The following is a 57671-nucleotide window of genomic DNA, read 5'->3' as shown; positions in this document are numbered from 1 at the left end:
GGATTTTATCCTCAGACTGATTCATTTCAATATGCTGTTTTAAATTCTCAATAAAATAAGGGACGGAAAAAAGTTCAGACATTTCTTTGGCAGCTCCTTTTTCATAAATGTATACGGTGTGATCTCAATCATGTACAATGAAGAAAGGGGAGTGAGCATGATGGATATGAAACTTCAGCAAGTACAAGTATTAAAGCCTCAACTGACACAGGAGCTCAGGCAGGCCATCACACTGCTTGGCTATCATTCGGCAGAACTCGCCGAGTACATTGATGAGCTCTCACTGGAAAACCCTCTTATTGAACGAAAGGAAACAGACACACCGCCACTATCTTACCATAAAACAAACAAAAACAGGATGAATGCACAGGAAGCGGGCCTTCAATTAAGTAATCCGCAAAAAACATTGCAGGATGCGTTAAAACAGCAGTCACTCGATATGAATCTGACCAACACTGAAAAAAAGATTTTTAATTATCTGATTCATTCGCTTGATTCAAACGGGTACTTGGAAGAAGATGTGGAGGAGGCAGCACGGCGCCTATCTGTATCGGCTAAGGAAACGGAGGCTGTTTTGGCAAAACTCCAGTCATTAGAACCGGCTGGAATCGGTGCGAGATCTTTGCAGGAATGCATCCTTCTTCAATTACAGCGGCTGCCGAACAGAAATGAACAAGCGGAAATGCTGGTTTCAGCTCATTTTGATGCTTTTGCGCAAAAAAAATGGAAAGCGCTTTCAGTAGAGACAGGAATTCCGCTTCATACCATTCAAGATATCTCAGATGATATCGCGGCTCTTCATCCTAGACCTGGCCTTCTGTTTGCCCGGCCAGAGCAAGATGTGTATATTGAGCCTGACATTTTTATCACCGTAAAAAACGGGCACATCGCAGCGGAACTGAATACCCGCTCGTTTCCCGAGATCGATCTGCATCCGCAGTACAGAACGCTTTTATCATCCGGCTCCTGTCAGGATACTGTCTCCTATTTATCTGCGAAATATCAGGAGTGGCGCTGGCTGAGCCGCGCGCTGAGGCAGCGAAAACAGACAATCACGAGAATTATCAATGAACTGATCACACGCCAAAAGGATTTCTTTCTGAAAGGGCGAAGCGCAATGAAGCCGCTGACTCTCAGAGAGGTGGCGGACTGTCTAAGCCTTCATGAATCAACTGTGAGCCGGGCCATTAAAGGGAAAACAATACAAACGCCTTACGGGCTGTTTGAGATGAAACTCTTTTTCTCAGCAAAAGCCGAGGCTTCAGGTGATGGAGATGCGTCGAATTATGCAGTCAAAACGCATCTTGAAGACCTGATCAATCAAGAGGACAAAACAAAACCGCTTTCAGACCAAAAGCTTGTCGATTTGCTGTATGAACAACATGGCATCCAAATCTCGAGACGCACCGTGGCAAAATATCGCGACCAAATGAATATTCCGTCATCGGCAGCGAGAAAGCGATATAAATAAAATCCTCCCTAGACGGGAGGATTTTTTTAAGGAATCATCCAGCTGAATATGTGATGCTGCAAAAAGGTGATGATACAAACGAGCAGCAGCAAAAACAGACTGTGTTTAATGGTAAAGCGGAAAAGATCTGACTCCTTTCCGGCGAGGCCTACCGCGGCGCACGCCACCGCAATCGACTGCGGCGAAATCATTTTTCCTGTGACACCGCCTGAAGAGTTGGCGGCCACAGACAGAACGGGGTCCATGCCGACTGATAATGCGGTGACTTTCTGCAGGTTGCCGAACAGCAGGTTGGCGGAAGTATCCGAGCCGGTAATGAAGACGCCGAGCCAGCCGAGAACGGGCGAAAAGAAGGTAAACATCGAACCTGTCAGCGCGAGTGTCATCCCGAGTGTCGTGCTCATTCCCGAGGAGTTGGTGACATAGGCAAAACCAACGACAGAAGCAATGGTCAAAATCGGAAGCTTCAATTCTTGGACTGTTTCTTTAAAAACGGTTCCCCACTCTTTCCACGAAATCGCCGTGATGAACTTTGACAGCACTGCGGCAATCAATATCGCGGTGCCGGCTGAACCAAGTACCTCAAGCTTGTAAACCGCCTCGATCGGCGTACCGTCAGCATTGACAATCTGATTGTTCAAAAAAGGCACACCGGGAGCAAAAGTCAATTTTTCTCCAACAGCATTCAGCCACTTCAAGAACACCGCAGAGCCTTCATAATGCCCGGTCAGTGCAGATTTGACAGATGGAATGCCCCATACGGAAATCATCGCCGTCAGCAGCAGAAATGGCGACCAAGCCTTAAAAATCTGTCCGCCGCTGTATGCAGGCGCTGCCGGATTTGTGCGCGCCGTTTCAATTGAGGCGGCCGACTCTTGTTCACCGGCAAACCGGAATGTTGTTTTCGGCTTCCACCATTTCAAAAACACAGCAAGCGCAGCCATTGAAACAAGAGCTGACAAAACATCGGGCAGCTCAGGCCCTAAAAAATTGGAACTGAGATATTGAACAACAGCAAAGGAAACACCGGATACGAGAATCGCCGGCCAGATCTCCAAGGCTTTCCTGAACCCGCTCATGATGATGATTAAATAAAGAGGAATAAATACGGATAAAAACGGCAGCTGCCGCCCAACCATTTGCGAAATCTCCATCGCCGGAATCCCTGTCGGCCCTTCTACGGCTGTAATTGGAATCCCAATTGCCCCAAAGGCAACCGGCGCCGTATTGGCGATCAAACAGATCCCCGCAGCATAAAGAGGATTAAAGCCGAGACCGACCAGCAGCGCGGCAGAAATGGCGACCGGCGCTCCGAAGCCTGCTGCCCCTTCTAAAAAAGCCCCGAATGAAAAAGCGATCAAGAGAGCTTGAAGCCGTCGGTCATCAGTAATCGAGAGAACAGAGCTGCGAATGATATCAAACTGTCCCGTTTTCACAGTGATTTTATACAAAAAAACAGACGTCACAATGATCCAGCCGATCGGCAACAATCCGTATACGGCTCCTTGTGTCGCGGACATCAGTGCTTTTTCCGCCGGCATACGATAAACCAATACAGCAATGATAAGGGCGATCCCCAATGTGGCCAAGCCTGCTGTATACCCCTTCATCCGTTTAATCGCGAGTGCCCAAAAAAAGAAAATAATCGGTACAAGTGCGGCAAGCGCTGATAATAGCAAATTTCCCCCTATAGGCGTATATGCCTGTGTCCATTGCATCCCAAACCCCTCCTTGAAACATAAACTGGCGCCATATGTAAGCGGTTTCTATAGATGATATGATCATCTGATGACTGGGTAATAAGACCAGTTACCTAGCATTATATTTTGAAAAAAATCAAAGTACAAGACTTTTTGACAAAATAGTCAAAATCTTTTGGCGGCCCACAAAACAGAGTATAATAGATCGTAAACAGCCAGACCTACAAGTTACGGGGTGAATTGCATTGAAATACAAACAGATTAAAACAAAAAAAATATATGAAGAAGTAGCAGATGCCCTATTAGATATGATCAAAAACGGCGAATTGAAGCCGGGGGATAAACTGGACTCTGTTCAGGCGCTTGCTGAGAGCTTTCAAGTCAGCCGTTCAGCGGTTCGCGAAGCACTTTCTGCGCTAAAAGCGATGGGGCTTGTCGAAATGAAACAGGGAGAAGGCACGTATCTGAAGGAATTTGAGCTCAATCAAATTTCTCAGCCGCTCTCAGCCGCCCTTCTGATGAAAAAAGAGGACGTCAAGCAGCTGCTCGAGGTCAGAAAACTGCTTGAAATCGGAGTGGCTTCACTAGCGGCTGAAAAAAGGACAGAAGCAGATCTCGAAAGAATTCTGGATGCACTAAAGGAAATGGGCAGCATTGAAGCGGACGGGGAGCTGGGAGAGAAAGCAGACTTCGCATTTCATCTTGCGCTTGCGGACGCTTCTCAAAATGAACTTCTTAAACACTTGATGAATCACGTGTCATCATTGCTGCTGGAAACAATGAGGGAAACGAGGAAAATCTGGCTGTTTTCCAAGAAGACCTCCGTTCAGCGGCTGTATGAGGAGCACGAACGGATTTACAATGCTGTGGCTGCCGGGAACGGTGTACAGGCGGAAGCCGCCATGCTGGCGCATTTGACGAATGTGGAAGATGTGCTTTCGGGATATTTCGAGGAAAATGTGCAATAACCAACTCATTTCCCGGGCAATTCCGCCGGTTCCGAATGATACGAACAACTGAGACTGAGCCGCAAATGGTTCAGTCTTTTTACATGGCAGCCAGAGGGCTTTGTGCACTTGACATTTGTGAAAAAGAAAGTAAAATATTTTACTAAAACAATGCTAGCTGAATAATGGAGGCAGATACAATGGCGACAATTAAAGATATCGCGCAGGAAGCGGGATTTTCAATCTCAACCGTTTCCCGCGTTTTAAATAACGATGAAAGCCTTTCTGTTCCTGATGAGACACGGGAGAAAATCTATGAAGCGGCGGAAAAGCTCAATTACCGCAAAAAAACAGTAAGGCCGCTGGTGAAACATATTGCGTTTTTATATTGGCTGACAGATAAAGAAGAATTAGAAGATGTCTATTTTAAAACGATGAGATTAGAAGTAGAGAAACTGGCGAAAGCATTCAATGTCGATATGACCACTTATAAAATAGCGGATGGAATCGAGAGCATTCCTGAACATACGGAAGGGTTTATTGCCGTTGGCACATTTTCAGATGAAGAGCTGGCTTTCCTCAGAAATCTCACTGAAAATGGCGTGTTCATCGATTCAACTCCTGATCCCGATCATTTTGATTCGGTAAGGCCCGATTTGGCACAAATGACAAAGAAGACGGTAAACATCCTGACTGAGAAGGGGCATAAGAGCATCGGTTTTATCGGCGGCACATACAAAAATCCGAATACCAATCAGGACGAAATGGACATCCGTGAACAAACCTTCAGATCCTATATGAGGGAAAAAGCCATGCTGGACGAGCGCTATATTTTCTGTCATCGCGGATTCTCTGTAGAAAACGGCTACCGCCTGATGTCAGCAGCGATCGACATATTAGGCGATCAGCTTCCGACTGCTTTTATGATTGCAGCGGACCCGATTGCAGTGGGCTGTCTGCAAGCCCTGAACGAAAAAGGAATTGCCATACCAAACAGGGTAAGCATTGTGAGTATCAACAACATCAGCTTCGCGAAGTATGTCTCGCCTCCTCTGACGACGTTTCATATTGATATACATGAATTATGTAAAAATGCTGTTCAATTACTGCTTGAACAAGTGCAGGACAAGAGAAGAACGGTAAAAACATTATATGTGGGCGCAGAATTAATCGTCAGGAAGAGTATGAATGAAGGATGACTTAGGACACTAAGTCATTTTTTTATTTAGGTAAAAAAATTTACCCTAGAAGGTAAATAGTTTGTTTACACATTTTCTCAGGCGTGCTATATTATCTTTAAAGCGCTTTCATTCCTACCGAAAGGGTGACAATCAATGAAAATGGCAAAAAAGTGTTCCGTATTCATGCTCTGCGCAGCTGTCAGTTTATCCTTGGCGGCTTGCGGCCCAAAGGAAAGCAGCAGCGCCAAATCGAGTTCAAAAGGGTCAGAGCTTGTTGTATGGGAGGATAAAGAAAAGAGCATCGGCATTAAAGACGCCGTTGCTGCGTTTGAAAAAGAGCATGATGTGAAGGTCAAAGTCGTTGAAAAACCGTATGCCAAGCAGATTGAAGATTTGCGAATGGACGGACCGGCCGGCACAGGCCCTGACGTGTTAACAATGCCAGGGGACCAAATCGGAACCGCTGTCACGGAAGGATTACTCAAGGAATTACATGTCAAAAAAGACGTTCAATCACTTTATACTGACGCTTCCATTCAGTCTCAAATGGTAGATCAAAAGCTTTATGGACTGCCAAAAGCGGTCGAAACGACTGTCCTTTTTTACAACAAAGATCTCATCTCCGAAAAGGAATTGCCCAAAACGCTGGAAGAGTGGTACGACTATTCCAAAAAGACTGCTAATGGCAGCAAATTTGGCTTTTTAGCCCTATTTGATCAAATTTATTATGCAGAAAGTGTGATGAGCGGATATGGCGGATACATTTTTGGAAAGGCCAAAGATGGGAGCTATAACCCGTCAGACATTGGAATCAATAATGAAGGAGCTGTCAAAGGTGCGGCGCTGATTCAGAAGTTTTACAAAGATGGCCTGTTCCCGGCTGGCATTATTGGAGAACAAGGGATTAACGTATTGGAGTCGCTGTTCACAGAAGGAAAAGCCGCCGCAATTATCTCTGGGCCATGGAATGTAGAAGCTTTTTCGAAAGCAGGAATCAATTATGGCATTACGAAACTGCCGAAGCTGGAAAATGGGAAAAACATGAGCTCCTTTATCGGCGTCAAAAGCTACAACGTTAGTGCATTTTCAAAGAATGAAGAGCTGGCGCAAGAATTAGCCGTTTTTCTGGCAAATGAAAAAAATTCTAAAACACGATATGAAGAAACGAAAGAAGTTCCTGCTGTGAAATCCCTAGCCAATGACCCGGCTATTATGAAAAGCGAGGCGGCACGGGCTGTTACTGAACAATCCCGTTTCTCAGAGCCAACACCAAATATTCCGGAAATGAATGAAATATGGACGCCGGCTGATTCAGCATTACAGACGGTTGCAACAGGGAAGGCAGATCCGAAACAAGCATTGGATCAAGCAGCTGAAACGGCCAAAGGACAAATTAAGGCAAAGCACAGCGGAAAATAAAGAGAAAGCTAGATTTGTATTGTAAGAGAGGTGAAAACGGTGCAGCATCGTCAAGTCGCTTTGTTGCTTTCTATCATTCCGGGACTCGGGCAATTTTATAACAAGCAATGGATAAAAGGTATTGTCTTTCTTTTCTTAGGCGCATCGTTTTTTGCGGTCTTTGGAGATCTGCTCAATATGGGGTTTTGGGGAATCTTTACACTGGGAACAGAAGTGCCGCGGGATAATTCCGTTTTTCTGCTGGCGGAAGGGATTATTGCTGTCATCGTGACCTGCTTTGGCCTTGCGGTGTATTATGTAAATCTTCGCGATGCGTTCCAAAGCGGAAAACAGCGTGATGAAAATAAGCCATTAAGTTCCTTAAAGGAACAATACCAGCATATCATTTCTGAGGGCTATCCTTATGTCGTCAGCGGCCCATCTTTGTTTATTTTAATTTTCGCCGTGATCTTTCCTATCTTATTCAGCTTTGCATTAGCGTTTACAAACTATGATTTGTATCATTCTCCTCCTGCAAAATTAATTGATTGGGTCGGTTTTCAAACGTTCGCAAATATTTTCACAGTTGATATTTGGAGGTCGACTTTTTTTGATGTACTGGCTTGGACGGTGGTTTGGACACTTGCTGCATCCACACTGCAAGTCACCTTGGGGATTTTTCTCGCGATCATTGTTAACCAGAAAGACCTTCGGTTTAAACGTTTTTTTCGGACGATTCTGATTTTGCCATGGGCCGTTCCCGGTTTTGTGACGATTTTAATTTTTGCGGGACTGTTTAATGATAGCTTCGGTGCGATGAATCACGACATCTTGGCTTTCTTCGGGATAGATCCGCTTCCGTGGATGACAGATGCCAATTGGTCGAGGCTTGCATTGATTCTCATGCAGGGCTGGCTCGGATTTCCGTACATCTTTCTCGTCTCAACAGGCGTATTGCAATCCATCCCGGACGATCTGTATGAAGCAGCTACGATTGATGGCGCTTCTGTCTTTTCAAAGCTGAGATACATCACGCTTCCGATGGTGTTCATTGCAATGGCTCCGATTATCATTACCCAGTTTACGTTTAATTTTAATAACTTTAATATTATCTATCTATTCAATGGCGGAGGTCCGGCTGTAACCGGATCAACAGCCGGCGGGACAGATATCCTCGTTTCATGGATTTATAAATTGACAATGCAGTCAAGCCAATATTCACTTGCTGCGGCTTTAACCATTTTATTATCTGTATTTGTTATCTCCATCGCATTGTGGCAGTTCAGACAGACAAAGTCTTTTAAAGAGGAGGCATAAGGCATGCTGGCAGATATGAAGGTCAGAAAATATATCCGTCTCCTTTTCTCTTACTTGTTGCTAGCCTTTATGGCGGTCATCATTGTTTATCCTCTCCTTTGGACGGCAGGCGCAAGCTTTAATCCCGGCAACAGCTTAATCAGTACATCCATCATTCCGAAGCATCCGACATTCGACCATTACAAGGAATTATTTGCGGGCAAAGAAAGCCTTCAATATGTGCAGTGGTATGTCAACTCAATGAAGATCAGCCTGTTTACAATGGCAGGGTCTTTGCTCTGTGTGACGTTTACGGCCTATGCGTTTTCGCGCTTTCGCTTCAAAGGCAGGAAATACGCTTTAACGCTCTTTTTATTGCTGCAGATGATTCCTCAGTTTTCAGCTTTAATTGCCTTGTTTGTGCTGGCGCAAATCTTGGGAATGATCAATAGCCACTGGCTGCTAATCTTGCTTTATATCGGCGGCCTGATCCCGATGAATACGTATTTGATGAAAGGGTACATGGATTCCATTCCGATGGATTTAGACGAAAGCGCCAAGATTGACGGAGCCAGCAGCACCAGAATCTTCTTCCAGATCATTCTGCCATTATCAAAACCGATGGCGGCAGTCGTGGCCATGAACGGCTTTACCGGTCCGCTCGGAGATTTTGTGCTGTCCTCAACCATATTGAGAACGCCTGAATCATATACATTGCCCGTCGGTCTATTCAATTTAGTGAATGATGTCATGGGGGCCAGCTATACGACATTTGCGGCCGGAGCCCTGCTTATCAGCATACCGGTTGCCGTCATCTTTATTATGCTGCAAAAGAATTTTGTGTCCGGATTAACCGCAGGCGGAACGAAGGGCTAAGAGAACAAGGAGGAGAATGTGATGTCAAAGCTTGAAAAAACGCACGTAACAGAAGCGAAATTTATGCTCCATGGGGGAGACTACAACCCCGATCAGTGGCTGGATCGGCCCGATATTTTAGCTGACGATATCAAACTGATGAAGCTTTCTCATACGAATACGTTTTCTGTCGGCATTTTTGCATGGAGCGCACTTGAGCCGGAGGAGGGCGTATATCAATTTGAATGGCTGGATGATATTTTTGAGCGGATTCACAGTATAGGCGGCCGGGTCATATTAGCAACGCCGAGCGGAGCCCGTCCGGCCTGGCTGTCGCAAACCTATCCGGAAGTTTTGCGCGTCAATGCCTCCCGCGTCAAACAGCTGCACGGCGGAAGGCACAACCACTGCCTCACATCTAAAGTCTACCGAGAAAAAACACGGCACATCAACCGCTTATTAGCAGAACGATACGGACATCACCCGGCGCTGTTAATGTGGCACATTTCAAACGAATACGGGGGAGATTGCCACTGTGATTTATGCCAGCATGCTTTCCGGGAGTGGCTGAAATCGAAATATGACAACAGCCTCAAGACGTTGAACCATGCGTGGTGGACTCCTTTTTGGAGCCATACGTTCAATGACTGGTCACAAATTGAAAGCCCTTCGCCGATCGGTGAAAATGGCTTGCATGGCCTGAATTTAGATTGGCGCCGGTTCGTCACCGATCAAACGATTTCGTTTTATGAAAATGAAATCATTCCGCTGAAAGAACTGACGCCTGATATCCCTATCACAACGAATTTTATGGCTGACACAGCGGATTTGATTCCGTATCAGGGCCTCGACTACAGCAAATTTGCGAAACATGTCGATGTCATCAGCTGGGACGCTTATCCTGTCTGGCACAATGACTGGGAAAGCACAGCTGATTTGGCGATGAAGGTCGGCTTTATCAATGACCTGTACCGAAGCTTGAAGCAGCAGCCTTTCTTATTAATGGAGTGTACGCCAAGCGCGGTCAATTGGCATAACGTCAACAAGGCAAAGCGCCCGGGCATGAATCTGCTGTCATCCATGCAAATGATTGCCCACGGCTCGGACAGCGTTCTCTATTTCCAATATCGCAAATCACGGGGGTCATCAGAAAAATTACACGGAGCGGTTGTGGATCATGACAATAGCCCGAGGAACCGCGTCTTTCAAGAAGTGGCCAAGGTCGGCGAGACATTGGAACGGCTGTCCGAGGTTGTCGGGACGAAGAGGCCGGCACAAACCGCTATTTTATATGACTGGGAAAATCATTGGGCGCTCGAGGATGCTCAGGGGTTTGCGAAGGCGACAAAACGTTATCCGCAAACGCTTCAGCAGCAGTACCGCACATTCTGGGAACACGATATCCCTGTCGATGTCATCACGAAAGAACAAGACTTTTCACCATATAAACTGCTGATCGTCCCGATGCTGTATTTAATCAGCGAGGACACCATTTCCCGTTTAAAAGCGTTTACGGCTGACGGCGGCACCTTAGTCATGACGTATATCAGCGGGGTTGTGAATGAGCATGACTTAACATACACAGGCGGATGGCATCCGGATCTTCAAGCTATATTTGGAGTTGAGCCTCTTGAAACGGACACCCTGTATCCGAAGGATCGAAACGCTGTCAGCTACCGCAGCCAAATATATGAAATGAAGGATTATGCAACCGTGATTGATGTAAAGACAGCTTCAGTGGAAGCGGTGTATCAAGAAGATTTTTATGCGCGCACGCCAGCGGTCACAAGCCATGAGTATCAGCAGGGCAAGGCGTATTTTATCGGCGCGCGTTTGGAGGATCAATTTCAGCGTGATTTCTATGAGGGTCTGATCACAGACCTGTCTCTTTCTCCAGTTTTTCCGGTTCGGCACGGAAAAGGCGTCTCCGTACAAGCGAGGCAGGATCAGGACAATGATTATATTTTTGTCATGAATTTCACGGAAGAAAAACAGCTGGTCACGTTTGATCAGAGTGTGAAGGACATAATGACAGGAGACATATTGTCAGGCGACCTGACGATGGAAAAGTATGAAGTGAGAATTGTCGTAAACACACATTAGGCTGATGCTCCGCTCGATATGGGCGGATTCTTTTTTCTATAGAGTGAAAACGCTTACTAAGTCTTGGGGGGATGAAATCATGAAAAGCAAAGTGAAAATGTTCTTTGCGGCTGCCATCGTGTGGAGTGCATGTAGTTCAACAGGATATGCCGCTGCCATTGAGAAGGAGAAGCACGTGTCAGAGCTTCGGACAGAGGATCTTTTTGTTAAAAAAGTAGAGGGGATGAACAAGGACTTTATCAAAGGGGCAGATGTATCCAGCGTTATTGCTTTGGAAAACAGCGGTGTCACCTTTTACAATACAAGCGGAAAACGCCAGGATATCTTTACAACTTTAAAACAGGCTGGGGTCAACTATGTTCGCGTCCGCATCTGGAATCACCCGTATGATTCAAATGGCAACGGGTATGGCGGGGGAAACAATGATGTTCAAAAAGCCATCGAAATCGGAAAAAGAGCGACAGCGAACGGAATGAAGGTGCTGGCCGACTTTCACTACTCTGATTTCTGGGCCGATCCAGCGAAACAAAAGGTGCCCAAAGCCTGGGCGAATCTCAGCTTTGAAGCAAAAAAAGCAAAGCTCTATGAGTATACGAAACAAAGCCTGCAAAAGATGATCAAGGAAGGCGTTGACATCGGCATGGTTCAGGTCGGAAATGAAACAACAGGAGGATTTGCCGGTGAGACTGATTGGACGAAGATGTGCCAATTATTTAATGAAGGAAGCCGAGCGGTCAGGGAGACAAATTCAAATATTTTGGTCGCCCTGCATTTTACCAATCCTGAAACGGCTGGAAGGTATTCATTTATTGCGGAAACACTCAGCAAAAACAAAGTGGATTATGATGTGTTTGCGAGCTCCTATTATCCTTTCTGGCATGGCACATTACAAAATTTGACCTCCGTGCTGAAGGCTGTTGCCAATACGTACGGCAAAAAAGTCATGGTGGCGGAGACATCGTACACCTATACCGCTGAGGATGGCGATGGGCATGGAAATACAGCACCAAAAAGCGGGCAGACGTTGCCATATCCAATTTCTGTTCAAGGCCAGGCAACTGCAGTAAGAGATGTAATGGAGGCAGTGGCGAATACGGGCAAAGCAGGACTTGGTGTTTTCTACTGGGAGCCGGCGTGGATTCCAGTCGGGCCGAAGACACAGATAGAGAAAAACAAAGTGTTATGGGAAACATACGGGTCAGGGTGGGCGTCCAGCTATGCTGCTGAATACGACCCTGAAGACGCCGGGAAGTGGTATGGGGGAAGTGCTGTAGATAATCAAGCTTTATTTGATTTTAATGGACACCCGCTGCCTTCCTTGCAGGTGTTTCAATATGCGGAGTCAGGACATATTCCAAAGAAACGCTGAAACAAAAAAATCCATGAGATGTAACAAATCATTGTTATGTCTCATGGATCATTTTATTTACATCAACTAATATAAAACATTCGTCATCACTCTTATGATGAGCTTCCTTTTGATGCTGCAGTGATGTAAGGATTTTCTCCTTCAGGTCAGCGATTGGCGAATCAGGATGATCCTTTAGTAAATCAAATAAATAACATGAAGCCGTAGGATCCATCACGCCATCCGTATACAGAAGCAATCTTCCATCCGCCGTGTATGAAAGGCTGCTTGACTGAAACTCTAAGTCTTCAAACATCCCGATCGGAGGCGAGGTCGCGTGAAGCAGATGTTGAGTTCCGCTATCGTCCTGCCAAAGTGCCGGCGGATGCCCTGCGTTGACATAATCAATTCTTTGCCGTGCTATATCAATCTCGAGATAAATAGCAGTGCAATAATGTCTTGCTTCCTCATCATTTTGAAACAAGCTGTGAAGGTGCCGGTCCAATTCCTTCATAACTTTAACGGGGCTGAGACCTTGCGTGATCTGGCGCTGGAACAAAGGATGAAGAGACATCGTAATCAATGCAGATGAAATTCCGTGCCCCATCACATCAAGGATAATAATGCCGTAACGGTGTTCATCGATTTGATAATATCCGTAAAGATCACCTGACAATTCACTCGATGCGTTGTAATAAGAGTCAATCTGAACCTGATCGTTTACAATCGGTTCAGTCAACGAGTTTTTCTGGATCTTTCTGGCGAGTTCAAGCTCTCTTTTGGTGTTTAATTTAAATTGTTGATTTTGTTTATTGATCTCAAGAAGTTCTTCTTGTTTTGCTTTCAGCGTTTCCAAGGCAATTTCTAACTCCGCATTGGCTTTCTGTTTGGCAAGCAAAGCTTCCTGAGCCTCATTTCTGGCTATCAGCAGCTCATTTTCATATTCATTTCGCTTTCGCATTGGAATCAGAACACAATCAAAGACAGAAGCCCCGCTATCGTGTCTCGCAATAGCATTGATAAGGACGGGAATTTCTTCTCCATCTCTTGCTTTCAGGGAAATGTATATTTCTTCGATGTGATGCTCCAATTTCAAAAGCGGAAAAAAATAAAGCTGGCAGAAAAGCTGCGCGGGAATGGTCAACATCATATTCATGTGCTGGCCGATAACCTGCTCCGGTTCATAATCCAGAATCTTGATAAGGGTGCGGTTGGCAGCTATGATCGACCCCTCTTCTGACAAAGCGAGGAAACCGCATGGTGCATCATTCAATTGTTTGTCCATCTAAGAGGGTCACCTCTATCCCTTTCGTTCCTATATCACACGTGTGCCTTTAAATAATCGCCGATCAGCTGTATCGTCTCATCTGGATGGCTCATATGAGGGCAATGTCCGCGAGCCTCCATTTGTTTCAGACTGCTATAAGGCAGATGCTGATGCATATACTTACCTACTGTTGCAGGTGCGATGATATCATCTGCACATTGGAGAATAAGAGAGGGAACCGTTACCTTCGAAAGATCCTCTCGGTGATCAGAAAAAAACGCCGCTTTCGCGAATTGGCGGGCAATGACAGGATCAGTAGAACAAAAACGGCTTTCAAGCTCTTCCTTAACTTCAGGCCGATCTAGCTGATTCAGAACGGTTGCCGCAAATACAGTTGCCCAGCCGATATAATTTTTCTCCATCATCTCCAGCAAGCCAAGGAGCTGCTCCTCTTCAAATCCTCCGTAATACTCAGGCGGATCATTCAAATAGCAAGGAGAAGGCCCCACCATCACCAGATGGGAAAAAAGCTCCGGGCGGCGGATGGATGCAAGCATCCCAATCAAGGCCCCGACGGAGTGCCCCACAAACACGGTTTCCTTCAGATCTAAAGCTTCACAAACATCAAGAACATCCTGGGCATAGCCGTCAAGTGTCTGGTAACGATTCATGTCATATGCGCGCAAATCTGAATGTCCCGAACCGACGTAATCAAATAAAATCACCCGATGATCTTCTTCAAAGGCAGGTGCCACGGCATTCCACACACTTTGATCGCATCCAAAACCAGGTGCGAACATGATAGATGCTTTGCCGCTGCCTTTCACCTTCACATGATTTCTAGACAAAATCGCTTCGTTCATGATTGGCTCCTTTCAGCCGGAAAGTAATATAAAGTTCAATATGTCTATCATAACACTCGGATGGTTTGAAGAGTGTATCTTTCTATGAATGTCACAGCAGTTTAAAAGAAAGAGGACATGGGAGATAGAAAAGATGGATGAATTGGAAGATGCAGGAGGAGGATTACCTAGACACCGGGGTGAGAAAGAAAATGACATTTGTCACTTCATCATCATGACACCCCATACTAACATCGTCTTCTCTGTCATTTTACAATCAATGTAAACGATCAGGAGGTGCTCATGTGATGAAAGAAGCAATAACAGTAAGCAACGTGTCAAAACATTTCCATCGAAAAACCGCTGTAAACCACATCAGCTTCAGTATTGAAAAAGGAGAAATTGCAGCCATTCTCGGGCCAAATGGGGCAGGGAAGACGACCGTCATCTCTATGATATTAGGATTGCTGAAACCAAGCGAGGGAGAAATCAAACTATTTAACCGGGTTCCCGATGATCAACTGGTTCGTGAAAAAATAGGTGTAATGCTTCAGGAAGTGAGTGTCATGCCGGGCCTTAAGGTGGATGAAATTCTTGAACTCTTCCGGAGCTATTATCCGAATCCATTGTCCATGAAAGAACTCGTTTCGTTAACAGCACTCACCAAAGAAGATTTGAAAACAAGAGCAGAAAAATTATCCGGCGGACAAAAACGCCGTTTGAGCTTTGCTTTGGCTCTTGCCGGGAACCCGGAGCTGCTTATACTTGATGAACCGACAGTCGGCATGGATACTTCATCAAGACATCGATTCTGGCAGACCATTCACGGACTGTCGGACCAAGGAAAAACAATTATTTTTTCAACTCATTATTTACAAGAAGCAGACGATGCCGCACAGCGAATCCTATTTTTTACTGAAGGACGGCTTGTTGCAGACGACTCACCAATGCAAATCCGCTCAAGAATTCAAAAACAGTCTGTTTCCTTTACGCTTCATTCAAGTGAATCATTGGAAAGGTTGTCTTGTCACCCGGAAGTCGAGAGAGTGATCCATGAGCATGAGAGAACCATCATCCAGACATCAAATACAGATAAAGTGTTGGCGCTGATCTTTCAAGAAAACATCCCAGCACGAAATATTCGAATTGAGCAAGCGACGCTCGATGAGGCATTTCGCCAGCTGGCTGACGGCAACAGGGAGGCGATGTGAGTGAACATGCTGCAAAAGCAAAGCATCGCTGAAATGAAAAGGGTGCTTAGGAACAAGTACTTTGTGCTTTGGTCTCTGATCATGCCGATTGCCTTTTATTATTTCTTTACAAATGTAGTGAATACCAACGTCCCTGATCAACGTGCATGGGAAGCCCATTACCTGATGTCGATGACAGTCTTCAGCGTGATGGGTTCCTCTATCATGACGCTTGGCATCCGAATGGTACAAGAACGGTCACAAGGCTGGACCGCCTTTATCCGCCTTACGCCTCTTCCGGATCATATCTATTTATCAGCTCAGATGATCGGCCAAAGTGTCATTCACGTTTTATCGATTACCGTCATATTTCTGTTCGGCGCAATCATCAATGATATTGCCTTGTCACCGTTTGAATGGATGATGAGCGGACTGTGGATTTTGTTTGGCGCATTGCCTTTTTTAGCATTAGGCACACTAATCGGCCTCATGAGAAAAGTAGAAACAGCGGCCGGAATCAGTAATGTGCTTTATATGCTGCTGGCTTTAGGCGGAGGGATGTGGATGCCGTTTGAGGTCATGCCTGACATGATGCAGAGCATTGGCCAGTGGCTTCCGTCTTATCATTTCGGGAGCGGAGCGTGGGAACTTGTCCGGGGTGGGAGTCCGACTTGGAAAAATATTCTGATATTAATCGCTTATATGATGCTCTTCATGCTACTATCTAAATATATAAGAAGAAAACAAGAAGCGGTGTAATACATGAAAAAGGCAATATCTATTTTCCCGAAGGAATTCGGGTTTTTCCCTTATATCTTTCTGGTGTATACGATTATGCCGTTCCTCTCTTTATTAAAAGAATCAGGTGTCAAACAGGGGATCGGATATGGCATGCTGCTCCTTTTTGTAGCGGCATATCGCCAGTTATTCTGCAGCGTGGGCAAGGCTTCGTTTACATATTGGCTTATCGTGCAAATGGCGGTTATTTTGATATATAGTGTGTTTTACAATACCACCTATATATACTTAGGTTTTTTCCCGGCAAACTTTGTTGGTTATTACAAAGAGAAAACGAATTTTAACCGTGCGTTCTGCGCTTTAATCTTTATACTGCTTTTTCCATGCCTATACCAATTTAGCGCGAATTCGGTCTCGCTTCGGGAGCTTTTTTCTGTTCTCCCGTTTCTCGTCATTATGCTCATTTCTCCATTCGGCATTCGTTCTATGTTTCGGAGGATTGAGCTTGAAAATAAGCTTGCACAAGCCAACGAACAGATAAAAGAACTCTCTAAAAGAGAGGAGCGTGTTCGAATCGCCCGTGATCTTCACGATACCCTTGGCCACACCCTGTCGCTGCTTACATTAAAAAGCCAGCTCATTCAGCGGCTGGCTGCATCTGATATAGAACGGACCAAGCTTGAGGCAAAAGAAATGGAAACCAGTTCACGCTCCGCACTCAAACAAGTTCGAGAGCTGGTTTCTGATATGAGAACGGTCACGATAACAGAGGAGCTCGTAAACATTCAGCACATATTAAGAGCGGGGAACATTACCTTTCAATACGAAGGAGCCGACGACTTTTCAGCGATATCTCCCGTCACTCAAAATATTATCAGTATGTGTATGCGGGAAGCCGTGACTAACATTATCAAGCACAGCAAAGCAACCCACTGTGCCATCACCATTTCTCAGTTTGCTGACAAAATGAGAATCGTGATACGGGATGACGGAAAGGGAGCGCCGAAGGAGAAAATGTTTGGGAATGGCCTGCGGGGAATGGAAGAACGGCTCATACTCATTGAAGGGGGATTAACGGTTTCAGATCATAACGGAACGGTTGTGGCACTGACGATTCCGCTTATTAAAAAAGCAGAATGATTGGAGGACGAAAAGAATGATTCGTCTGTTTATTGCTGAGGACCAGCGAATGCTTTTAGGCGCTTTGGGATCTTTGCTTGATTTAGAAGAGGATATGACAGTCATCGGACAAGCATTAAACGGGGAAGAGGCGCTACATGCTATTTTGAAGCTGGAGCCGGATGTATGCATTATGGACATTGAAATGCCGGTTCGAAGCGGGCTGGATGTGGCAGAGGAATTAATGAAAAAAGGCTGCGTCAGCAAGGTCATTATTTTAACCACCTTTGCCCGCCCCGGATATTTTGAACGCGCCGTAAAGGCCGGTGCACATGGCTATCTGCTGAAAGACGGCGAAATTGACGATCTGGCCGATGCCATTCGAAAATGTGTAAAGGGAAAACGTGTCTTCAGCCCCGAGCTGACGTTTAATATGATGCGAGACGAAAATCCGCTAACCGTTAGAGAGCAAGAAATTCTGAGGCTTGCGGCTTTAGGCAAGACAACAAAAGACATTACGCTTGAGCTCTATTTATCTCAAGGCACAGTTCGAAACTATATCTCAGAAATCATCCAAAAGCTTAATGCGAGAAATCGGACAGAAGCCGCCAGCATTGCTGAGGAAAAGGGCTGGATCTAACCATATACTGCACTCCTGGGAGATCGGGAGTGTTTTTGATATGCCACAAATGAAAATATCCCTAGAAAACCCTTTCCTTCCATTGTCAGAATAGTGTACGATATTCATATAGTTATTTTAACTCAGGTCATCAGATGACCTGATCATATATTGGGGATGAGAGAGGGGTTCATCATGAAAGTCTCACTTTTTGTCACTTGTCTTGTTGATATGTTTCAAACAAATGTCGGAAAAGCAACGGTTGAGCTGCTGGAGCGGCTTGGGTGCGAGGTTGATTTTCCGGAAGGGCAGATTTGCTGCGGGCAGCCGGCTTACAACAGCGGCTATGTACATGACGCCAAAAAAGCAATGAAACGGATGATCGAAACGTTTCAGGATTCCGAATATGTTGTCAGTCCTTCCGGTTCCTGCACAACGATGTTCCGGGAGTATCCGCACCTGTTTCAGGATGATCCGAAATGGGCCGATAAAGCGCAAAAGCTGGCGGATAAAACGTATGAACTGACAGATTTTATTGTGAACGTCCTTGGGGTAGAGGATGTCGGCGCGACCCTTCATACAAAAGCGACCTTACATACGTCGTGCCATATGACTAGGCTGTTGGGTGTTCGGGAGGAGCCGATGAAGCTGTTGAGCCATGTGAAGGGCCTGCAGTTTACAGAGCTTCCGGGCAAACATAACTGCTGCGGATTCGGAGGAACGTTCTCCGTCAAGATGGCGCAGATTTCTGAGCAGATGGTCGATGAAAAAGTCGAATGTGTGGAGGAAACGGGAGCAGAGGTGCTGATCGGTGCTGACTGCGGCTGTTTGATGAATATCGGGGGACGGCTTGGCCGAAAAGATAAGAATGTCAAAGTGATGCACATCGCCGAAGTGCTCAACAGCAGATAAAACTGGATACAGAGGGGGAAAGGATCATGGCGATGAAAATCGGTACTGACGCTTTTAAAGAGCGGGTATCACAGGGGATTGATAATGAATTTATGAGAGGCGCTGTTTCGGGTGCACAGGAGCGTCTTCGGACGCGGCGCCTAGAGGCAGCAGAAGAACTGGGAAACTGGGAGGAGTGGCGCTCATTATCAGAGGAAATCAGGCAGCATGTCCTTGAAAACCTTGATTTCTATCTTGGACAGCTTGCCGAAAATGTGGCGAAAAGAGGCGGACATGTCTATTTCGCTGAAACAGCGGAAGAGGCGTCTTCTTATATTCGCGATGTCATTCAAAAGAAGAACGGGAAGAAAATTGTGAAATCTAAATCAATGGTCACAGAGGAAATCAATCTGAATGAGGTGCTGGAGAAGGAAGGCTGTGAAGTCGTAGAAACCGATCTCGGGGAGTATATTTTGCAGATTGATGATCACGATCCGCCGTCACATATCGTAGCGCCCGCCCTTCATAAAAATAAAGAGCAGATACGCGATGTGTTTAAAGAAAGGCTGGACTATCAACATACAGAAAAACCGGAAGAGCTGGTGATGCATGCGCGCGCCATTCTCCGGAAAAAGTTTCTGGAAGCGGATATCGGCATTACCGGCTGTAACTTCGCCATCGCTGACACGGGTTCCGTCAGCCTTGTGACAAATGAAGGAAATGGACGGCTTGTGAGCACCTTGCCGAAAACACAAATTACCGTCATGGGAATGGAGCGGATTGTCCCGTCATTTTCTGAATTTGAAGTGCTCGTCAGCATGCTGACAAGAAGTGCTGTCGGACAGCGGCTGACAAGTTATATTACAGCTTTGACGGGTCCAAAGCTGGAAGGTGAAGTGGACGGTCCGGAAGAATTCCATCTTGTCATCGTTGACAATGGACGATCCAATATCCTTGGAACGGAATTCCAGTCTGTGCTGCAATGTATCCGCTGTGCCGCCTGTATCAATGTCTGTCCTGTGTACCGCCATGTCGGCGGACATTCATACGGCTCAATCTACTCGGGGCCGATCGGAGCGGTTTTATCGCCGCTGCTCGGCGGTTATGACGATTATAAGGAGCTGCCGTACGCGTCTTCACTGTGCGCTGCTTGTTCAGAAGCCTGCCCGGTCAAAATCCCGCTTCATGAGCTGCTACTCAAGCATCGTCAGAATATCGTCGAAAAAGAAGGCAGAGCGCCGATCAGTGAAAAGCTTGCAATGAAAGCATTCGGACTTGGCGCATCCTCCTTATCGCTTTACAAAATGGGCTCAAAATGGGCGCCGGCCGCCATGACGCCTTTTACAGAGGACGAAAAAATTTCGAAAGGGCCCGGCCCGCTTAAACATTGGACCCAGATCCGCGACTTCCCGGCACCGCATAAATCGAGATTCAGAGACTGGTTTGCGGACAGAGAAACAAGTGAACGCACGAAGGAGGAGCAGTGATGACGAAGGGAACCATTCAGAATCAAGAGAGCTTTTTAAACCGAATCGCATCCAGCCTGGGCCGTGAACGAAGAACAGGAGGCGTGGCAGTCCCTGAATGGGCGCATCAGCCGCAATATAAAACACTTGAAGGATATTCAGCTGATGACTTAGTCACAGTGCTCAAAAACCATTGTGTCAAAATCCATACAGAGCTGATTGAAACGGATTCAACCGGCCTTTATGATGCCCTGCGCGAGCAAGTCAGCCGCTTTTCCGGAGGCCCTGTCATCATTCCGAAGGACCCCCGCTTTGAAGAATACGGACTGAAAAGCCTGCTCACCAAGGACTGGCCGAGTGAAGGAACGACGGTCTGGGAGTGGGATGCTGATAAAGGCGAGGAAAATATCAAAAAAGCGGAGCAAGCCAATGTAGGGATTACATTCAGCGAAATTACATTGGCTGAGTCGGGGACGGTTGTCCTCTTCTCCTCAAAAGACATCGGCCGATCTGTCAGCCTTCTGCCTACGACTTATATTGCGATCGTGCCGAAATCAAGCATTGTACCGAGAATGACACAAGCCAGTGATATCATCCGCCAAAACATTGCGGACGGTGTGACTGTTCCTTCATGTATCAACTACATTACCGGACCGAGCAACTCAGCCGACATTGAAATGGATTTAGTTGTGGGGGTGCACGGACCAGTAAAGGCAGCATATATTCTCGTCTCTGACCGCTGAACTCAGGAAGCCCGGCAGGCATATGCCGGGCTTTTTGCTTGAAAAAAACTTCAACTTCCAATTTTTTGGCCGATGAGTAGAGTATAACTTGATACAGGAGGAAATGCGATGAAAAAATGGCTGATCATAGCGGTTTCACTGGCGATTGCGATTGTTCTGTTTATGTATACAAAAACAGAAGCGAAGGCAGCCGGTATGACATTAGGCTACACGACTGGGGATACGGCTTCATACAATTCTCTTACGAACTATCATACATACATGAATGCCATCGCAACCGATACATTTGCGTTTGAAAAAAACGGACAAATCATTGGCGATGCCCCAAGCAAGCAGCTGACATATGCGAAAAAGAAAAAAATCAAGACATGGGCTGTCATTTCAAACTATAATGATGCCATTTATGATTTTGACGGAGATTTAGCGAGTCGAGTCATGAGTAATAAAACAGCGAAAAAACGATTCACTGATCAGTTAATTACACTGGCCAAAAAGCACTCATATTACGGAATCAATATCGATTTTGAAGCAGTAAATCCAGAAGACCGCGCTGCATACTCGAACTTCATTCAATATGTCTCACAGGCTTTGAACAAGAAACATATTAAAACAATGGTATCCGTTCCGGCCAAAAGCGCCGATGATAAAAATGATGACTGGAGCTGGCCGTATGATTATGCGAAAATCGGCAAATATGCCGACTTCGTACAAGTCATGACCTACGATGAACACGGCATTTGGGGTGAGCCGGGGTCAGTGGCAAGCACAAACTGGATTAAAAGCTCTCTGCAGTTTTCAGTCAAAAAGATCAAAGCCAATAAAGTCATCATGGGAATCCCTGCGTACGGCTATGACTGGGATGTAAAAGACGGAAGTGCCAGCACAATAAGGGAATGGAATGAGCTCAAATCCCTCATCAAAAAACAAAAAGCAAAGCCGGCATTCAACAAAAAATCAGGTTCGATGACGTTTTCTTATGTTGACAAAAAGAAGCATAAACATGTCGTGTGGTATGAAAACGAAAAAACCGTTCAAACGAAAAGCCATCTGGCAAAGCAATATAAAATAGCAGGTGTTTCAGTTTACGCATTAGGAAACGAGTCAGAATCCTTTTGGAAAGCCATTCGAAAAGGGACAAAATAACAGTTTCTTTTTTCTCTGAAGTTATTGACAGTTAAAAGAGAAGCACGTATATTATGTTAATATATTCAGATCATAAAATTTGAGTTTTTCAGAAAACTAAAACACATAGATTGGGAGCAGTAAAAGAAAGTGATCAGAACAGAGAACTGCGGGGTGGTGCGACGCAGCCTGATTCTTCTTTGAACTCGCCCGGGAGTGGTAAGACGGAACGGAATAGATTGAATATTCCCTATGTTTTAACGGCTAACCTTCGTTACAGGTCAAAAGCAGGATTCTTCATGAAGAATCAACAAGAGTGGTACCGCGGTCAGCCGAAGGCTCGTCGTCTCTTTATCTATTAGATTAGGTAGGAGACGGCGGGCTTTTTTGTTTTTGAAAACGAGAAGGAGAGGTAGAAGAGGATGAAAAACGACAATCAAACGTTAAAACGCACGATGACGTCCCGCCATATTATGATGATGGCGCTGGGCGGAGCAATCGGCGCAGGTTTATTTAAGGGGAGCAGCTCAGCGATCGATGTGGCAGGGCCATCTGTCATTATCGCATACCTGCTCGGCGGGATTATTTTGCTGTTTATTATGCAGGGGCTGGCGGAAATGGCTGTTCGAAACCGTAACGCCAGAACCTTCCGTGATCTTGTCCAGCAGGTATTGGGAAATTACGCCGCTTACTTTTTGGACTGGATCTACTGGAAAATGTGGGTGCTTAACATTGCGGCTGAAGCTGTTGTAGCTGCGATTTTCATTCAATATTGGCTGCCGGGCTGCCCGATCTGGGTGTTGGCATTAGGAATTTCTCTTATCGTCACGATTGTAAACTTGCTTTCTGTTAAAATCTTCGCCGAAACTGAATATTGGCTGGCAATGATCAAGATTACCGTTATTATTATCTTTATTATTCTCGGATTGCTGCTCTTATTTGTATCATTCGGTGATCATACAGCATCCGGATTTTCCAACCTGACAGACCACGGCGGATTTTTCCCGCACGGCGGCACAGGGCTGATCACGGCGATGCTTGTCGTCATCTACTCTTACGGCGGTACAGAAATTATCGGTGTAACGCTTGCAGAGACAAAAAATCCGGAAAAGGTTGTCCCGAAAGCTGTCCGCAGCACACTGACACGGATTGTCGCGTTTTACCTGCTGCCGTTTTTCATCATCGTCAGCCTGATTCCATGGAACCAAGTCAATTCCGTTCCGGAAAGTCCTTTCGTGATGGTCTTTAAAATGGTAGGCATTCCGGGCGCGGATCATATCATGAATGCAGTCATCCTGCTGGCGATCATTTCTTCTATGAATTCAGGTTTATACGGATCATCACGCATTTTGTATACACAGGCAAGTGACGGAAGGCTTCCAAAGGTCTTCTCGAAGCTTTCATCGAAAAACGTACCGATGTTTGCGATTCTGATGTGCACTTCTTCTCTCTATATTGGCGTATTGATTTCTCTGTTCGCAGGAAGCCAAACATTTAATTATTTAATGGGATCATTGGGATATACCGTTTTATTCATTTGGCTGATCATCGGATTCGCTCATTTAAAATCGAGAAAACAGCAAACGGAAACACCGGCCTATTATGTAAAATGGTTCCCGTACACGACATGGTTTGCGATTGTGGCATTACTCGCCATTCTGATCGGGGTCATCATGACAACATCAATTGTCATTACCGGCATTACTGCGGCGATCTACCTTTTGATTACAGTTGTATATTTGGTCAAAGGACGCAAGCATCAGTAAATAAGAAACCCTCTTGCCGCATCCGGCAAGAGGGTTTTTATTATTGTGCAGCTTTCTCGTTTATACCAATCGCCGCAGCTTTCTGCGCTTTTGATTTTGTATTCACGAGACAGATGCTCGTGACAATCAGCAGCAGCCCTGCCAAGAGGCTAAGGGTGAGCGGTTCATGCAGGAAAATGGAGCTGGCCACGATTGATATGAGCGGAATCAAAAAAGTATAAGATGCGACCTTGCTTGCTTCGCCTGAACCGACAAGCGTAAAAAAGACAAGCCAGCCGAGCGCGATAACGAATACGGAGATGAACAGCAGGCTCGTGATAAACGGAGCTGTCCATTGGATCGCCGAAAAGCTTTCTGTCCAAAAGCCGGATATAAGCAGAAACACGCTTCCGATCGTCAGCTGCAGAGCGACCATCCAGATGGAATCGACGCGGCTGCCTGTTTTTTTCATATATACCGTCCCGAGCGCCCAGCTGATTGCGGAGCCGAGAGCCAGCAGAACCCCCATGACAGAAATATGCCCGCCAAAGCCCGCAGCACTAATGACGGCTACTCCCGCAAAACCGAGGATGAGGCCGATCACTTTCATTACAAACATGGATTCGCCGAGCCACAGCCAAGAAAATACACCCATCAGAACAGGCTGGAAGAAGACGATTGCAGAAAACAGGCCGGCCGGAAGATAATTCAGCCCGATCGTTTGCAGGCCGTAGAATAACGTAATATTTAAAAGAGCAGAAACAAGATAAATCGGCCACGTTTCTTTTAAGCGTAATTTATGAATACGCGGCAGTGCGACAATGACTAATAAAAGCCCGCCGATCAGCGTTCGGATGCCCGCGAACAATAATGGCGGAGAATAGGCGAGCGCGGCTTTGGACAGCGGCCAATTGACGCCCCACATGATGACGAGAAATGCGAGCAGGAGAGCTGTCCGCGTTTTTGAGAGCTGCTTCATTGTTCATTCACTCCTTGTAGAACTTTTCCATCATATGATACGGTAGAACATAAGATAAATAAAATGAATCTTTTTTATAAGGAGCATAAGTAAATTGTTATGACCATTACACAATTAAAGGTTTTTGTGAAAATAGCTGAAACGGGAAGCTTTACAAAAGCGGGTCAGGCGCTGAACATGACACAGCCGGCTGTCAGCCATGCGATTTCTGCGATCGAAGCTGAGCTTGATGTAAAGCTGATCATTCGTGACCGCCGCAATGGCCTGATGCTGACAGATACGGGAAAACAGATCTTAGTACACATCAGAGAAGTCTTAAAAGGCATTGAAAAAGTTGAGCAGGTAGCAGCAGCGGAAAAAGGGCTTGAACTGGGAACGATCCATATCGGCACATTCTCAACTGCCTCGGCTTATTTTATGCCGAAGCTGATTAGTGCATTTAAACAAAAATATCCGAAACTTGAGCTCGTGCTGCACGAGGGAACTGTAAATGAAGTCAAGGAGTGGCTTCATACGCGGATGATAGATGTCGGCATTCTTCTGTATCCAACAGAGGAGATGGAGTACATCCATTTGAAAAAAGACAAAATGGCTGTCGTGCTCAGGGACGATCACCCGCTTGCCAGTCATTCGGCCATTACGCTGAAAGATCTTGACCATGAACCGATGATCGTCTGTGACGGAGGCTATGAATCACCATTTGTCGATATGTTCAGGCAGGCGGGCGCTACGCTGCACCCAGCTTTCACGGTCTATAACATCAACACCTCGATCAGTATGATCAGAGAAGGCCTGGGTCTCGCGATTTTATCAGAAATGTCCATGTCGGGGATGCCGCTTCCGGAGCATGTGGTGACCCGGGAATTGGACCCGCAGGTATACCGTGATGTGCAGCTTGCTGTTCCGTCGCTAAAGGAGGCTTCTCTGGCGGCTAAGCTCTTTATTGAGATGGCTAAGGAGCTGTTTGGAGCAGAATAGCGGGCCAAACCGTTCGTTTTACATTGTTCGAATTTCATCGAATCAAATTCTTTTATTCCTGAATGCAGTTGTGTTATGGTGTGATAGAAGTTCTTTCAATCATGACCTGACAGCTTTGGGCTGTTTACTGATAACACATTTGCAAAGGAGAACAATATGTCTAACAACCAACGCAAAGATACCTTGCTTTCTGTCTTGAATTTATCTCCGGTTGTTCAGGGAGGAACGATTGCAGAATCATTCCGAAACAGCATGGACTTGGCGCGCCGGGCAGAGGAATGGGGCTATCACCGTTACTGGCTTGCTGAACATCATAATATAGAAGGTGTTGCAAGCTCCGCCACTGCAGTTTTGATTGGCCATATTGCCGGAGGCACGAAGAAAATCCGCGTCGGTTCCGGCGGCATTATGCTCCCGAACCACTCTTCATTAGTCATTGCTGAACAATTCGGCACACTGGAAACACTGTATCCCGGGCGGATAGATCTGGGGCTTGGACGTGCGCCGGGAACAGACCAGTTGACAGCCAGAGCGCTCCGCAGAAACATCAACAGCGGGGAGGATTTTCCAGAACAATTAGAGGAACTGCGCAATTACTTTAAACCGAAGGGAAATGTGCGCAATCAAGTCCGCGCTATTCCGGGAGAGGGCATAGATGTGCCGATTTGGCTGCTGGGCTCAAGCGGCTTCAGCGCCCGTCTGGCTGGTGAACTAGGTCTTCCGTTTGCCTTTGCCGCTCATTTCTCACCGGCGAATACGGTTCCTGCTTTGGAGCTGTACCGCAATTCCTTCACGCCGTCAGACGTGCTCGACGAACCGTATGCGATGGTCGGTGTCACCATTATCGCGGCAGATACAAACGAGAAAGCGCAGCACCTTGCGACTTCGCATTATCAAAGGTTTCTTGATCTTGTCCGCGGTACGCCGAACCAGCTTAAACCGCCTGTTGAGGATATGGATCAAATCTGGAGCCCGTATGAAAAAGCGATGGTCAATGAGCAGCTGAGCTCCACGATTGTCGGAGGTCCGGAAGAAGTGAAGGCGAAGCTTGAAGATTTCGTTAAAACGACACAGGCTGACGAAATTATGGTTAACTCAGAAACCTTTGAACACGCAGACAGAATGCGTTCGTTTGAAATCATCGCTGACGTTTGGAAAAACAGATAACAGCTATAAAAAAAAGCAATGTAGCGGGGAGACCCATACATTGCTTTTTTTATTCATTCAGTTTTCGTGCGGACTGGCGAATGATCAACTCAGGCTCAAATATGACATCCTCTTGCTTCGGCTTTTTATGCTCTAAGCAGTCAATGACATATTTGGCGGCTGCTTTTCCAAGCACTGATTTCGGATGTTTGACAGAGGTTAGTTTCACTTCTGAGATTTGGGCGAAATGTGAATCATCATACCCGACGATAGACATATCTTCCGGCACTTTAAGATCCATCTCCCTCAGCATATCAATCACCTTCAGCGCAATTTCATCGTTATAACAAAGAATGGCTGTCGGCATGTGCTTGCTGTTTTTCTCCAGTGTGGCTTTTACTTTCTCCAGAAGTTTTGATTCTTTTTCTTCCGTTGTAAATGTCACGATCATATCCGGAGAAGGAAACAACTCACGCTCCCGGTGCGCCTGTATAAATCCGTTCATCCGTTTCACGCCTTGTGTGTCATCAGCTTTAAAAATACCCATCATATGCGTGTGGCCGAGAGAAAGCAAATGCTCCGCCGCCATCATCCCGCCTTTCACATCATCCAAGGTAAAACTTGGCGCGGCAAGCTCGGCATATGACGCGTTAATCATCGCAAAAGGAATGCCGTTTTTCTCCAAGTTCAGATAATAGCCGATGTTTGGGGTTTGAAGGGCGCTTTTTGTCGGTTCTACGATGAGTCCGTCAATATGCTGGGACAGCAGGTTTTCTAAGCCTCTTCTTTCATTGTCCGGGTTGTTGTTTGTGCTTGTCAAAAGCATAGAATACCCCTGCTCGCTTAAATAGGACTCGATTCCTCTGATGATGCTCGGGAAAATATAGTCTGATATGTAAGTTGTCAAAACACCGATCGTTTTATTGGAATGCAGCGCTGACTTAGCAGAGCGTGAAGCGACAAAGGTGCCTCCGCCTTGCACGCTGTACAGCAGACCTTGTGATACGAGGTCTCCGATCGCTTTGCGGATGGTATGCCGGCTGACGCCGAATTGCTGCATTAATTCGTTTTCGGTAGGGATTTTTTGATCGGGCAGTATTTTGCCTTGATTAATCCAAGAACTGATTTCTTCTTTTACTTGCGCGTATTTTGGTAACATATCCATTCCTCCAAAATGTATACGGACAAATTTCAGTATATCACAGCGTTCTTTGTAAGAAAACATTGACAGAAAATGCAAACAAGATTATTCTATATTTGTACGTACTAATTAAGTGTAATTTTCGTTAAATTTTAATATAAGTACGTACAATTGAAAATCATAATGTAAACGCTTTACTCAACATTCGGGAGGGCAGGGAAATGAAGAATACTCCAACACAATTAGAACCAAATGTTCCTGTAACAAGAAGCCATTCAATGGGATTTGTCATTTTGATCTCATGTGCGGCGGGGCTTGGCGGCTTATTGTATGGCTATGACACGGCAGTGATTTCTGGCGCTATCGGTTTTCTGAAAGATTTATACAGCCTGAGTCCGTTTATGGAGGGACTTGTCATTTCAAGCATTATGATTGGAGGAGTTGTGGGCGTCGGGATATCCGGATTTTTAAGTGACAGATTCGGCCGGAGAAAAATTTTAATGACAGCCGCTTTGTTATTTGCGATATCAGCAATCGTTTCAGCGCTTTCTCAAGACGTGTCCACCTTAATCATTGCAAGGATTATCGGGGGGCTGGGAATCGGGATGGGCTCATCGCTCTCTGTTACGTATATTACAGAAGCGGCACCGCCCGCCATACGCGGAAGTTTATCTTCCTTATATCAGCTCTTTACGATACTGGGTATTTCCGCAACATACTTTATTAATCTAGCTGTGCAGCGGTCCGGAACATACGAATGGGGCGTGCACACCGGCTGGAGATGGATGCTTGCTTATGGAATGGTGCCGTCCGTCATCTTTTTCCTTGTCCTTCTCGTCGTCCCGGAAAGTCCGAGATGGCTGGCGAAAGCGGGCAAAACAAATGAAGCTTTAAAGATCCTGACACGTATTAATGGAGAAACTGTTGCAAAAGAAGAATTAAAGAACATTGAGAACTCATTAAAAATAGAACAAATGGGGTCGCTCTCCCAGCTGTTTAAGCCGGGTCTCAGAAAGGCGCTTGTCATTGGAATCCTGCTGGCGCTCTTTAACCAAGTCATCGGCATGAACGCCATTACTTACTACGGGCCGGAAATCTTTAAAATGATGGGATTCGGGCAAAATGCCGGATTTGTGACAACTTGTATCGTCGGGGTTGTAGAAGTCATCTTTACCGTTATTGCGGTGTTGCTGATTGATAAAGTCGGACGAAAAAAACTGATGTCCATCGGTTCTGCTTTTATGGCTATTTTTATGATTTTAATCGGGACGTCGTTTTACTTTGAGTTAACAAGCGGGATCATGATGATCGTCCTTATATTAGGTTTTGTCGCTGCTTTCTGTGTCTCGGTCGGACCGATCACATGGATTATGATTTCTGAAATCTTCCCGAACCATCTGCGTGCGCGGGCCGCGGGCATTGCGACCATCTTTTTATGGGCAGCAAACTGGGCGATCGGACAGTTTGTGCCAATGATGATCGATTCTTTCGGGCTCGCCTATACATTTTGGATCTTTGCGGTGATTAACATCCTTTGTTTCCTGTTTGTCGTTACGATCTGTCCGGAAACGAAGAACAAATCGCTCGAGGAAATTGAAAAGCTTTGGATAAAATGAAAACGCTTTAATGAAACAGCCCTTTCTACGGGAAGGGCTGTTTATATTGGGATGCACCATTTGGCGCTTTCTGTATAAGATAAAGATATATAGGATAAAATATTGCTGGATAAAACGACGCGGCATGAAAACTCTGCGAATATTGTCGATGAATTGGCTCTTAACAGTTGAATAAACAATTCCACCCTGTTAAAATAATTAAAGAAAGCAGAAATGATTTTTTTTGGCTATGATGGGACGTTTTTTGTCATAGCGGGACATATAATGTCCAGCAAAAAAGGAAGGAACGTTTGAGTCATGAACCAGTTAATACAAGCTCAAAAAAAATTATTGCCTGATCTTCTGCTCGTTATGCAAAAGAGGTTTGAAATCTTGCAGTATATCAGGCTGACAGAACCCATCGGGCGAAGAAGCCTGTCTGCCAGTCTCGAAATCAGCGAGCGTGTGCTGAGGGGCGAGGTTCAGTTTTTAAAGGAACAGAACCTGGTCGATATTAAGACAAACGGCATGACATTGACAGAAGAGGGCTATGAACTGCTTTCTGTTTTGGAAGATACGATGAAAGATGTTTTAGGTTTGACTCTTTTGGAAAAGACATTAAAAGAACGTTTAAATCTGAAGGATGCCATTATCGTATCCGGAGACAGCGATCAATCCCCATGGGTCAAAAAAGAAATGGGAAGAGCGGCTGTCGCATGTATGAAAAAAAGATTTTCAGGCAAAAATATCGTCGCTGTAACTGGCGGTACGACAATTGAAGCTGTCGCCGAAATGATGACGCCGGATTCTAAAAACCGCGAGCTTTTGTTTGTGCCTGCAAGAGGCGGTTTAGGCGAAGACGTGAAAAACCAGGCGAACACCATATGCGCGCATATGGCGGAGAAGGCTTCAGGCACTTACCGGCTTTTGTTTGTTCCGGGACAGCTGTCACAAGGCGCCTATTCATCTATTATTGAAGAGCCTTCTGTCAAAGAGGTGCTGAACACCATTAAATCAGCGAGTATGCTGGTTCACGGAATCGGCGAAGCTAAAACTATGGCTCAGCGCAGAAACACGCCTTTAGAAGACTTAAAGAAAATAGATGATAACGACGCGGTGACAGAAGCGTTCGGCTACTATTTTAACGCGGACGGCGAAGTGGTTCACAAAGTGCATTCTGTCGGAATGCAGCTGGATGACATAGACGCCATTCCCGATATTATTGCGGTAGCGGGCGGATCATCAAAAGCCGAAGCGATCGAGGCTTACTTTAAAAAGCCGCGCAACACGGTTCTCGTCACAGACGAAGGAGCCGCAAAGAAGTTATTAAGGGATGAATAATCCCTCAATATAAATATCTCTCACTTATTTAAAGGAGGAAACAATCATGGCAGTAAAAGTCGGTATTAACGGTTTTGGTCGTATTGGACGTAACGTATTCCGCGCAGCATTAAACAATCCTGAAGTTGAGGTAGTAGCGGTTAACGATTTAACAGATGCTAACATGCTGGCTCACCTTTTACAATATGATTCTGTACACGGAAAATTAGACGCTGAAGTTTCAGTTGACGGTAACAACCTTGTTGTTAACGGCAAAACAATTGAAGTTTCTGCAGAACGCGATCCTGCTAAACTTAGCTGGGGTAAACAAGGCGTTGAAATCGTAGTTGAATCTACTGGTTTCTTCACAAAACGCGCAGACGCTGCGAAACACTTAGAAGCTGGCGCGAAAAAAGTAATCATCTCTGCTCCTGCTAACGAAGAAGATATCACAATCGTTATGGGTGTTAACGAAGATAAATACGATGCGGCTAACCACGATGTTATCTCTAACGCATCTTGCACAACAAACTGCCTTGCGCCGTTTGCAAAAGTACTTAACGATAAATTCGGCATCAAACGCGGTATGATGACAACTGTTCACTCTTACACAAACGATCAGCAAATCCTTGATCTTCCGCACAAAGACTACCGTCGTGCGCGTGCAGCAGCTGAAAACATCATCCCAACATCAACTGGTGCTGCTAAAGCAGTTTCTCTAGTTCTTCCTGAACTAAAAGGCAAACTGAACGGTGGAGCAATGCGTGTTCCAACTCCAAACGTTTCTCTAGTTGACTTGGTTGCTGAACTGAACCAAGAAGTAACAGCTGAAGAAGTAAACGCAGCTCTTAAAGAAGCGGCTGAAGGCGACCTTAAAGGAATCCTTGGCTACAGCGAAGAGCCATTAGTTTCTGGCGACTACAACGGAAACAAAAACTCTTCTACAATCGATGCTCTTTCTACAATGGTTATGGAAGGCAGCATGGTAAAAGTAATCTCTTGGTACGATAACGAAAGCGGCTACTCTAACCGCGTTGTTGACCTTGCAGCTTACATCGCAAAAAAAGGTCTTTAATTTATAGCTGAAAAAGGACCTGACTTGGTTCTTTCGAATAGAAGCGCTATAATGAAAGCGGACAAGGGAAGGGGACGGACTCCCTTTCCCTTTTTCCATGAAGACCGGCTTTCAGAAAACGCTCTGTGATAGAGAAACGACCGCATTTTAAGCAGCTTTGCCGGCGCTTTCGCCTAAGGCCGCTGCCCTGGCTTTTAGACGAACTGCCCTGTGCCGAAAAAGACTGCGATCTGCCCTAGCGGAGTTATCGCTTGAACAGACGGTTTCACGTTTTTCGTGCTGTATGCAAACCATTTTGAAGGAGGATCTCCTAGGCATGAATAAAAAAACTCTCAAAGACATCGACGTAAAAGGCAAAGTTGTATTCTGCCGCGTTGACTTTAACGTTCCAATGAAAGACGGGGAAGTAACAGACGATACACGTATCCGTGCTGCGCTTCCAACAATCAAACACCTTGCAGACCAAGGCGCAAAAGTCCTTCTTGCGAGCCACTTAGGCCGCCCGAAAGGCGAAGTGGTTGAGGAGCTTCGTTTAACTCCTGTCGCTGCACGTCTCGGCGAACTGCTTGGCAAAGAAGTGAAAAAAGCGGATGAAGCATACGGCGATGCTGTAAAAGCACAAATTTCCGAGATGAAGGACGGAGACGTTCTTGTATTGGAAAACGTACGTTTCTATCCTGGTGAAGAGAAAAATGACCCTGAGCTTGCAAAAGCATTTGCTGAGCTTGCAGATGTATATGTAAATGACGCATTCGGTGCTGCCCACCGTGCTCACGCATCTACAGCTGGAATTGCCGAGCATCTGCCAGCAGTTGCAGGTTTCTTAATGGAAAAAGAGCTTGATGTACTTGGAAAAGCGGTTTCCAATCCTGACCGCCCGTTCACAGCGATCATCGGCGGAGCGAAAGTAAAAGACAAAATCGGTGTAATCGAAAGTCTTCTTGATAAAGTAGACAACCTGATCATCGGCGGAGGTCTTGCTTATACTTTCGTAAAAGCGCTTGGCTATGAAGTCGGTAAATCTCTTCTTGAAGAGGATAAAATCGAGCTTGCGAAATCATTTATGGACCGCGCTAAAGAAAAAGGCGTTAACTTCTACATGCCTGAAGATGTACTCGTTGCAGATGATTTCTCTAACGATGCAAACGTGAAAATTGTGCCGATCTCTGAAATCCCTAGTGATTTAGAAGCAATCGACATTGGTACGAAAACACGCGAAACGTATGCTGACGTCATCAAAAACAGCAAACTTGTCGTGTGGAACGGACCAATGGGTGTATTCGAAATCGACTTGTTCGCTCAAGGAACAAAAGCGGTTGCGGAAGCATTGGCAGAGGCGAAAGATACATACTCTGTCATCGGCGGAGGAGACTCTGCGGCAGCGGTTGAAAAATTCGGCCTTGCTGACAAAATGAGCCACATCTCAACAGGCGGCGGCGCATCCCTTGAGTTTATGGAAGGCAAAGAGCTTCCAGGGGTAGCTGCACTGAACGATAAATAATCTCAAAACTGCTATAAGGAAGTGGAACAGATGAGAAAACCAATTATCGCCGGTAACTGGAAAATGAACAAAACACTCGGCGAAGCTGTCAGCTTCGTTGAAGAAGTGAAATCTTCCATTCCAGCAGCAGACAAAGCTGAAGCTGTTGTTTGCGCGCCAGCGCTTTTCTTAGAAAAGCTTGCTTCTGCTGTTAAAGGCACTGACCTAAAAGTCGGCGCTCAAAACATGCACTTCGAAGAAAGCGGCGCGTTCACAGGCGAAATCAGCCCGGTTGCTCTGAAAGACCTTGGCGTTGACTACTGCGTCATCGGCCACTCTGAGCGCCGTGAAATGTTCGCTGAAACTGATGAAACAGTTAACAAAAAAGCACACGCAGCTTTCAAACACGGCATTGTGCCGATCATCTGTGTAGGTGAAACGCTTGAAGAGCGTGAAGCCGGCAAAACAAATGATCTTGTTGCTGACCAAGTGAAAAAAGGCCTTGCTGGTCTTTCTGAAGAACAAGTTGCTGCTTCTGTTATTGCGTATGAGCCAATCTGGGCAATCGGAACAGGCAAATCTTCTACAGCGAAAGATGCGAATGACGTGTGTGCGCATATCCGTAAAACCGTCGCTGAAAGCTTCAGCCAAGAAGCTGCAGACAAGCTTCGCATCCAATATGGCGGAAGCGTAAAGCCTGCAAACATTAAAGAATATATGGCAGAGTCCGATATTGACGGTGCTTTGGTCGGCGGCGCGAGCCTTGAGCCACAGTCATTCGTTCAATTATTGGAGGAAGGTCAATATGAGTAAAAAACCAGCTGCACTCATCATTCTTGATGGGTTCGGATTACGTAACGAAACAGTAGGGAACGCAGTCGCTTTAGCGAAAAAACCGAATTTTGACCGCTATTGGAACCAGTATCCTCATCAAACATTGACTGCTTCAGGCGAGGCTGTAGGTCTTCCTGAAGGGCAAATGGGGAACTCCGAAGTAGGTCACTTAAATATCGGTGCGGGACGTATTGTGTACCAAAGCTTAACACGCGTAAATGTTGCCATTCGTGAAGGAGAGTTCGAACGCAATCAAACATTCCTTGACGCGATCAGCAACGCGAAAGAAAACAACAAAGCCTTGCACCTGTTCGGTCTTTTATCTGACGGAGGCGTGCACAGCCATATCAACCATTTATTCGCACTGTTAAAGCTTGCGAAAAAAGAAGGGCTGACAAAGGTTTATATCCATGGCTTCCTTGACGGCCGTGATGTAGGTCCGCAGACAGCGAAAACGTACATCAACCAGTTGAACGATCAAATCAAGGAAATCGGTGTGGGTGAAATCGCCAGCATTTCCGGACGTTACTACTCTATGGACCGCGACAAACGCTGGGACCGTGTAGAAAAAGCGTACCGCGCAATGGCGTACGGCGAAGGCCCATCTTACCGCAGCGCCCTGGATGTTGTTGATGATTCATATGCAAATGGTATCTACGATGAATTCGTGATTCCATCTGTCATCACAAAAGAAAACGGTGAGCCTGTTGCGAAAATCCAAGACGGCGATTCTGTGATTTTCTATAATTTCAGACCGGACCGCGCTATCCAGATTTCCAACACGTTCACAAACAAAGACTTCCGTGACTTCGACCGCGGCGAGAATTATCCAAAGAACCTGTATTTCGTCTGCCTGACTCACTTCAGTGAAACAGTTGACGGCTATGTAGCGTTTAAACCGATAAATCTTGATAACACAGTCGGAGAAGTATTATCTCAGCACGGGTTAAAACAGCTTCGAATTGCAGAAACTGAAAAGTATCCGCACGTCACGTTCTTTATGAGCGGCGGCCGTGAAGCTGAATTCCCGGGTGAAGAGCGTATTCTCATCAACTCGCCTAAAGTTGCAACGTATGACTTGAAGCCTGAAATGAGTGCGTATGAAGTGAAAGACGCGCTTGTCAAAGAAATTGAAGCTGACAAGCATGACGCGATCATTCTTAACTTCGCAAACCCTGATATGGTCGGCCACTCCGGAATGGTTGAACCAACAATTAAAGCAATTGAAGCAGTGGACGAATGCTTGGGCGAAGTCGTTGACGCGATTCTTGCTAAAGGCGGACATGCCATCATTACCGCTGATCACGGTAATGCTGACATTCTGATTACAGAATCAGGCGAACCGCACACTGCGCATACAACAAACCCAGTCCCTGTGATTGTAACGAAAGAAGGCATTACGCTGCGTGAAGGCGGAATCCTAGGCGACCTTGCACCAACGTTATTAGACCTTCTTGGTGTTGAAAAACCGAAAGAAATGACAGGAACATCTTTAATTCAAAAATAATTTGAAAATCAAAAGGAGAGACAAAACTCATGCCATACATTGTTGATGTTTATGCACGCGAAGTATTAGACTCCCGCGGCAACCCAACAGTTGAAGTTGAAGTATATACAGAAACAGGAGCTTTCGGCCGCGCATTAGTGCCAAGCGGAGCTTCTACAGGTGAATACGAAGCGGTTGAGCTTCGTGACGGCGACAAAGACCGTTACCTTGGAAAAGGCGTGTTAACAGCTGTTAACAACGTAAACGAAATCATTGCTCCAGAGCTTCTTGGCTTTGATGTAACTGAACAAAACGCAATCGATCAGCTTTTAATCGAGCTTGACGGTACTGAAAACAAAGGCAAACTTGGTGCGAACGCAATCCTTGGCGTATCTATGGCTTGTGCGCGTGCTGCTGCTGATTTCTTACAGATTCCTCTTTACCAATACCTTGGAGGATTCAACTCAAAAACGCTTCCTGTACCGATGATGAACATCGTAAATGGCGGAGAGCATGCTGATAACAACGTGGATATTCAAGAATTCATGATCATGCCTGTAGGTGCTCCTAACTTCCGTGAAGCACTTCGCATGGGCGCTCAAATCTTCCACAGCCTGAAATCAGTATTAAGCGCAAAAGGCTTAAACACTGCTGTAGGTGACGAAGGCGGATTCGCTCCAAACCTTGGTTCTAACGAAGAAGCACTTCAAACAATCGTTGAAGCAATCGAAAAAGCCGGCTTCAAACCTGGCGAAGAAGTTAAACTTGCTATGGATGCTGCATCTTCTGAGTTCTACAACAAAGAAGACGGCAAATACCATCTGTCTGGCGAAGGCGTTGTGAAAACATCTGCTGAAATGGTTGACTGGTATGAAGAGCTTGTTTCTAAATACCCAATCATCTCTATCGAAGACGGACTTGATGAAAACGACTGGGAAGGCCACAAGCTTCTTACTGAGCGTCTTGGCAAAAAAGTTCAGCTTGTTGGTGACGACCTCTTCGTTACAAACACGAAAAAACTTTCTGAAGGTATTAAAAACGGCGTAGGCAACTCTATCCTGATCAAAGTAAACCAAATCGGTACATTGACTGAAACATTCGATGCGATCGAAATGGCGAAACGCGCAGGCTACACAGCTGTTATCTCTCACCGTTCTGGTGAAACTGAAGACAGCACAATCGCTGACATCGCTGTGGCAACAAACGCAGGACAAATCAAAACAGGTGCTCCGTCTCGTACGGACCGTGTTGCGAAATACAACCAGCTTCTTCGCATCGAAGATCAGTTGGCTGAAACTGCTCAATACCACGGTATCAACTCTTTCTACAACTTAAACAAGTAATAAAAAGACCGCCGAGATAAGTCTCGGCGGCTTTTTTATGCAAACTTTCCTAGCCTCAGCTTTTATTCTCCGCCTATCTCATTACCTCGATTTGGTAACTAATGTTCATTTTGTTGCATTTTAAAGGAATCAAGACAGCAAAACCGAAAAGAAAGGGGTGAATAAGAGGAGGAATGTAAAAATGAAAATGATTTTGATGTCAGCGGCACTGGCTGGAAGCGTCATATGGGGATCTTCAGCTGTACAGGTGAACGGGATACAGTCTCATTCTATTTCTGAGATGGCTCCGTTGTTTGATGAGGAGCATGCATATGAAACCATTCATGAACTGAGTGAGGTCATAGGTCCGAGAGAAACAGGGACAGAGAAAGAAAAAGAAGCAGCGTCATACATATCGAAACGGATTCAAGATGAGGGATTAGCTGTTCGCATTCAGCCATTTCATGTGAAAACATATTATTCTGGTTCAGTAATGGCAGGCGATCATGAATATCCAATACGATCAGCGGATAAGAGCGCTGTGGAAAATGAAGAGAGAGTGGAGGGTGCGGTCTTAGACGGAGGCTATGGGCTCAATCTTGATGAAAAAGAAGCCAAGGGGAAAATCGCCGTTATGAGAGAGGGAAAAATATCAGTATCTCAGAAATTAAAAAACGCCCAAGATGCCGGCGCAAAGGCTGTCATTATTTATAACAGCAAGACAAAGCCTCTCGCTATCCGACCGGTAAAACCAAAACATATCACGGTACCGGCTGCCGGAATGAAAAAAGAAGACGGGGAAGCTTTACTGAAAGAAAAGCAGGCTGTCATTCAATTTAAAAACTATCGAAACCGCACTTCACAAAACATAATAGGGACACGCAAAGCGCAGCACACAAAACACCCGGATATTCTTTATGTAACTGCGCATTATGACACAGTTAAAGATGCACCTGGGGCTGATGATAATGCATCAGGCACATCCGCCGTATTAGAGATGATTGAGCAAAGCAAGCACCTTCCCAAAAACAAAGAAATCCGTTTTATCTTTTTCGGAGCTGAAGAGCTGTGGTCAGCGGGTTCCTCATATTATGTCAGTACGCTTACCTCGGATGAAATCAAACACAGCCGTGCAAACTTTAATGCTGATATGATTGCGACTGACTGGAAAGACGCAAGCCAAATGTATATAACGACCCCGGATGGCAAGAAAAATGCAAGTGTCAATTATGCGGTGAATGCTGCCCAGAGAGCAAAGCTTAAAGCACCTCGTCTCACACAGCTGGGATACTCTGATCACGTGTCATTTTATGAAGCGGGCATACCTTCGGCTAATTGGATTTGGCTCAGTCCGGATACGCAAGAGCCTGGGCCATGGTATCACACCGAAAAAGACAACATCGCACATATCAGCAAAGAAAGATTGAACGAAGCGGGACAGCTCTTGTTATCTGCTGTACAAGAGGCAAATATAGATTAAAAAAACAGGCCTCGGCCTGTTTTTGAAATTTTCTATATATTCTTTCAAATAGAGGAAATATTCTCATTATCCCCCTGATAAATACCTTTTCTTAGGCACAAAAAATTCCACTTAATAGTAAATCGCATCATAATGCCCTACCAAATAAAAGGAGACAAAGCCCATTTACCGTTTTTTTACTTTTGTTATAATTGCAGTATCGATCGATAATTGTTTAATTATGTAAAAATATATCCTTTTCTATCTTATAGGGGGTCCAAAAATGAATCCTGTCACAAAAGAAGCTCGAAACCTCAGTCATAAGCTGCTTTTAGAATTGATTGAAACAAAACAGGCTGTTGTAGGTGTATTGGGGATGGGATATGTGGGTTTTCCTCTTGCATTAGAATGTGTCAATAAAGGATACAACGTCATCGGCTTTGATAGGAACAGCGAAAAAGTTTCTTTGCTGAAAGACGGGCACAGCCATATTCGAGATGTAGACGATAGCCAATTAAAAGAGGCACTTCACACAGAGCGTTTTCAAGTGAGTGAGAATATGTCTCTCATAGAACACTGCGACATTATTGTGATATGTGTTCCGACACCTTTGAACAAAAAAGATAAGATACCCGACCTTAGCTATATAGACAGTGCAGTTGACACCATGCTGGCTTACGGAAGGCCAAATCAGCTTTTAATTTTAGAAAGTACAACCTACCCGGGCACAACAAAACAAAAAATTGCTGACAGAATGGCAGCAGGGCGGCAGGTCAACATAGGCTCCGATTTCTTTATAGCTTATTCACCTGAACGAATTGATCCTGGGAACAGCCATTACGAAGTCGCCGATATCCCTAAAGTGGTCGGCGGAATGACCCGGACTTGCACAAAACTTGCCTCAGCGTTTTACAACACCATCGTTACAAGCATTCATCCAGTAACCTCACCTGAAGTAGCAGAAACAGCTAAACTCCTAGAGAATACCTACCGTTATGTAAATATAGCTCTCATCAATGAAATGGCACTCAATTGCCGAGAACTTGATATTGATATATGGGAAGTGATCAATGCGGCAGACACGAAGCCGTTCGGGTTTCAAAAATTCAGCCCGGGCCCTGGTGTAGGCGGCCATTGCATACCGATTGATCCTTTTTATTTTAAATGGATAGCTAACCAAAAGGGATTGCAGACAAAGCTGATTGATTTAGCGGATGAAATCAATTCTGAAATGCCATTTTCAGTGTCCGACTATGCCATGAAACTGGTTGATAAAGAACACTGCAATATTTTATTAATAGGTGCTGCTTATAAAAAAAATACCAATGATTCTCGTGAGTCTTCTGCATTTGCAATTATCGATGATTTAATGAAAAAGGGATGCATGATAGATTACTATGATCCTTTTATCAGTGAAATCTGCCTGGAAGACGGCAGCATCAAGCACTCCGTCCCTTTCACCAAGGAGCAGATCAACCAATATGATGTCGTTATTATTCATACCGATCATGATGATATCAATTACAGTATATTGCAGGATACAGCGCCTATTATTTTCGACACGAGAAACATTTGCAGAGAAAAAATAGCTGATAATGCAAAGCTTGTCACACTATAGGAGGGAACTGTCATTAGTAAACAATTTATCTCTTTTCACAGACCTGATATGACAAACGAAGAATTGGAAACTGTAGCTGAAACGATCAAGTCGGGGTGGATTTCAAAAGGTCCGAAGGTGATTGAATTTGAGAAAAAGCTTGGCGAATGTCTGGGAGCGGAGCACGTAATCAGCTGTAATTCAGGAACTGCTGCCTTACACATGGCTTTGCTTGCACTCGGTGTAGGAGAAGGAGATGAAGTCATTGTTCCAAGCTTCACGTTTTGTTCAAGTGTAAACGTCATTTTGCATGTAGGAGCAACCCCGGTGTTTGCCGACATTTGTGAGGATAGTTTATGTATAGATCCGGAAGATGTCAGACAAAAGCTTTCACCGCGGACAAAAGCGGTCATTGCGGTCCATTTTGCAGGTTATCCGGCAAATTTGGATGAGCTTAGCAGCATATGCAAGGAAAATGGACTGTACTTGATTGAAGATGCCGCACACGCGCTTGGGACAAGGTATAACGAGAAGATGATCGGCACACATGGAGATGCCGTATGCTTCAGCTTTTATGCCACCAAAAATATAACGACGGGAGAAGGGGGAGCTCTTATTCTTAAGGATGAAGAGGCTGCCGAAAGAGCAAGACTGTATGGATGGCATGGCATTACAAAAAATGCTTGGAATCGATACGGTGAAAAGGGCAGCTGGCGATATGATGTTTTACTTCCCGGCTTTAAGTACAACATGACAGATATCCAGGCTGCTCTTGGGCTCATTCAATTGAAACGGGCTGCTGAGATCCAAGAAAAACGGACCAGAATCGCAAACTATTATGCGTCTGAGCTTATCAATCATCCAGAAAGAGCAGAACTTCCTTTAACAGACATCCCAAGCCATATCACACATTCCTGGCATTTGTTCATTCTGCGGGTGAAAAAACACGGAGAAATGGACCGAGACCAGTTTATTGAAGAGATGAAAGCGAAGCATATTGGGTTGAGTGTCCACTTTATCCCTGTGCATATGCATCCCTACTATAGAGAGCATTTTCCTGCAAAGCTGCCGGTAACTGAACGCATCTTTCCTGAAATTGTATCGCTGCCTCTTTATAGCCAATTATCGAAGGAAGATTGTCAATACATCGTTCAATCAATTAAAGATGTTTTATCTTTAAGCCAGGAGGTCGGACAATGAAACACATTGCTATCTTAGGCGGAGCAGGTTTTATAGGAAGTGAATTAGCGGGGGTATTACAGAAGAAAGGCTATCATACGATCATCGCTGATCAAAAAAAGCCGGATTTTCAGGCAGAATTCCGCCAAACCAATATTTTAGACCGTCAATCGCTTCGGGAATCATTAAAAGGAGCAGATGCTGTCGTTCATTTAGCGGCAATGGTCGGAGTAGACAGCTGTCGCAGCAATGAAGAGGACGTAATCAAGGTGAATTTTGAAGGAACAAAAAACGTAACGGAGGTATGCAAGGAGCTGGGGATCAAGACCCTTCTTTTTTCCTCCAGCTCAGAAGTGTTCGGAGATTCGCCAGATTATCCATATACGGAATCAAGCCAGAAGCTCCCTAAATCCGCTTATGGAAAAGCAAAATTAAAGTCTGAGGAATATTTGAAGGAGCAGGCATCAGCCTCACTGCATGTCAGAGTTGTCCGATACTTTAATGTGTACGGCCCGAAGCAGCGTCAGGACTTTGTCATAAACAAGTTCTTCAGTTTGGCCGAAGCTGGCGCGGAGCTTCCTCTTTACGGAGACGGCGGCCAAATCAGATGCTTCAGCTACATTAGTGATATCGTGAACGGAACATACCTGGCGCTGCTGCACAAAGGGAGTGCCTATGAAGATTTCAACATAGGAAACGATCTGCCAATCAGCATAAAAGGACTGGCAGAGAAAATCAACGTGATGACTGGCAGGGAGAAAGAGCATTATACATTTAAAAAGCTGGGCGAGGATGGTGTCCGGGGGAAAGACATTGAAATTTTCAAACGTGCTCCTTCGATCGAGAAGGCAAAGCGTCTGCTTGGATATGCTCCTAAAATTAACCTAGATGAAGGCCTGAGGCTGATTAAAGTTGAAAGACAAAAACAAAAACTTCCATTATCCTGAAAACCCCAAACAGATCAAGTTTCCGATTTATCCGGGGCAGCTTTCAGGCAGAAGTTTTTTCACCCACTTAATCTCAGCTAAAAGAACAACGTTGGCAGAAAAATTGGAAAAACGCTATGGAAAGAGCATCGAATTGACTTCGAGTGGAAGCGCGGCGTTGGCGCTTGCATTGACATTATCCGGAGCGGGGCCTGGAAAAGAAGTGATTTTTTCATCATTTAGCTGTCCAAATGTAATTGATGCTGTGCTTCAAACCGGAGCTTCCCCAGTGTTTGCCAATCTGGATGATGATTTGTCCCTATCCTTCGAAGACGTGAAAAACAAAGTGACCGAGAGGACGTGCGCTGTGATTTTAACGCACGTTTACGGCCGGCAGGAAAACATGAAACTTATCGAGTGGGCGAAAGAAAAGCGTATTCGTGTCATTGACGATGCCGCTCAGGCCATGTTTACAAAACAAGATGGAACCTTTGCAGGCGGTTTGGGGGATTTCGGCATCTTGAGCTTTGGACCCTCAAAGCCCCTCGGCAGTATAGGGGGCGGAGCGTTAATCGCCCGAAAAGAAGTTCTGGACAAAAACGCCAGGCTGCCGATGGAACAGCGAAAGCAAGTCAATGCTGATTATGATGCTTATATGAGACAGCAGCGAATACAGGCTTTGATGAGATCTAGGACTCTATCTTTCTTATTCAGAAAAACGGGTGTTCAGACCTCTATGAAAACGAGCAAGCTTGAAGTCCTTCCGAAAAAACCTGCTACTGTCCCTTTATTGCGAATGCATCCGGTAAGGCAAGCCATTATCGAATACCAGCTGTCAAAGATGGAGCGGCTGGTGAGAGACTCATCTAGAAATTTGGAGACGGCAAGATACATTTTTGCACGGGCAGAAGAGTTATACGGGATCAAGATGATTCAGCCGCAGGAGGGAGAAAGCCTGAACTATTTGACAATCGTCTTCCCTCATGAAGGGGAAAGGTACGACTGCTCTGCTTATTTAGCGGCAAAAGGGATTCAAACCTGCTGGAACTACCTTCCGCTTCACCTTATTCCGCTGTATCAGCCTTATTCACGGCATGAGGATGAACATTCTCTGTGGAAAAGGGTTCTTTCACTGCCGTTCAAACCGCCTCTTGGCACAGAGCAGGTGAAGTATATTGCTGAAACCGTTTTAGCGTATGCAGAGCAAAAGAATAAGAAATGAATGTTGGTGATATATCATGCAAAAAACAGCATTTTCCGTAACGCCTCAGGCTTGGGAACGGGCTGCTGGCATTTTTCAGGCTGGATTGTTTCAAAGCTATGATTGGGGGAAGCTCATGGAGGAGCTCCCCAATACCTCGTTTCACCCTGTTAAGCTGACATCGGACGGCGGACAAGTGATATATGTTCCGGTGTTTGAGCAGAATGGCTTGCTCAGCGGGAATATGATAGGATACGGCGGCGTCATTTCAGACCGTCCGATTTCATTTGAATGGCTGCAAAGCGAAATCAAGGCTTTATTTGGACAGAAATTATCGCGGCTCCTGCTTCCGCATGGCCAAACTTCTTTTATCGAAGAAACGGGAGAACATTGGGCGGAAAAAGCCACACACATATTGCCGCTTCCCGATACATTTGAAGAGCTATGGACAAACTGTTCAGGAAAAGCCCGGACTGCCGTCAGATATGCGGAAAAGAAAAATGTGTCCGTCCGCCTTATCGGACAAGAATCACTCTCTGAGTTTTACGAATTGTATAAGGCGCATACAGCAGCTATCGGCGCAGCCTATATGCTGAGTCAGGATTTTTTTCAAAAGCTGCTAGAAAGCCTTGGAAGGCAAGTCTTTTGGGTGGGGGCGTTTCTTGAAGCTGACATGATCAGCAGCAGTATTTTTCTATATGACCATTCCCATTTCTATTATTGGCAGAATGTAAACAGCCCTGCCGGAAAAGAAACGCAGGCCTCTTATTTGCTGATGCGGAACGCTTTATCATTCGCCATCGGCAAGAAACTGCAATGGGTTGATTTTGGATATTCCCACAGTAAAGAAATTGCCAGACCGAAACGATATTGGGGAGCTGAAGAGAAACGATGTCGACATTTCACAGAAACGGAGTAAAAGTGGTAAGCGGCCATCAGTCCAGTTATCTCCCCTGGTATGGTTTTTTTGAAAAAATCCATAAATCAGATGTATTTGCCATTCACGATACAGCCCAGTTTGAGAAAAAGGGATTTCTCAATCGGAACAGAATCAAGACTTCCCAAGGCCCCATGTGGCTGACTGTTCCTTTGCAGATGAAAAATTATAAGGATATCGAGCTTCGTGATATGAAAATCGACCAAGAGCAGGACTGGCGGAAGAAACACTGGATGGCGATTAAAATGAATTATGCGAAGGCTCCCTATTTCGAGGAATATCAAATGTTTTTTAAAGATGTCTATCAGCGTGAATGGGAGTATCTTCATGATTTAAATATGTTCATCATTAATTTTTTTCTGCGGGAACTTCGCATATCGACGCCAATTTGCTATGTGTCGGAGCTCGAATGCCGTAATGAAAAAAAGAGTGATTTTGTGCTCGCGCTTTGTAAAGAACTTGGAGCTGATCACTATTATTCAGGCAGCCAAGGATCAGACTATTTAATAGAAAGTGATTTTGATAGAAGCGGAATTACAATCGAATACCAGCAAATCAGGGCCATCCATTATCCGCAGTTGTTCGGAGAGCACATTCCTCATCTCTCTATGCTTGATATGCTTATGAACTGCGGCGCGGATATTTGCGAGACGTTAATCAAAGGGGGACAATATGATGAAAGTAATGGTATTTGCGGCGCACCCGGACGATGAAATTATCGGCGTCGGCGGAGCGTTGGCGAAACATGTCCGTCAAGGAGACAGTGTGTCGGCTGTCATTATGGCTGAAGGAAAATCGTCTAGAAAAGAAGACTATGAAAAACCTTGTGATTCAATCATGCAGCATTCCTATAGTGAAACGGAACAAGCGCTTAGCACGCTCGGCATAAGCGATTTTGTCAGGTTAAATCTTCCTGATAACAGGCTGGATTCAATGGATTTGCTGGATGTCGTAAAAGAGGCAGAAAAACAAATTGAACGGTTTCAGCCCGATATTGTATATACACAATACGGCGGTGATATTAATATTGACCATGCCGTCGTATTCAGAGCGGTGATGACGGCAACCCGCCCGCTTCCAGGTCATTCCGTAAAACAGGTTCTGGCATACGAGACCTTATCCTCGACAGAGTGGAACTACTTGAAGAAGGATCAATTCCATGCGAATTTCTTCATTAATATAGAAGAAGAGCTTGAATTGAAGCTGAAGGCCATGGCGTGCTATGATTCGGAGCTGAGGGATTTCCCGCATCCGCGATCCTTGCAAGCGATAGAAAATAACGCATACGTATGGGGAGCTAAATCGGGTTTTTCTGCAGCAGAAGCATTTATGCTTGTGAGAGGAACGTGGTGACGGATGATTGCGCAAATACCGTTTTTCGGGTTAGACCCGAAGCAAATCGATAAAAAGTGGGTCGAAGCAGGATACGGTCTTGAAGCCAACATCTTCGACGGAAAGTCGTTTGAAGAAACCGATTATGTGAAAACCTTCAAGCGGACACTTGATTACACTAAACAGCTTGAGCTGTCATTATTGACACTTCATTTTCCCACCGACAATGCGGATTATGTTCACGAAGCGCATATAAAGGACCGTCTGCTGCATTTTGCAGAGCTTGCGGATATGTACGGCGCTAAGGGCATAACTGTTCATGCCAATCAATTTATGTCCGTTGAAGAATTTCAAAGCTATGACTTAGAAGGAAACCGCAGAAAAGTGATTGAATTTTTTGCGGCGTTTGATGATGAGCTGAAAGGAACAGATATATGGATTGGAGTCGAAAATCTACCGATTATCGGGAATCTGGGCGAAGACTTTGACCCGATATTTATTTATCCTGAGGATTTTGAGGAGTTGGTTCAGCTCGGTTTAAAACATGTCGGCATTACATGGGATCTGTGTCATTGGGCCATTACCTATCAGACACATCTGTCATCATCACTTATGTTCAGGGATGAAAAGCTGAGATACCCTGATTTTTTTCAGTTTCTTTCCTTAAAGGACAGCATTAAACATTATCATTTCAGTTCGTTTCGCCAGCTAGCCTTCCCGCATGGTGATGTCCGCTGTTTTGAAGGGCGTCATCCCGCTGAAGGAACGATTAATGAACCGTTGCTCAGACAAGCGGCGGAGATGTTAAAGGAGATACACCGCGGGGATGGCACGGGTATCGTATTTGAAGTGATGGAAGAGGACTATACACAAAGAAAAGAATCATGGAGAACATTAGAATGGTTCGGCGGTGCTTCTGATGAAGAAAAAAAGCGGACGTAATTCGGCATATCGAACACCAAATTATGCAAAGCTTTGGTCTGCACAAGTATTTTCCTCCGCGGCGGATGGCGTCTGGCTCATCGCGCTTCCGCTTCTAGTGCTCGATTTGACCGGAAGCAAAATATTGGTCGGGGTAATCTCTTTTATCGAGCTCGTTCCATTGACATTCGGAATGTTTACCGGACCTTTAATTGATTCATTACGAAAAAAATCCATATTGTATGTGTGTAATACCGGAAGAGCAGTCATCATGATTCTCTTGGCAGTCCTTAGTGCGAACGGTTTGTTAACTGTATGGATCATTGGTATATGCGCATTTTGTTTATCGCTGCAATCGATGCTCTTTTCCCCGGCGAAAGTGGCGCTTATTCCGCTGCTTGTCCCTCAGAAACATCTCGATCAGGCGACTTCATTAATTAACACTAGCGAACTTATTGGTCTGATCGTCGGAAAGCTGATTAGCGGCGTTTTGATTGCGGCGATTCCGTTTGGGCTACTGTTTCTCATAAATGGGACGGCATTTTTCGTATCCGCTGCATTGATTGCCCTTATTCACATTTCAGAATCTGCCGGCCTAAAAAGCAAAGGGGCAGAAGCCCTTAAGACAGGCTACAGAATGCTGAAGGGCAACTCATCTTGGATGACTGCTGTCGGTTATTTTTTTATCGTAAATCTTGTCATTGCCGGGTTTATTTCTGTAATGGGGCCGATTCTTGCAGTGGAACGTTTTCATGAGAACTATTCCGTATGGTTCGCCATCATGTATTCAATGTTTCAGGGCGGAATGCTCTTAGGGAATCTTGCTGTATTTTTCAAGTGGAATACGAAGCGGCTAGAACGGCTTTATCCCAGAACTTTAACAGCGGTAGGGCTGCTCATTATGTTTTTGTTTTTTCCGCTTAGCGGGCTGGAATGTGCCATTTTTTTGGTGCTGGGCGTCATCATCTCCTATATTGATGTGCAAACGGTTCTGTATTTTCAAAAGACGGTTCCGACTGAATACTTCGGAAGAATATTCGCGCTTATTTTTTCTATCGTAAAGATGGGAGAACCTCTTTCAGCAGCTGTTTACACAGTGCTTCTTGTGTTTATGGACGCTGATTATATTTTTCTGGCTGTCGGTCTGACTCTCGTCCTGACTTTTTTTATACTGTCAGTGAGGAAAGGAATGCAGCGGGATACCGGAAAAAAAGCGAATCAGTTTTTTTAATTTCTATATAAAAGAGCTGCCGATGATCATGCGGCAGCTCTTTTATTAAAGATCCAAATAAAGCCTCACCATATCGCGGCATTGAATCCCGTTTTCAAAAATGTCCTCATCATAATGTCTGAGAAAGAAATCGTGGTCGATCGCCTGAATGCGGAATCCGCATTTTTGATAGAGGGAAAGCTGATGAATGCTCGAATTCCCCGTGCCGATTTCAATCGTGTCCGCCCCCAGCTCCTTCGCTTTTTCGATGGCGTCAAGTACAAGCTGTTTGCCAAAGCCCTTCTTCTGAAGAGATTCTTTTACCGCAATATTTACAATTTCAACTGTTTGCGGCCTTGTTTTTAGCAATACATAAACACCTGCAAGCTCATCACCGGCCCAAGCTGTGTAACATTCTCCCCTCTCAAGATATTCATCTACAATGTCTTTCGATGGATCGGCGAGCAGCAATAGATCATATAATTCGTCATTTTTTTCTTCTCCTAATTCAATCCTGAGCTTTTGCATATTCGTACCACCTTTTTAGTCTGATAGACATTTAATTTTTTCATTCGTTCCCAATTTCATTCTGTTTTATTATAAAATATGAAAAGCAGTAAATGTTATCAAATTAGTAGAATAGGAGGAAAGTCATGTTTTTTTGTAAGAATTGCGGCTCCCAGAATAATGAAGGAGCCAAGTTTTGTAAACAATGCGGCACCCCGATCGGAGGGGGCAGCAAACAGGCAAATCAAGAAACAGCTAGCACTGCAGAAACAAGGCAGGCTCCGCGAAAACCGATCCCTAAGAAAACCATCATTTTATGGAGCAGCATTGCCGCGGCGTGCGTTATATTATTCGCCGCATATAAAACCGGAGCGTATTTTACTTCAAAGGATAGGTTAGTAGACAAGTTTGAACAGGCCGTAAATGATGGGGATCAGGACCAAATCGCGACTCTGCTTACACCGGTAAATGACAATCTTAAACTCACTAAAAATAATGTAAAACCGTTTCTTACATATTTGAAGGATCATCCAGACAAAAAAGATGAACTTTTTGCATCGCTCCGTGAGGAAACAGCCCAGAAGGATATCGTATACGCAGAAAAAGACGGAAAAAGCCTGCTGGTATTTGACCATTACGACTTAAAGGTAGCACCTGTTTATTTTGAAGTGACCAGCAATTATAAAAATACCGATTTATATGTCAATAAAGAGGAAGCCGGATCTGTAAAGAAAGCAGATCAAGCACAAACCCTCGGTCCGTACATTCCCGGCGAATATACAGTCTCAGCCAAACTGAAAAACGATGTCGTTGACCTTGTGAAAAAGGAAGACATTCAGGCGGTTGGCGATAACAGCTTTCGTGTTGATCTCTCATTGGAAGCAGACGATGTGACATTCAGCTTAGCGGATGACATCAAGAGCGGGAAGGGAGATTTGCTGATTAACGGCAAGTCGATTCATAAAGACCCATTCAAATCCGTAACATACGGTCCGCTGCTGACAGATGGATCAATGACAGCTTCAGTCGAGGCAGAATTTCCGTGGGGAAAAACAAAAACTGCCGGCGTTCCGATCGATGATAAAGAAATGGAGTTAACGTTAATTCCTGATCAAGATACACAGGAACAGATTATGAACACAATTGTCAAAACAACAAAACAATACTCCAAAGCTCTATCTGATGGGAATACAGCCCAGATGACAGAGGCAAGTGCCAATTGGAAGACAGAGACGAAGGACACCGTTGATTCTATGAAAAGCGCGGATTCATACTTAAAAGATAGATACTTGGAAACTGATTTTGACCTGGACACATTTGCCCTCTCTCAGAAAAACGACGGAACGTGGCAGGTATCGGTAACAGGAAAAGAACTTCACCAGTCTTCTTCGTATAACGACTATACAAAATCTGAAATGACTGACGACAGTCCGAGTTATGAATATCTTCTTTCATATGATAAAAAACAGAAAAAGTGGATTTTCGAAGATGCAGAATCAACATTCCAATCTGCAGGCACAAATATAAAGAAAATCAAAAATGATAAACCAGAGACATACACTTCCGCCTGGGCTGGCTCGAAAAACAAAGGCAGTGAAAGCTCTGCAAGCGGCGATGTTACAGATGAACAAGTGACATTATTTATGGGCAGTTATCTGCAAAGTCAGGCAGATGCCGTGAATCAAAATAATTTCTCACTGATGGAAGACAGCCTTGAAAAAGGCAGTTCCCTTTATTCCGACCAGCAGCATCTCGTGTCGAAATTAAATAAAGAGGGGACAACAGAAGACTTTAATAACTATGAAGTGAAAAGCTGGAGCCAAAATGGGTCGGCTATCACGATTAAGACGTATGAAGAATTCTACATCACAAAATCAGGCGGCAGTCCAAAGCTCAGAACATATAACTGGACCTATACCGGCGTAGTGAAGAACGGAAGAATTTACTTAACGTCTATTCAATAAAACAACCCCATCACCAGCAGGTGATGGGGTTGTTTTTAAAAGAGCATATAACGGAAAATTTCTTTGACATAGTGTTCGATAATAAGCTGAAATGTAACGCAGATGATCAGATAAATCACAATCGTTGAGTAAATGACATCAACCTTCCCTTTATATGAATGCTGGTAACTGCCCAGCATCGCAGGAGGAATGGCGAAGAATGCACCGATTAAACCAACGGCTAATATGGTAAAGCAAATGTCTGTATGTAATAAAAAGAAGAAAAGGGCAAGAATCAAAATAGCCGTAAAAGGAATGAGAAACGCTCCGAATCTTGAGAATGAATCCTTGAAAGACACTTGGTTTCCCGCGATTTTCAGGGCGAAAAAGATGCATGCATGCAGGCCTAATAGAAATAAAATAAAATAAATGGTTGGCTCTAAGAAGATTGCTGTAAAGCTTACGCTTCCGGGACCGTCTGAAAAAAGAATATAAAACATCAAAGGGGTCAGCAAACTGAAAAGAACCATCGTAATGATTGCGCTGATCAGCTGCTCTCCGCCTGTTGTTTTACATTCCTGATAAGGGCGTTTCAGGACGGATAAGACAAATGAGCCGAACTGTTTTGCTGCTTGCTTTGCAGCGGCTCCAGTTTGAGCTGCATGCTGGTGGCCTGATTGACCGGGGAGCGGTGATCCGCATTTCTCACAAAAATTTCCGCCATCTGTTTGATGGCCGCATTGAGGACAATACATAAAATAACTCCTTTATCTGTAATATAGGGAAAATAGACTGATAGTTTTATTATAAAAGAAAAAAGTTGTAAAGTAATCAATATTCATACAAAAAAAGACACGAGCCCGATAGCAGCTGTGTCTTTTTTTATCTAGTTATTCATATATTTCTCAAATACATCCCCAAAATCCTTAATATGATACTGCGAGCGAACGGATGTCAGCCAAGTAAATCCGAATTCGGTCAGCTCTTTGTATTGCGTTTCAATATTGACGTGCTCAGGGCGGGTATGGTGAAGAATCGTCACTGCTTTATCTAAGCTTTGCTCCGCTTGATTGATTAAAATGTCATTTTCATAGGTTGTTTCAGCGATGCGAAGCAGTGCTTTATAAAGGTCTTTTAACTTTTCAATCTGGTCTTTGTGGACATCAATGTCGAATTGTTCACCGCCCAGCTTGAACTTAATTTCAACATCCAAATCCACTTTTCCGGCAGTTTCAAGAAAAACGTCAGAGATTTTATATTGCGAATAAGGATAGCGTTTCAACGTTCGTTTCGAGGAAGTGGCGCGTTCGCCGTCTACATGGATCAGGGCCAGGTTCGTAAAGCAATACTCGTCTGCTTTTGTTTTAATCAAGAAATAAATTTTCTCATTATCTTCATGCATGACATAGTCATCTGCGTCTGTTTTGTCATAGTCCTGAGGTTCGATAATTTTTCCGATATCAGATAAGCCCAAGGCATCTGCCGCAATTTTTTTGAACATCTGTATACGTCCTTCCTATTCAATTTGTCACTTCATTGTAGCATGGCGCGTTTCTGACAGGCTATAAAGGTTTACCGGGAAATCGCCTCCGGGTAAAAGGGTGGAGAATAATTCTATTTCCTGTGCAGAGACTATCAACAAGGAGGTATATGATGTTCTCATTTATCGTTCACGTCTTCATTTCTTTATTCGCAGTATCGAATCCGATCGGAAACGTACCGATATTTCTGACGCTGACAGAAGGCTATACTGCAGCGGAAAGAAAAGCGATTGCCCGGAAGGCAGCTATTTTATCCTTTTTTATTCTCGCAGCTTTTTTGGTTTTCGGTCATCTTATCTTTAAACTGTTTGATATCAACATTCACGCGCTCCGAGTGGCGGGCGGCATATTCATTTTCGGCATTGCCTATAATCTATTGAATGCGAAAGAATCGCACGTGCAATCTCTTCACCATGATGAACATAAGGAAAGCAAGGAAAAAGCGGATATATCAGTCACACCTTTATCCATTCCGATCATTGCTGGGCCCGGAACGATTGCAACAGTGATGAGCCTTTCCGCCGGTCATAGCGGCATTGGTCATTATGCGGCTGTCATGATCGGCATAGCCGCCGTTATTGCCCTGACCTTTCTCTTTTTCCACTATTCTGCTTTTATCAGCAGCAAACTCGGAAAAACCGAGATGAATGTGATTACCAGACTGATGGGATTAATCTTAGCCGTGGTTGCGGTCGGGATGATTGGTGCGGGGCTGAAAGGCATGTTTCCGATCTTAACCTCATGATGCAAAAAGCAGCTCCTTATTTTAGAGAGCTGCTTTCTTTTGTTTTTGGCACGTACCGAAAGACTTCCTCACTCTCAAAAAATTCAATCAACCTGCTCAGCCAATCATAGTAATGAAGCCATTCTTTTAATTCATTCAGCAGCTGATTGACTTTCTCTTCCGCTTCCGGGGTAAGCCCGTCCCTTTGTAAAAGATCACTCAGCTCCCGGTTTAATTTTTTATACAGCACTTTGTTTTTGCTCACGACCTTTGTCCAATTCGCCGCGAATAAAGAAATGAAGGTTTGATAATAATCCTGCTCGACGTCATAAAGGTCTTTTCGTACGCCTTTTTCAAACACCTTTTCGGCGATATTGGCATCGATCATTTCCCGGACAACCTGGCTCATCCGTGTTTTGCTCATGCCCGTTGCCTCAGAGAGCTCGCTTAAGGTCATTGGTTTTCGATTCATATAAATAATTCCGAGCACACGTCCGACAGTTGAAGGCATTCCAAACGTATGCATATTTTCGGCAATCTTCTCAATGAGATGCTCTTCAGCATGTTCAATGATGTCGAGAGCGGTTTTTTTCACAGCTGATCATCCCTTCAAATGGCAATTGATGGTGTCAATATATCATATTTCTTCCTGGTGTTGAAAATAGCTGAATGCTGAGGAAGTGGGAGGTATCCGGCGTAATTGTAAGAACACCCTTTCCGTCTCGGTCATAACAATAAATAATCTATAAATAACATATAATTTCAACACATTGTAAACTTTTTATTTTACAAAGTTCAAACTATAATAAGGATTATACTTTTCAGAAAATTTAAAGGAAACCTGCGGAGGTGCACGGATTGCTGAAATTGGAACAAGTGTCAAAAGTATATAAAGGCGGCAAAAAAGCTGTGAACAGCATTGATTTAGATATTGCCAAAGGTGAATTTATCTGTTTTATCGGCCCGAGCGGCTGTGGAAAAACGACGACGATGAAGATGATCAACAGACTGATAGAACCATCGTCTGGAAGGATCTTTATCGACGGAGAAAATATTATGGAACAGGATCCGGTTGAGCTGAGGAGAAAAATCGGCTATGTGATTCAGCAGATTGGTTTGTTCCCCCATATGACCATCCAGCAGAACATCTCACTCGTACCAAAGCTGCTGAAATGGCCTGAGGAAAAACGGAAAGAACGGGCGCGCGAGCTGTTAAAGCTTGTGGATATGGGCCCGGAGTATTTAGACCGTTATCCGCATGAGCTCAGCGGCGGACAGCAGCAGAGAATCGGCGTGCTGCGCGCCCTGGCAGCGGAACCCCCTCTCATTTTAATGGATGAACCGTTCGGAGCGCTTGATCCGATTACGCGTGATTCCCTTCAGGAAGAATTCAAAAAACTGCAGAGAACCTTAAACAAAACGATTGTGTTTGTAACCCACGATATGGATGAAGCGATTAAGCTTGCTGACAGGATTGTGATATTAAAAGCGGGAGAAATCGTTCAAGTCGGCACACCTGATGAGATTCTTCGAAACCCGGCAAATGAGTTTGTTGAAGAATTTATCGGGAAAGAGCGCCTGATTCAGTCAAGACCGGATATCGAGCGGGTAGAGCAAATGATGAACAGAACGCCGGTGACGGTATCTGCGGACAAAACGCTTTCTCAGGCGATTCAGCTGATGAGAGAAAAACGTGTTGACTCGCTGCTCGTTGTGGACCGGCAAAACGTGCTGAAGGGCTATGTTGATGTGGAAATGATTGATCAAAACCGCAAAAAAGCAAGCATCGTTGGCGACGTATACCGCTCAGATATATATACCGTTCAAAAAGGGGCGCTTCTTCGCGATACAGTCCGAAAAATTTTGAAGCAGGGGATCAAGTATGTTCCGGTGGTCGATGAACAGAACCATTTAGCAGGGATTGTGACAAGAGCGAGCCTCGTTGATATCGTATACGATTCCATTTGGGGCGACGAGGAAAACCAGCTCATGACGATCTGACCAGGGGAGGAGCTCTTTTAAGATGAATCAAATGATGACTTTTTTGCAAACGAACGGCGGAGAGCTGTTGTATAAAACAGGAGAGCATTTATATATTTCACTCATAGCCGTTGTATTGGGTATTATCGTTGCAGTGCCGCTCGGCGTTGCTCTTACCAGAATGAAAAAAGGCGCAGGTGCGGTAATCGGTTTCGTAAACATTGTGCAAACCCTGCCGAGTCTGGCAATTTTAGCCTTTTTTATTCCGCTTCTCGGCGTAGGAAAAGTGCCTGCGATTGTCGCTTTATTTTTCTATTCGGTGCTGCCGATCTTGCGCAATACGTATACCGGCATTAAAGGTGTAAATAAAAACCTCCTGGAATCGGGGAAAGGGATTGGCATGACCGGCTGGGAGCAGATTCGGCTCGTTGAAATCCCGCTGGCGATTCCCATCATCATGGCGGGGATCCGCACATCAACGATCTATCTAATTGGCTGGGCGACACTTGCGTCGTTTATCGGGGGAGGCGGCCTCGGGGACTATATTTTTATCGGACTGAACCTATACCAGCCTGAATATATCATTGGCGGTGCCGTGCCTGTCACAATTCTGGCAATTATTATTGATTATGTGCTGGCTGTGACAGAACGAAAGGTGACGCCGAAAGGCTTGCAAGGGATGAAGGAAGTTTCGTAAGGAGTTGGCACTGTTGAAAATGACAAAAATCAAATGGCTTGGCGCGTTTGCTCTCGTCTTTGTCATGCTGCTAGGCGGCTGCTCTCTGCCGGGTCTAGGCGGCGCTTCTGACGATACGATCAAAATCGGGGCGCAGAGCATGACAGAATCAGAAATTTTAGCGAATATGATCGCGCAGCTTATTGAACATGATACAGATTTGAATACTGCTTTAGTGAAAAACCTCGGCTCAAACTATGTTCAGCACCAAGCGATGCTGGGCGGTGACATTGATATTTCAGCCACGCGCTATTCCGGAACAGATTTAACAAGCACCCTCGGCAAGGAAGCGGAGAAAGATCCGAAAAAAGCGCTGAACATTGTGCAGAACGAGTTTCAAAAACGCTTTTCCTATAAATGGTTTGATTCCTACGGCTTTGATAACACATATGCCTTCACCGTAACAAAAAAGTTTGCGGAAAAGGAGCATATTAACACCGTGTCCGACCTGAAAAAAAATGCCTCCCAATATAAATTAGGCGTCGACAATGCTTGGCTGAAACGAAAAGGCGACGGGTATAAAGGCTTTGTCAGCACATATGGCTTTGAGTTCGGCACAACTTATCCAATGCAGATCGGGCTTGTCTATGACGCAGTCAAAAATGGGAAAATGGACGCCGTTTTGGCTTATTCAACGGATGGACGGATTAAAGCATATGATCTGAAAATCTTAAAAGACGATAAGCGTTTCTTTCCACCGTATGACTGTTCACCGGTGATTCCGGAAAAGGTGCTTAAGGAGCATCCGGAACTTGAAGGTGTGATCAATAAGCTGATTGGGCAAATCGACACGGAAACGATGCAGGAACTTAATTATGAGGTGGATGGCAAGCTGAAGGAGCCGTCTGTCGTAGCAAAGGAATTTTTAGAGAAACATCATTATTTTGACTAAGAAAAGAGGTGGATCATATGGAAGTACTACAGCAGCTTGGCACATACTATTCGCAAAACGGCGGTTACGTGATGCAGGAATTTTACCGCCATTTTCTGATGTCGGTGTACGGCGTTTTATTTGCTGCCATTGTTGGAATTCCGCTTGGCATCCTGATAGCCAGATACAGAAGATTAAGCGGATGGGTTTTTGCGGTCACGAACGTCATTCAGACCATCCCGGCTCTCGCCATGCTCGCCGTGCTGATGCTTGTCATGGGGCTGGGCGCTAATACGGTGATATTGTCATTATTTCTGTATTCTCTTCTGCCGATTATCAGAAATACGTATACTGGGATTATCAGTATTGAGCACGCCTATCTTGAATCCGGAAAAGCAATGGGGATGACAAAATTTCAAGTGCTGCGGATGGTCGAGCTTCCGCTTGCGCTTTCTGTCATAATGGCCGGCCTGCGCACCGCGCTTGTCATTGCCATCGGCATTACGGCCATCGGGACATTTGTCGGTGCTGGCGGTCTCGGGGACATCATCGTCAGAGGATCAAACGCCACAAACGGAACCGCGATTATATTAGCGGGAGCGATCCCCACAGCTCTGATGGCGGTGATTGCCGATTTGGTCATGGGCTGGCTTGAACGAGCATTAAGTCCGATTAAAAAGAGAAAGAAGAAAAACTTGGCAGGTGCCGCATAAGAAAAAACGCCTTGTAATGACAGGGCGTTTTTTACGGCTTCGGCACATATTTAAAAATTTCTTCGCTCTCAAAAAACTCAATCAAACGGCTGAGCCAATTATAATAATCAAGCCATTCCTTTAATTCTTTCAGCAGTTCATTCACTTTTTCTTCCGCTTCAGGAGTAAGCTCTTCATCCAACACGCTAAGCAGCTCCCGATTGAGTTTTTTATGCATCATTTTGTTTTTGCTGACGACTTTGCTCCAGGTGGCTGAAAACAGCGTGATAAATGTTTGATAGTAGTCCTGCTCAACCTCATATAAATCTTTTCGCACGCCTTTTTCGAACACCTTCTCGGCAATGTTGGCATCAAGCATTTCCCGCACTACCTGGCTCATGCGTGTTTTGCTCATGCCGGTGGCCTCAGATAATTCCGTAAGCGTCATCGGTTTTCGATTCATATAAATAATGCCCAGCACTCGTCCGACGGTAGAGGGCATTCCAAATGCATGCATG

54 protein-coding genes and 1 other annotated feature (2 of these 55 only partly in view) are annotated in these 57671 nt (G+C 45.0%); of the genes, 43 read left to right on the top strand and 11 right to left on the bottom strand.

The features are described from left to right. A protein-coding gene (yvfG, locus tag M1D65_RS16990) for a protein YvfG (protein WP_003219905.1) crosses the window boundary here: on the bottom strand, window positions 1-82 show its 5' end (the start). 137 nt of this gene lie to the left of the window's left edge; only the first 82 of its 219 coding nucleotides appear in the window; it begins with the start codon at window positions 80-82; its stop codon lies beyond the left edge, outside the window. 78 nt (window positions 83-160) lie between these two features. Between yvfG and rpoN the strand changes: the two genes are divergently transcribed. Continuing rightward, window positions 161-1471, top strand: a complete 1311-nt coding sequence (gene rpoN, locus M1D65_RS16985) for an RNA polymerase factor sigma-54 (protein ID WP_072175118.1) — start codon at window positions 161-163, stop codon at window positions 1469-1471. Between the two features lie 26 nt (window positions 1472-1497). Here rpoN and lutP read toward each other — a convergent pair whose 3' ends face one another. Beyond that, a complete protein-coding gene (gene lutP, locus M1D65_RS16980; protein ID WP_072175075.1) occupies window positions 1498-3189 on the bottom strand; it encodes an L-lactate permease LutP in 1692 nt (563 codons plus the stop codon). A 227-nt stretch (window positions 3190-3416) separates the two neighbouring features. On the opposite strand from lutP, the gene lutR reads away from it, so the two are divergent. The 7 genes from lutR (at window position 3417) to ganB (ending at window position 12320) form a co-directional block, all read left to right on the top strand. Beyond that, on the top strand, window positions 3417-4139 hold the full coding sequence (lutR, locus tag M1D65_RS16975; RefSeq protein WP_456270645.1) for an L-lactate utilization/bacilysin biosynthesis transcriptional regulator LutR: 723 nt from the start codon (window positions 3417-3419) through the stop codon (window positions 4137-4139). Window positions 4140-4318: 179 nt separating this feature from the next. Continuing rightward, a complete protein-coding gene (gene ganR / locus M1D65_RS16970) occupies window positions 4319-5317 on the top strand; it encodes a galactan degradation operon transcriptional regulator GanR (protein WP_085185730.1) in 999 nt (332 codons plus the stop codon). 135 nt (window positions 5318-5452) lie between these two features. Then, window positions 5453-6718 carry an arabinogalactan oligomer ABC transporter substrate-binding protein GanS gene (gene ganS / locus M1D65_RS16965; RefSeq protein WP_046160865.1) on the top strand — a complete coding sequence of 422 codons (1266 nt, stop codon included), beginning with the start codon at window positions 5453-5455 and terminating at the stop codon, window positions 6716-6718. 39 nt (window positions 6719-6757) lie between these two features. Beyond that, window positions 6758-8014, top strand: coding sequence for an arabinogalactan oligomer ABC transporter permease GanP (ganP, locus tag M1D65_RS16960; protein WP_003243623.1), 1257 nt, complete (start codon window positions 6758-6760; stop codon window positions 8012-8014). A gap of 3 nt (window positions 8015-8017) precedes the next feature. Then, window positions 8018-8869: an arabinogalactan oligomer ABC transporter permease GanQ gene (gene ganQ, locus M1D65_RS16955; RefSeq protein ID WP_014478026.1), complete on the top strand. Its 852-nt coding sequence runs from the start codon at window positions 8018-8020 to the stop codon at window positions 8867-8869. 18 nt (window positions 8870-8887) lie between these two features. Continuing rightward, complete coding sequence (ganA, locus tag M1D65_RS16950) at window positions 8888-10951, top strand: beta-galactosidase GanA (protein ID WP_456270644.1); 2064 nt, start codon at window positions 8888-8890, stop codon at window positions 10949-10951. Between the two features lie 79 nt (window positions 10952-11030). Beyond that, window positions 11031-12320, top strand: coding sequence for an arabinogalactan endo-beta-1,4-galactanase (ganB, locus tag M1D65_RS16945; RefSeq protein WP_163136673.1), 1290 nt, complete (start codon window positions 11031-11033; stop codon window positions 12318-12320). A gap of 34 nt (window positions 12321-12354) precedes the next feature. Here ganB and rsbP read toward each other — a convergent pair whose 3' ends face one another. Both rsbP and rsbQ read right to left on the bottom strand, forming a co-directional pair. After that, complete coding sequence (rsbP, locus tag M1D65_RS16940; protein ID WP_456270643.1) at window positions 12355-13584, bottom strand: phosphoserine phosphatase RsbP; 1230 nt, start codon at window positions 13582-13584, stop codon at window positions 12355-12357. A 35-nt stretch (window positions 13585-13619) separates the two neighbouring features. Beyond that, window positions 13620-14429, bottom strand: a complete 810-nt coding sequence (gene rsbQ, locus M1D65_RS16935; protein WP_456270642.1) for a sigma factor SigB/phosphatase RsbP regulator RsbQ — start codon at window positions 14427-14429, stop codon at window positions 13620-13622. A 133-nt stretch (window positions 14430-14562) separates the two neighbouring features. Between rsbQ and M1D65_RS16930 the strand changes: the two genes are divergently transcribed. From M1D65_RS16930 to M1D65_RS16885, 10 genes are all read left to right on the top strand, one after another. Further along, window positions 14563-14694, top strand: coding sequence for a hypothetical protein (locus M1D65_RS16930; protein WP_021480633.1), 132 nt, complete (start codon window positions 14563-14565; stop codon window positions 14692-14694). Between the two features lie 19 nt (window positions 14695-14713). Beyond that, on the top strand, window positions 14714-15619 hold the full coding sequence (locus tag M1D65_RS16925) for an ABC transporter ATP-binding protein (protein WP_456270641.1): 906 nt from the start codon (window positions 14714-14716) through the stop codon (window positions 15617-15619). Continuing rightward, window positions 15620-16357 carry an ABC transporter permease gene (locus M1D65_RS16920; RefSeq protein ID WP_021480631.1) on the top strand — a complete coding sequence of 246 codons (738 nt, stop codon included), beginning with the start codon at window positions 15620-15622 and terminating at the stop codon, window positions 16355-16357. It abuts the gene before it with no gap. Window positions 16358-16360: 3 nt separating this feature from the next. Beyond that, window positions 16361-17476 (top strand): two-component system sensor histidine kinase YvfT, encoded by a 1116-nt coding sequence (gene yvfT, locus M1D65_RS16915; protein ID WP_172850037.1) that lies wholly within the window; start codon window positions 16361-16363, stop codon window positions 17474-17476. A 16-nt stretch (window positions 17477-17492) separates the two neighbouring features. Further along, the gene (gene yvfU / locus M1D65_RS16910) at window positions 17493-18095 is read left to right on the top strand and encodes a two-component system response regulator YvfU (RefSeq protein ID WP_072173489.1); all 603 of its coding nucleotides are present in this window, start codon (window positions 17493-17495) and stop codon (window positions 18093-18095) included. 174 nt (window positions 18096-18269) lie between these two features. Further along, window positions 18270-18986 carry a lactate utilization iron-sulfur protein LutA gene (gene lutA / locus M1D65_RS16905; protein ID WP_014478017.1) on the top strand — a complete coding sequence of 239 codons (717 nt, stop codon included), beginning with the start codon at window positions 18270-18272 and terminating at the stop codon, window positions 18984-18986. A gap of 26 nt (window positions 18987-19012) precedes the next feature. Continuing rightward, on the top strand, window positions 19013-20452 hold the full coding sequence (gene lutB / locus M1D65_RS16900; RefSeq protein ID WP_456270640.1) for a lactate utilization iron-sulfur protein LutB: 1440 nt from the start codon (window positions 19013-19015) through the stop codon (window positions 20450-20452). Further along, on the top strand, window positions 20452-21174 hold the full coding sequence (gene lutC / locus M1D65_RS16895) for a lactate utilization protein LutC (protein ID WP_249852308.1): 723 nt from the start codon (window positions 20452-20454) through the stop codon (window positions 21172-21174). The genes lutB and lutC overlap by 1 nt, the downstream gene beginning before the upstream one ends. Before the next feature lie 108 nt (window positions 21175-21282). Further along, complete coding sequence (locus tag M1D65_RS16890; protein WP_456270639.1) at window positions 21283-22317, top strand: glycosyl hydrolase family 18 protein; 1035 nt, start codon at window positions 21283-21285, stop codon at window positions 22315-22317. 97 nt (window positions 22318-22414) lie between these two features. Next, window positions 22415-22650 (top strand) — a binding site (T-box leader). 68 nt (window positions 22651-22718) lie between these two features. Next, a complete protein-coding gene (locus tag M1D65_RS16885) occupies window positions 22719-24062 on the top strand; it encodes an amino acid permease (protein ID WP_128747238.1) in 1344 nt (447 codons plus the stop codon). 40 nt (window positions 24063-24102) lie between these two features. Here the strand turns inward: M1D65_RS16885 and M1D65_RS16880 are convergent, their stop codons facing one another. Further along, window positions 24103-25020 carry a DMT family transporter gene (locus M1D65_RS16880; RefSeq protein WP_046160857.1) on the bottom strand — a complete coding sequence of 306 codons (918 nt, stop codon included), beginning with the start codon at window positions 25018-25020 and terminating at the stop codon, window positions 24103-24105. A 99-nt stretch (window positions 25021-25119) separates the two neighbouring features. Here M1D65_RS16880 and M1D65_RS16875 point away from each other — a divergent pair, with 99 nt between their 5' ends. Further along, window positions 25120-25998 carry a LysR family transcriptional regulator gene (locus M1D65_RS16875; RefSeq protein ID WP_038429652.1) on the top strand — a complete coding sequence of 293 codons (879 nt, stop codon included), beginning with the start codon at window positions 25120-25122 and terminating at the stop codon, window positions 25996-25998. A 156-nt stretch (window positions 25999-26154) separates the two neighbouring features. Then, window positions 26155-27165 carry an LLM class flavin-dependent oxidoreductase gene (locus tag M1D65_RS16870; RefSeq protein ID WP_064671577.1) on the top strand — a complete coding sequence of 337 codons (1011 nt, stop codon included), beginning with the start codon at window positions 26155-26157 and terminating at the stop codon, window positions 27163-27165. Window positions 27166-27214: 49 nt separating this feature from the next. Here M1D65_RS16870 and araR read toward each other — a convergent pair whose 3' ends face one another. Beyond that, entirely contained in the window at window positions 27215-28303 is a 1089-nt protein-coding gene (gene araR, locus M1D65_RS16865) for an arabinose utilization transcriptional regulator AraR (protein WP_003243070.1), read from the bottom strand. Between the two features lie 203 nt (window positions 28304-28506). Between araR and araE the strand changes: the two genes are divergently transcribed. The 17 genes from araE (at window position 28507) to M1D65_RS16780 (ending at window position 48180) form a co-directional block, all read left to right on the top strand. Next, window positions 28507-29901 (top strand): arabinose-proton symporter AraE, encoded by a 1395-nt coding sequence (gene araE, locus M1D65_RS16860; protein ID WP_064671578.1) that lies wholly within the window; start codon window positions 28507-28509, stop codon window positions 29899-29901. 297 nt (window positions 29902-30198) lie between these two features. Next, window positions 30199-31221 (top strand): gapA transcriptional regulator CggR, encoded by a 1023-nt coding sequence (cggR, locus tag M1D65_RS16855; protein ID WP_017695173.1) that lies wholly within the window; start codon window positions 30199-30201, stop codon window positions 31219-31221. A 46-nt stretch (window positions 31222-31267) separates the two neighbouring features. Next, window positions 31268-32275: a type I glyceraldehyde-3-phosphate dehydrogenase gene (gap, locus tag M1D65_RS16850; protein ID WP_003219957.1), complete on the top strand. Its 1008-nt coding sequence runs from the start codon at window positions 31268-31270 to the stop codon at window positions 32273-32275. A 316-nt stretch (window positions 32276-32591) separates the two neighbouring features. Beyond that, window positions 32592-33776, top strand: coding sequence for a phosphoglycerate kinase (locus M1D65_RS16845; RefSeq protein ID WP_003243051.1), 1185 nt, complete (start codon window positions 32592-32594; stop codon window positions 33774-33776). A gap of 30 nt (window positions 33777-33806) precedes the next feature. Beyond that, complete coding sequence (gene tpiA / locus M1D65_RS16840; RefSeq protein WP_003243394.1) at window positions 33807-34568, top strand: triose-phosphate isomerase; 762 nt, start codon at window positions 33807-33809, stop codon at window positions 34566-34568. Beyond that, window positions 34561-36096: a 2,3-bisphosphoglycerate-independent phosphoglycerate mutase gene (gpmI, locus tag M1D65_RS16835; protein WP_003228330.1), complete on the top strand. Its 1536-nt coding sequence runs from the start codon at window positions 34561-34563 to the stop codon at window positions 36094-36096. The genes tpiA and gpmI overlap by 8 nt, the downstream gene beginning before the upstream one ends. 29 nt (window positions 36097-36125) lie before the next feature. Beyond that, window positions 36126-37418: a phosphopyruvate hydratase gene (eno, locus tag M1D65_RS16830; RefSeq protein ID WP_003228333.1), complete on the top strand. Its 1293-nt coding sequence runs from the start codon at window positions 36126-36128 to the stop codon at window positions 37416-37418. Window positions 37419-37599: 181 nt separating this feature from the next. Then, entirely contained in the window at window positions 37600-38877 is a 1278-nt protein-coding gene (locus M1D65_RS16825) for a M20/M25/M40 family metallo-hydrolase (protein ID WP_064671579.1), read from the top strand. A gap of 262 nt (window positions 38878-39139) precedes the next feature. Beyond that, window positions 39140-40474 (top strand): nucleotide sugar dehydrogenase, encoded by a 1335-nt coding sequence (locus M1D65_RS16820; protein ID WP_276354082.1) that lies wholly within the window; start codon window positions 39140-39142, stop codon window positions 40472-40474. A gap of 48 nt (window positions 40475-40522) precedes the next feature. After that, window positions 40523-41653 carry a DegT/DnrJ/EryC1/StrS family aminotransferase gene (locus M1D65_RS16815; RefSeq protein ID WP_032726879.1) on the top strand — a complete coding sequence of 377 codons (1131 nt, stop codon included), beginning with the start codon at window positions 40523-40525 and terminating at the stop codon, window positions 41651-41653. Then, window positions 41650-42579 carry an NAD-dependent epimerase/dehydratase family protein gene (locus tag M1D65_RS16810; protein ID WP_032726878.1) on the top strand — a complete coding sequence of 310 codons (930 nt, stop codon included), beginning with the start codon at window positions 41650-41652 and terminating at the stop codon, window positions 42577-42579. The genes M1D65_RS16815 and M1D65_RS16810 overlap by 4 nt, the downstream gene beginning before the upstream one ends. Further along, a complete protein-coding gene (locus M1D65_RS16805; RefSeq protein WP_064671580.1) occupies window positions 42545-43780 on the top strand; it encodes an aminotransferase class V-fold PLP-dependent enzyme in 1236 nt (411 codons plus the stop codon). The genes M1D65_RS16810 and M1D65_RS16805 overlap by 35 nt, the downstream gene beginning before the upstream one ends. Before the next feature lie 16 nt (window positions 43781-43796). Continuing rightward, window positions 43797-44678: a GNAT family N-acetyltransferase gene (locus M1D65_RS16800; RefSeq protein ID WP_032726876.1), complete on the top strand. Its 882-nt coding sequence runs from the start codon at window positions 43797-43799 to the stop codon at window positions 44676-44678. Further along, complete coding sequence (locus M1D65_RS16795; RefSeq protein WP_064671581.1) at window positions 44651-45409, top strand: WbqC family protein; 759 nt, start codon at window positions 44651-44653, stop codon at window positions 45407-45409. The genes M1D65_RS16800 and M1D65_RS16795 overlap by 28 nt, the downstream gene beginning before the upstream one ends. Beyond that, window positions 45372-46049, top strand: a complete 678-nt coding sequence (locus M1D65_RS16790) for a PIG-L deacetylase family protein (RefSeq protein ID WP_015483702.1) — start codon at window positions 45372-45374, stop codon at window positions 46047-46049. The genes M1D65_RS16795 and M1D65_RS16790 overlap by 38 nt, the downstream gene beginning before the upstream one ends. Before the next feature lie 3 nt (window positions 46050-46052). Then, window positions 46053-46970: a sugar phosphate isomerase/epimerase family protein gene (locus M1D65_RS16785; protein WP_064671582.1), complete on the top strand. Its 918-nt coding sequence runs from the start codon at window positions 46053-46055 to the stop codon at window positions 46968-46970. Then, on the top strand, window positions 46948-48180 hold the full coding sequence (locus M1D65_RS16780; protein ID WP_172850029.1) for an MFS transporter: 1233 nt from the start codon (window positions 46948-46950) through the stop codon (window positions 48178-48180). The genes M1D65_RS16785 and M1D65_RS16780 overlap by 23 nt, the downstream gene beginning before the upstream one ends. Window positions 48181-48225: 45 nt before the next feature. Here the strand turns inward: M1D65_RS16780 and M1D65_RS16775 are convergent, their stop codons facing one another. After that, the gene (locus M1D65_RS16775) at window positions 48226-48687 is read right to left on the bottom strand and encodes a GNAT family N-acetyltransferase (protein ID WP_032726872.1); all 462 of its coding nucleotides are present in this window, start codon (window positions 48685-48687) and stop codon (window positions 48226-48228) included. Between the two features lie 125 nt (window positions 48688-48812). On the opposite strand from M1D65_RS16775, the gene M1D65_RS16770 reads away from it, so the two are divergent. Next, entirely contained in the window at window positions 48813-50630 is a 1818-nt protein-coding gene (locus M1D65_RS16770) for a zinc ribbon domain-containing protein (protein WP_064671585.1), read from the top strand. 35 nt (window positions 50631-50665) lie between these two features. Here the strand turns inward: M1D65_RS16770 and M1D65_RS16765 are convergent, their stop codons facing one another. After that, complete coding sequence (locus M1D65_RS16765) at window positions 50666-51364, bottom strand: zinc ribbon domain-containing protein (protein WP_032726870.1); 699 nt, start codon at window positions 51362-51364, stop codon at window positions 50666-50668. Window positions 51365-51495: 131 nt separating this feature from the next. Continuing rightward, a complete protein-coding gene (locus M1D65_RS16760) occupies window positions 51496-52110 on the bottom strand; it encodes a PH domain-containing protein (protein ID WP_003228342.1) in 615 nt (204 codons plus the stop codon). A 149-nt stretch (window positions 52111-52259) separates the two neighbouring features. Here M1D65_RS16760 and M1D65_RS16755 point away from each other — a divergent pair, with 149 nt between their 5' ends. After that, window positions 52260-52895, top strand: coding sequence for an NAAT family transporter (locus tag M1D65_RS16755; RefSeq protein ID WP_077671078.1), 636 nt, complete (start codon window positions 52260-52262; stop codon window positions 52893-52895). A gap of 16 nt (window positions 52896-52911) precedes the next feature. On the opposite strand, the gene opcR is transcribed toward M1D65_RS16755, so the two are convergent. Then, a complete protein-coding gene (gene opcR / locus M1D65_RS16750; RefSeq protein ID WP_003228345.1) occupies window positions 52912-53469 on the bottom strand; it encodes an opuC operon transcriptional regulator OpcR in 558 nt (185 codons plus the stop codon). 263 nt (window positions 53470-53732) lie between these two features. On the opposite strand from opcR, the gene opuCA reads away from it, so the two are divergent. From opuCA to opuCD, 4 genes are read left to right on the top strand one after another with little or no spacing between them, the layout of a single operon-like run. Then, window positions 53733-54875, top strand: coding sequence for an osmoprotectant ABC transporter ATP-binding protein OpuCA (gene opuCA, locus M1D65_RS16745; RefSeq protein ID WP_003243370.1), 1143 nt, complete (start codon window positions 53733-53735; stop codon window positions 54873-54875). Between the two features lie 22 nt (window positions 54876-54897). After that, window positions 54898-55551: a glycine betaine/carnitine/choline/choline sulfate ABC transporter permease OpuCB gene (gene opuCB / locus M1D65_RS16740; RefSeq protein WP_003228349.1), complete on the top strand. Its 654-nt coding sequence runs from the start codon at window positions 54898-54900 to the stop codon at window positions 55549-55551. Between the two features lie 19 nt (window positions 55552-55570). Further along, on the top strand, window positions 55571-56482 hold the full coding sequence (opuCC, locus tag M1D65_RS16735) for an osmoprotectant ABC transporter substrate-binding lipoprotein OpuCC (RefSeq protein WP_072175116.1): 912 nt from the start codon (window positions 55571-55573) through the stop codon (window positions 56480-56482). A 17-nt stretch (window positions 56483-56499) separates the two neighbouring features. Further along, window positions 56500-57174, top strand: coding sequence for a glycine betaine/carnitine/choline/choline sulfate ABC transporter permease OpuCD (gene opuCD / locus M1D65_RS16730; RefSeq protein WP_015714713.1), 675 nt, complete (start codon window positions 56500-56502; stop codon window positions 57172-57174). 31 nt (window positions 57175-57205) lie between these two features. Here opuCD and M1D65_RS16725 read toward each other — a convergent pair whose 3' ends face one another. Continuing rightward, window positions 57206-57671 carry the 3' portion of a GbsR/MarR family transcriptional regulator gene (locus tag M1D65_RS16725; RefSeq protein WP_014478002.1) on the bottom strand. It continues 68 nt past the right edge of the window, so the window shows 466 of its 534 coding nt (coding positions 69-534); its start codon lies off the right edge, out of view; its stop codon occupies window positions 57206-57208.

Source organism: Bacillus sp. JZ39 (assembly GCF_053903145.1).
This window is presented reverse-complemented; position numbering and strand designations above follow the sequence as displayed.

Coding starts and splice junctions, on each gene's coding strand:
- M1D65_RS16780 (WP_172850029.1), top strand. CDS start 46,948: ATGAAGAAAAAAAGCGGACGTAATTCGGCATATCGAACACCAAATTAT.
- M1D65_RS16755 (WP_077671078.1), top strand. CDS start 52,260: ATGATGTTCTCATTTATCGTTCACGTCTTCATTTCTTTATTCGCAGTA.
- gpmI (WP_003228330.1), top strand. CDS start 34,561: ATGAGTAAAAAACCAGCTGCACTCATCATTCTTGATGGGTTCGGATTA.
- yvfT (WP_172850037.1), top strand. CDS start 16,361: ATGAAAAAGGCAATATCTATTTTCCCGAAGGAATTCGGGTTTTTCCCT.
- M1D65_RS16930 (WP_021480633.1), top strand. CDS start 14,563: ATGGATGAATTGGAAGATGCAGGAGGAGGATTACCTAGACACCGGGGT.
- M1D65_RS16810 (WP_032726878.1), top strand. CDS start 41,650: ATGAAACACATTGCTATCTTAGGCGGAGCAGGTTTTATAGGAAGTGAA.
- opuCD (WP_015714713.1), top strand. CDS start 56,500: ATGGAAGTACTACAGCAGCTTGGCACATACTATTCGCAAAACGGCGGT.
- M1D65_RS16845 (WP_003243051.1), top strand. CDS start 32,592: ATGAATAAAAAAACTCTCAAAGACATCGACGTAAAAGGCAAAGTTGTA.
- lutA (WP_014478017.1), top strand. CDS start 18,270: ATGAAAGTCTCACTTTTTGTCACTTGTCTTGTTGATATGTTTCAAACA.
- M1D65_RS16885 (WP_128747238.1), top strand. CDS start 22,719: ATGAAAAACGACAATCAAACGTTAAAACGCACGATGACGTCCCGCCAT.
- M1D65_RS16875 (WP_038429652.1), top strand. CDS start 25,120: ATGACCATTACACAATTAAAGGTTTTTGTGAAAATAGCTGAAACGGGA.
- M1D65_RS16760 (WP_003228342.1), bottom strand. CDS start 52,110: ATGTTCAAAAAAATTGCGGCAGATGCCTTGGGCTTATCTGATATCGGA.
- rsbP (WP_456270643.1), bottom strand. CDS start 13,584: ATGGACAAACAATTGAATGATGCACCATGCGGTTTCCTCGCTTTGTCA.
- cggR (WP_017695173.1), top strand. CDS start 30,199: ATGAACCAGTTAATACAAGCTCAAAAAAAATTATTGCCTGATCTTCTG.
- opuCC (WP_072175116.1), top strand. CDS start 55,571: ATGACAAAAATCAAATGGCTTGGCGCGTTTGCTCTCGTCTTTGTCATG.
- M1D65_RS16765 (WP_032726870.1), bottom strand. CDS start 51,364: ATGTATTGTCCTCAATGCGGCCATCAAACAGATGGCGGAAATTTTTGT.
- araE (WP_064671578.1), top strand. CDS start 28,507: ATGAAGAATACTCCAACACAATTAGAACCAAATGTTCCTGTAACAAGA.
- M1D65_RS16815 (WP_032726879.1), top strand. CDS start 40,523: ATGACAAACGAAGAATTGGAAACTGTAGCTGAAACGATCAAGTCGGGG.
- eno (WP_003228333.1), top strand. CDS start 36,126: ATGCCATACATTGTTGATGTTTATGCACGCGAAGTATTAGACTCCCGC.
- M1D65_RS16795 (WP_064671581.1), top strand. CDS start 44,651: ATGTCGACATTTCACAGAAACGGAGTAAAAGTGGTAAGCGGCCATCAG.
- M1D65_RS16890 (WP_456270639.1), top strand. CDS start 21,283: ATGAAAAAATGGCTGATCATAGCGGTTTCACTGGCGATTGCGATTGTT.
- rsbQ (WP_456270642.1), bottom strand. CDS start 14,429: ATGAACGAAGCGATTTTGTCTAGAAATCATGTGAAGGTGAAAGGCAGC.
- M1D65_RS16770 (WP_064671585.1), top strand. CDS start 48,813: ATGTTTTTTTGTAAGAATTGCGGCTCCCAGAATAATGAAGGAGCCAAG.
- M1D65_RS16800 (WP_032726876.1), top strand. CDS start 43,797: ATGCAAAAAACAGCATTTTCCGTAACGCCTCAGGCTTGGGAACGGGCT.
- lutP (WP_072175075.1), bottom strand. CDS start 3,189: ATGCAATGGACACAGGCATATACGCCTATAGGGGGAAATTTGCTATTA.
- opuCB (WP_003228349.1), top strand. CDS start 54,898: ATGAATCAAATGATGACTTTTTTGCAAACGAACGGCGGAGAGCTGTTG.
- M1D65_RS16820 (WP_276354082.1), top strand. CDS start 39,140: ATGAATCCTGTCACAAAAGAAGCTCGAAACCTCAGTCATAAGCTGCTT.
- tpiA (WP_003243394.1), top strand. CDS start 33,807: ATGAGAAAACCAATTATCGCCGGTAACTGGAAAATGAACAAAACACTC.
- araR (WP_003243070.1), bottom strand. CDS start 28,303: ATGTTACCAAAATACGCGCAAGTAAAAGAAGAAATCAGTTCTTGGATT.
- M1D65_RS16775 (WP_032726872.1), bottom strand. CDS start 48,687: ATGCAAAAGCTCAGGATTGAATTAGGAGAAGAAAAAAATGACGAATTA.
- rpoN (WP_072175118.1), top strand. CDS start 161: ATGGATATGAAACTTCAGCAAGTACAAGTATTAAAGCCTCAACTGACA.
- M1D65_RS16870 (WP_064671577.1), top strand. CDS start 26,155: ATGTCTAACAACCAACGCAAAGATACCTTGCTTTCTGTCTTGAATTTA.
- M1D65_RS16785 (WP_064671582.1), top strand. CDS start 46,053: ATGATTGCGCAAATACCGTTTTTCGGGTTAGACCCGAAGCAAATCGAT.
- yvfU (WP_072173489.1), top strand. CDS start 17,493: ATGATTCGTCTGTTTATTGCTGAGGACCAGCGAATGCTTTTAGGCGCT.
- M1D65_RS16825 (WP_064671579.1), top strand. CDS start 37,600: ATGAAAATGATTTTGATGTCAGCGGCACTGGCTGGAAGCGTCATATGG.
- lutB (WP_456270640.1), top strand. CDS start 19,013: ATGGCGATGAAAATCGGTACTGACGCTTTTAAAGAGCGGGTATCACAG.
- lutC (WP_249852308.1), top strand. CDS start 20,452: ATGACGAAGGGAACCATTCAGAATCAAGAGAGCTTTTTAAACCGAATC.
- ganB (WP_163136673.1), top strand. CDS start 11,031: ATGAAAAGCAAAGTGAAAATGTTCTTTGCGGCTGCCATCGTGTGGAGT.
- ganS (WP_046160865.1), top strand. CDS start 5,453: ATGAAAATGGCAAAAAAGTGTTCCGTATTCATGCTCTGCGCAGCTGTC.
- gap (WP_003219957.1), top strand. CDS start 31,268: ATGGCAGTAAAAGTCGGTATTAACGGTTTTGGTCGTATTGGACGTAAC.
- ganR (WP_085185730.1), top strand. CDS start 4,319: ATGGCGACAATTAAAGATATCGCGCAGGAAGCGGGATTTTCAATCTCA.
- M1D65_RS16880 (WP_046160857.1), bottom strand. CDS start 25,020: ATGAAGCAGCTCTCAAAAACGCGGACAGCTCTCCTGCTCGCATTTCTC.
- ganQ (WP_014478026.1), top strand. CDS start 8,018: ATGCTGGCAGATATGAAGGTCAGAAAATATATCCGTCTCCTTTTCTCT.
- M1D65_RS16790 (WP_015483702.1), top strand. CDS start 45,372: ATGAAAGTAATGGTATTTGCGGCGCACCCGGACGATGAAATTATCGGC.